The following is a 57,671-nucleotide window of genomic DNA, read 5'->3' on the forward strand; positions in this document are numbered from 1 at the left end:
GCGCCAGCTGGGCCGGTGTCACCGAGCGCCTGCAGCGTGACGGCTACAAGGTCGTCGTACCGGCTGTGCCGCTCCGCAGCATCGCCGGCGACACCAGCTACCTGACCGGCGTACTGGCCGGCATCCCCGGCCCGAAGGTGCTCGTCGGCCACTCGTACGGCGGAGCGCTGATCACCCAGCTCGCCGGGACGGCCGAAGTGAAGTCGCCCGTCTACGTCGCGGCGTTCATCCCGCAAGCCGGCGAAACGATCGGCGCGCTCAACGCGAAGTACCCGGGCAGCGAGATCGGTCCCGGCACGACCAACACCATCACGTACGCCGGTGGCGCCGACCTGGTGATGAAGGCGGAGTCGTTCCGGGCTGTGTTCGCCGCGGATCTCCCGGCCCGCGAAGCCGCCGTACTGGGCGCCTCGCAGCGACCCGTCGCCGCCGCTGTGTTCGGTGAGCCGGTCGCCAAGTCGGCGCCGGCCAGCCTCCCGAAGTACGCGCTGATCCCGTCCGGCGACAAGGCGATCCCGCCGGCCGGCGAGCTGTTCATGGCCGAGCGCGCCGGAGCCCACATCGTCAAGGTGAAGGGCGCCTCGCACCTGGTGATGCTCTCCGAATCGGGCACCGTCACCAAGCTGATCGAGAAGGCCGCGCACTAACCACCACCCATTGGCCGCCCCGGGAATACCACCCCGGGGCGGCCAGTTGCCATTGGCTATGCGTATTGATGTGTGGTCCGACGTCGTCTGCCCGTGGTGTTACATCGGCAAGCGGCGGCTGGAGCAGGCCCTGACCCAGTCCGGCGATCAGGCGGAGGTGGTCTGGCACAGCTTCCAGCTCGACCCGTCGGCCACGAACGACGACGAGCGCGACCTGGCGACCAGGTTGGGCGAGAAGTTCGGTGGCGGCCGTGAGTTCGGGCTGTAGGCGAACGAGCGGGTGACCGGGGTCGCGGCCGAGGCGGGCCTGGAGTTCCACCTCGAGGAGGCGAAGGCGGCCAATACCGTCGACGCGCACCGGGTGCTGCACCTGGCCCGCGAACTGCGCGAGGCCGGCGAGATCCCGGCCGACACGCAGGAACGGCTGAAGGAGCGGTTCCTGCGCGGCTATTTCACGGAAGGGCTGCCGATGGGTGACCACGGGACGCTGACCCGCCTCGCGGTCGAGATCGGCCTCCCCGAAGTACGGGTGTCGGAGGTGCTGGCCGGTACGGCGTACGAGGACGAGGTCGCCGCCGACCAGGCGCAGGCTCTCGCATACGGCGCCAACGGGGTGCCGTTCTTCGTGATCGACCAGAAGTACGGCGTCAGCGGCGCGCAGCCGGTCGAGGTGTTCCGCGAGGCGCTCCGCCGGGCGAACGCCGATCGGCAACCGGTGACGCTGATCACCGCTCCGGGCGGCTCGGACGCCGGGGCGTGTGGCCCGGACGGCTGCCCGATTTAGGGGTGGGTACAAGACACACCGGGGCACCTGGTGTGCCGTTCAGGTTGTCGGACGAGGTAAGAAGGAGCCATGACTGTCGTGCGTGCACTGGCCAGGCCGTTACTGTCGACCATTTTCATCGTGCAGGGCGCGAAAGCGGTCCGCTCACCGGAACCGTTCGTGACGAGGGCCCAGCCGGTGACCGACCGGGTGGTGCCACTGATCAAGAAGGTGACACCTGCTCAGGTTGGCGACCGGCTGCCGGACAGCACGGCGAACCTGGTCAGGCTGAACGGCGCCGCCCAGATGCTGGGCGGAGTCGCGCTGGCCAGCGGTAAGGGCCGCCGGCTCGGCGCGGTGCTGCTGGCTGCCTCGCTGGTGCCGACCACGCTCGCCGGGCACAGTTTCTGGAACGAGACCGACAAGGACGCCAAGGCGAACCAGAAGATCCAGTTCATGAAGAACCTGGGCATGATGGGCGGCCTGCTGCTGGCCGCGGTCGACACCGAGGGCAAGCCGGGCGTCGCCTGGCGGGCCAGCCATGGCGCGAAGGCGGTCAAGCGGGAGACGCGACGCGCGGGCAAGCTCGCCAAGCGCGAGACGAAGCAGCTCACCCGGACGGCTCGCCGCGAAGCCAAGCTGGCCGCCCACGCGGCGAGAGCGGAACTCCCCTTCGGCTGACGCCAGGCTCAGCGTCGCTTGCCGATAGGCTCAGGGCGTCAAGAACCTGAGCCGAAGGAGCGAGATGGGGATCACCGAGGGCTGGCCGGCGCCGCGCCCACCGGGAGCGGTCAGCGGGCGGCTCACCGTGCCCGGGTCGAAGTCGATCAGCAATCGGGCCTTGATCCTCGCCGCGATCGCGGACGGACCGTCGACGCTGTCCGGGCTGCTCGCCGCGCGCGACACCTCGCTGATGCGCTCGGCGCTGATCTCGCTCGGTGTCGGTATCAGCGAGCGCGACGGTCTGGTCACCGTGACGCCCGGCTCGCTCAAGGGTCCGGCCGCGGTCGACTGCGGCCTGGCCGGCACGGTGATGCGATTCGTGCCGCCGGTGGCCGCACTGGCTGACGGCGTCATCTCCTTCGACGGCGACGCCTACGCCCGGGAGCGTCCGATGGACGTGATCCTCGGCGCGCTGCGCACCCTCGGCGTACAGATCGACGACCAGGGCACCGGCCGCATGCCGTACGCCGTCAACGGGTCCGGCTCGGTCCGCGGCGGCAAGGTGACCCTGGACGCGTCCGGGTCGAGCCAGTTCGTCTCCGCGTTGCTGCTGGCCGGAGCCCGGTACGACGAGGGCGTGGATCTGCGGCACGACGGCAAGCCCGTCCCGTCGCAGCCGCACCTCGACATGTCCGTCGCGATGCTGCGCGAGCGCGGCGTCCAGGTCGACGACAGCGAGCCGAACCGCTGGGTCGTTGCCCCCGGCCCCATCCGCGCCCTCGACACCGCGATCGAGCCGGACCTGTCCAACGCGGCGCCGTTCCTGGCCGCCGCTGTGGTCACCGGCGGCGCTGTCACCGTGACGGGCTGGCCGACCGAGACCACCCAGCCCGGCGGGCAACTGCCGGAGATCTTCACGCGCTTCGGTGCCGAGGTGACACTGGGCGCAGACGGGCTGACCGTGCGCGGGACCGGCCGGATCGCCGGGGTCGATCTCGACCTGAGCGAGGTCGGCGAGCTTTCGCCGGTGCTCGCCGCGGTGGCGCTGTTCGCCGACGGACCGTCGTACCTGCGGGGCATCGCCCATCTGCGCAACCACGAGACGGACCGGCTGGCCGCGCTGGAGACCGAGTTCAACGCGCTCGGCGGCGACGTGAACCAGACCGCCGACGGCCTGGAGATCCGGCCGAAACCCTTGCACGGTGGGCTTTTCGGCACGTACCACGACCACCGGATGGCGCACGCGGCCGCGGTCGTCGGGCTCGCCGTGGACGGGGTGGCGATCGAGAACATCGGCACCACGGCCAAGACGATGCCCGAGTTCCCGGATCTCTGGTCGGCGCTGGTGAGCTGATGTCGCGCTACGACGAGGAAGCGAAGTACGACCGGCCCAAGCGCCGGACCCGGCCGCGGACCAAGGACCGTCCGACGTACGACGATGCCGTCACCGGCTTCGTGATCACCCGGGACCGCGGCCGCTACACCTGCTGGGTCGGCGAGGGTGACCGGGTGGTGACCGCGATGAAGGCCCGCCAGCTCGGCCGCAAGGGCGTCATTGTCGGCGATCGGGTCAAGCTCGACGGAGATGCCACCGGCGACGAGGGCTCGCTGGCCCGGATCGTGGAGGTGTTCCCCCGCGAGACGCTGCTGCGGCGGAGCGCGGACGACGACGACCCGATCGAGCGGCCGCTGGTGGCGAACGCGGATCAGCTCGTCATCGTGGTCTCGGTGGCCAATCCCGAACCAAGGACCAGGCTGATCGACCGGTTCCTGGTGGCGGCGTACGACGCCGGCATGCGACCGCTGCTCTGCCTGACGAAGACCGACCTCGCGGACCCGGACCATCTGCTGTCGATCTACCGGCCGCTCGGGGTCGAGTCGGTCGCGACCCAGCACGACGGTGACTTCAGCGAACTGCGCGAGCAACTGCTCGACCGGACGAGTGTGCTGGTCGGGCACTCGGGTGTCGGCAAGTCGACGCTGGTGAACGCGCTGGTGCCGGGGACCAACCGGGCGATCGGTGTCGTGAACGACAACACCGGGCGCGGCCGCCATACGTCGGTCAGTGCGTTGCTGCTGCGGCTGCCCGAGGGTGGCTGGATCGTGGATACGCCGGGGATCCGGTCGTTCGGGTTGGCGCATGTGCAGCCGGATCAGCTGATCAACGCGTTCGGCGACCTCGCGGATGTGGCTCGGGATTGTCCGCGCGGGTGCACGCATTCGGAGTCCGAGCCGAGTTGTGCGCTCGACGAAGCCGTCGCCGAAGGGCGGGTCGACGCGGAGCGGGTCACGTCGTTCCGACGGCTCCTCGCCAGCCGCGAGGGCCGCGACGTCGAGACGGGCTGAGCGGCGCCGCGAAGTACCGGTCATGGCTGAGTCGGCGCGGCGTAGTACGGGCGATGGCTGAGTCGGCGCGGCGTAGTACGGGTTATTTGGCTGGGAGTCGGCCGTTCCAGACCGCTTTCGCGCCGGCGTCGCCGGTGCGGATGGTCTGGTAGATGACTACGGCGCCGATCACGACGACCGCGGCGCTGACCAGGATCTCCAGGGGACGGCTCTTGTTCTCCTTGGCACCCTTGCCGCTCGCCAGGGCGGTCGGGCCGCCGAGTAGCACGAACGCCGCCACGGCGACGATCGCGAAGGCGATGCAGAACAGGAACAGCAGATTGGCGCGGTCCCGGTGCACCTTCACCAACTGGTCCAACTGCGGAACCGCGGCGACGAAGGCTTCGCCGCTCTTCTTCGCGATGAACGCGCAGACCAACGAGCCGAGGCCGAGCAGCAGGGTCGGCCAGCGCAGCAGCCAGCGCCACTTCGGCACCAGCGCGAACACGATCGCGGTGAGCGCGCCGACCGGCAGCACCAGCACGGTCACGTGGATCACCAGAACGTGGAGTGGAAGATCCCCGATCCGCTCGAACATGACAACTCCCGCAGTCGGTCCAGCTTGGATTTACCTGACACTAACTGCACGTTCAACCACCCCGGATGGTTCAATCCGCACCGGCACCTTGCCGCAACCTGACTGCAACCTGCGGACAGGGGTCCGGCACGCTCCGCGGCCAGGCTAGCCTTCCGGCATGCCCTCGCACACCGACGACTTGCGGCTCGCCCACATCCTGGCCGACGACGCCGACTCGACCACGATGGATCGCTACAAGGCGCTCGACCTCCACATCGCCACCAAGCCGGACCTCACCCCGGTGAGCGAGTCCGATCGCAAGGTCGAGGACGTGATGCGCAAGACGCTCAGCCGGGCCCGGCCGCGGGACGCCTTCGTCGGCGAGGAAGAGGGCACCACCGGCTGGGGCGTCCGCCGCTGGGTGGTCGATCCGATCGACGGCACCAAGAACTACATCCGCGGCGTGCCGGTGTGGGCCACGCTGATCAGCCTCATGATCGAGGACCAGGTCGTCGTCGGCGTCGTCTCGGCACCGGCTCTCGGCAAGCGCTGGTGGGCGTCGTACGGCGACGGCGCCTGGACCGGTCGCGCCCTGATGTCCGCCCAGCCGTGCCGGGTCAGCGACGTCTCCTCCCTCGAAGACGCCTCCTTGTCCTACTCGTCCCTGAAGGGCTGGGACAAGCTCGGCAAGAAGGACCAGTTCGCCGGCCTGATGGACTCGGTCTGGCGAACCCGCGCGTACGGCGACTTCTGGTCCTACATGCTCGTCGCAGAAGGCGCCGTCGACATCGCGGCCGAGCCAGAACTCAACCTGTACGACATGGCCGCCCTGTCCATCATCGTCGACGAGGCAGGCGGCCGCTTCACCTCCCTGGAAGGCACCCCCGGCCCCACCGGCCCCAACGCCCTAGCCACCAACGGCCGCCTCCACGACGAGGTCTTGTCCCGCCTCAGCTAGTACTCCCGCACGCAGGCTCCTCCGTCGCACCCGGAGCCGGGCCGAGGGCAGCTATGTCGGAGGCAGGCGGACCGCCAGCCCATCAGTACATGTACCTCCGGCGTTAGCGAGGCTGACCCCGAGCGTGGCGGCGGCTACCGGCCTGCGGTACTGATGGCCTGGCGGTTCGCCTTCCGTGGGTGCTACGGGTGCTGGGTCGCGGCGGGGGTGAAGGTGACCTCGGCGGCGTGCAAGGGGATCTCCAGTTCGTTGCCCAAGGCCCATTCGGCTACTCGGGAGACTGTGGCGGCGGGGATTTCGTCGTTCAGGTCGGGGGTTGCGGGGAGGTTGTGGGTGGCGTGGGCGTCGTGCGGTAGGACGACTCGGTAGCCGCGGGCCAGGGCGGTGCGGGCTGTTGCCTGGACGCACATTTCTGACATCAGGCCGCAGAGGGCGATTGACTTGATCCCTAGGTCCTCCAGGAGTGTGCCGAGGGAGGTGTTTGCGAAGCCGTCGTCGTGGGGTTTGCGGATGGTGTGCTCGGTGGGGCCTGGCTCGGGGGTGTGGTGGAGCGGCCAGCCGGGGGTGTGAGGGGCGTCGTCGGTGCCGGGGGCGCCGTCGTTCTGGAGGTGGACGACCAGGGCGCCGGTCTTGCGGGCTCGGGCGATCAGGTCCGTTGTGCGGTCGATGAGCTGGGCAGCGGCCGGTACTGCGCGGGCGCCGGTTACGCCGGCCAGTTGGACGTCCACCACGATCAGGGCGTCGACAGGGAGGGTCATGCCGCCATCATCTCCGCCGCCCGCCACGCCCAGCCAGCGGGCTTCCGGCGTACCGGTTCCCTGGCCAGTGGGATGCCCGGGTCGCCTTGGGAATCTGCAGGGCCGGATCAGAGCTGCCCTTCGTCCGCAGGCTGAATCGCCCGACGGTCAGCAGGTTCTGGCCATCGCGTCGGCTGGACTCAGGTCTCCGATTGGCGTTGGAGGCGCCAGACCGAGGGGACCAGTAGGGTGACGAAGACGACGAGGATGTGGATCGCCGCGCCGTACAGCTCGACCGCCTTGATGCTGACCACGGCCGCGACGTACCCGACGCCGAGCTGGCCGACCGGGTTCGCGATGAACGAGCCGAGCATGTCGTACGACGAGACGCGGGACAGCTTGTCCAGCGGGATGTGCTGGCCGAGCGCGGTCTCCCAGCCGATCCCGAACATCTCGAAGCCGATGCCGACCACGAACGCCATCGCGGCGACGGCGATGGTGCTCGGCGCCAGCGCCAGGCAGACGAAGATCGGCGCGGACAGGAAGACGCCGAGCATCCCGACCCGGAGCGGGTACCGCGGTTTCGCCCGGATCATCAGGATCCCGCCGGCGACCAGCCCCGCCCCGAAGCAGGCGCTGACGATACCCCAGCCGGCCCGGCCGAAGCTGCGGTCGGCGATCACCGGGCCGAGAATGCTGTAGCAGGCGGTGAAGATCATGTTGATCAGGCCGAACGCCACCACGATCACCCAGACCCACTGCCGGGACACGAATTCGGTCCAGCCGACCCGCAGGTCCTGGAGCACCGAGGCCTGATCCCGCACGATGCGTGGGATGGTCAATCGCGAGAGCAGTACCGCGGCCGCGCCGAACGTCACTCCGTCCACCACGAGCCCGACCCCGGGACCGGTGAACCCGACGATCACACCGGCCACCGCTCCCCCGCCGATCAGCGCCACCGACCGCGCGAATCCGGAGACCGCGTTCGCCTGTGGCAACTCGGCCCGGTCCACGATCGAGGGCAGGATCCCGGTCATCGCGGGCATCACGAACGCCGCCGCGATCCCGTTCACCGCCTCGATCACGACCAACTGCCAGATCCGGGCGTGCCCGGACAGCACCAGCGCGGCCGCGAGCCCCTGGGTCAGGGCGCTGACCGTGTTCGCGACCACCAGTACGAGGTGCCGCGGCAGCCGGTCGGAGATCACTCCGCCGATCAGCAGGAACACCACATTGGGGATGCTCCGGGCCGCCAGCACGAGTCCGACGGCGCTGGCCTTGTCGGACACATCGAGGACGGCGAAGACGAGCGCGATCGGCGCGATCGAGGAGCCGAGCAGCGAGACGAACCTGGCCGAGAGGAAGATCCGGACGTCGCGATGACGCAGTACGGCGAGATCCGCGCGCCAGCTCATCTGATCACCGGGCGTGACTGATAGCGGCCGCTGCTCCAGCGGGCGGGAGAAGCGGCGGTCACCATCCGCATTCTGCCAGACCTGCCGCTCACGGCCCGGATTCGCTACCTTGGGGTATTGGTTCGATCATCAGGAGGCTCCGTGAAGATCAACGACGTATTGCGCGGTAAAGGCAACCAGGTCGTCACCATCTCCCCAGAAGCCACGGTCACCGAACTACTGGCTCTTCTCGCCGAGCACAACGTGGGTGCTCTCGTGGTCAGCGCGGACGGAACGTCCGTGGCGGGCATCGTCTCCGAGCGCGACGTGGTGCGACTGCTGAACCGTACGCCGGACGCCGGTGAGGTCCGGGTGAACGCGATCATGACGTCCGAGGTGCACACCTGTACGCCGGACGACCTGATCGACAACCTGATGCGATTGATGACGGACCGCCGGATCCGGCACGTCCCGGTCGTCGTGGACGGCGCCCTGACCGGCATCGTCAGCATCGGCGACGTGGTCAAGACCAGGATCGGCGAGCTCGAGTTCGAGCGCGAACAACTATCCAACTACATCTCTGGCTAAACCGGCGGAAGTGGTCCAGGTCGGTCTACATTCCGTCCATGGAGCCGACACAGCCACCGACCGGACCGGTCGGACAGCCCGGGCCACCACCAGGCCCGGGCACCAGCCTGTCCAGGGATCCGGTGGTTACCCACCCCGGTCAGGGCCTGCCGGCCACCCAGGGCGGCTATCCGCCACCGGGCCAGGGCGGCTCGGCTTCATCCTCTTGAGCGCCTTGGCGGACACCGAACCGGAGCGGGACGCCTCGGGTCAGGTGACCACCACCGCGAAGACGCGCCCGGACAAACTGAAGACCGGCGACTGCGTGAGCAGCCTGAAGGAGGGCGACGTCAAGGGCGTCCAGATCGTCCCTTGCAGCTCGACCGTGGAGGCCACAGCGGAGAAGGGCTGCACCAGCCGCTACGTGGCCTCCAAGCAGCAGGCCACAACCCCCTCCGACGTCTTCTACATCCACCCGATCGAGTCGGGCTGGGCACTGGGCGACCGCGGCGTCGTGTGTCTCGTAATCCCACGCTGACCTGCACCGCAAGGCCCGGCGAGCCAGTCGCCGGGCCTTGCGTAGGTAGTACTGGCTGTCAGTACCGCGTGACAGCGGCCCAGGCATCGACGATGCCGTTGCCGTAGAAGCCGTTGAAGTTCCGGCCGCCCTCACAGAGCGCGTCGAACTCGGCCGTCCTTCCCTCGTTCACGTAGCTCACCAGCGGCGGCACCGGGCAAGCACGGTGCTGCGCGGAGCCGAGCAGGATCTGCTGCACCCGGTCGGGCGACAGCCCGAACGAGTTGTGAGGCCCCTTCTTCCCGTACTCGCTGACGATCAGCGCTGCGACACCTGTCACATGCGGCGACGCCATCGACGTACCCTGCAGCCAGTTGTAGTACCCACAACCGGTGTAGTCGGTCACTCCGGCCGGACACTGCTTCTGTACTCCGCCCGCGAGGCCGGTTGCGGTGATCTCGCCTGCCGCGTCGACGAGGCCCTTTGCCTGCAGCACGTTCACCGGGTACGTCGACAGGATCAGGTTCTCGTTGGTCCGGAACTGGGGCGTACCGAAGTAGTCACGGAAGTAGCCACCCGGTGCCGACACCTCGATCTGCTCCAGCCCGTAGTTGGAGTAGTCGGCCTTCCTGCCCGACGGGCCGAGTGCGGACACCCCGATCACATGCGGGCCCTCGACCGGCAGGTCCAGGCAGGTCGCGTTGTCGATCGGCCGCGGGTACGCCGGAACGTCACCGAAGTCGGGGCTGCTGATGTCGGTCCGCGGCTTGCCGAGGTCCTCGTGGTTGTTGCCGAGTGCCGCGACCAGCGAGACGCCCTTGTTGTGCGCGTAGTCCAGCGCGCGGCGCATCGTGTTGATGGTGGTCCGCTGCTCGAGCTGCGCTTCCGGGCTGTCGGCCGGGTTGTTCACGCAGTTGTAGAGCCACGGGTCGACGTAGAACGACATGTTCACCACGTCGAGGCCGACGTCGCCGGCGTAGGTGAGCGCGTCGGTGACCGGGCCGAGGAACACGAACCCGCTGTCCTGTCCGCCACGGATCTCGACCAGCGTCACGTTCGGCGCGACGCCGGAGACGCCGAGACCGTTCGCGGCGGCACCGATCGTGCCGGCCACGTGCGTCCCGTGCCCGGAGTCGTCCCAGCCGACCGGGTCGACGCAGCCGCGGAACTCACACGGGCCGTCGATCTCGGGCAGGTCCGGGGCGAAGTTGCGGGACAGGTTCCAGTCGAAGTTCGGCGCGATGTCCGGGTTACGGGCGTCGATCCCGGAGTCGAGCACGCCGACCTTGACCGCCTTCTTGCCCGGCTGGACCGTCCGGGCCAGATCCGAGCGCACCATCCGCAGACCCCAGAGCTGGGGATCCAGCGGATCCATGCCCTTGGCAACGGACTTGGCCTTGGTCTTCGCGCTGGACGCGGCGGCGCCGAGGTTCTCCTGCTCGATCACACTGGGCTTGACCTGCGGCAGCTTCCCGATCACCTGGCTGCGGGCCGCGCCGTCGATCGCCGCCGACTTCGAGACCCGGGTACTGAACCCGGTGTCGGCAGCACGGACGGTCATCGTGCCCAGATTGCGGTTCTCCTTCGTCACCTGGCCGCCGGCCGACTGCACCGCCGCCAGCGCCTGCGCGTGATCCGCGCCTGCCTTCAACAGCACCAGGTACTCCGTGTTGCCCCCAGCCACGGTAGTCGCCCCGGCCCCGGCACTCACCGGAACAGCCAGAGCGGTGACGATCAACGCCACCACACCTGATGCCGCATACAACGATCTACGGACGTCTCTCACGAGCGGATCCCCTCCCTGAAGTGAGCCTGACGCGGCACACGGTAGGTCAGCCCACCCCCCGCCACCACCCTGAAGAAACAAGCCGACGTTGTCATATTTCTCAAGCAAACAACTGAAACCTCCGCGCCGCTCCTCCGCCGCCATTGGCCGAGCCCTGTCGGGGTCGGGTGCGTTGGGCGTACGGTCGGTGACCATGAGCGATCTGGCTGCGGGGGGACGGACGGTCGTGATGGTCCGGAGGATGGATCCGGGGACGGTCGCGCTGGGGATGGGTGTGGTGGGGGCCATCGCCACGGTGGTCGTGCTGGTGGGACCAGAGCACGTTCTCGGCCCTCAGAGTGCGGCGTGGCATCTGGTGCTGGAGACCGTCGACGCCTGTATTGCTTTGTTGCTGGCCTACCTCGTCTACGGCCGGTTCCGACGGGCCAACCGCTTGCAGGACCTGTTGCTGCTGCAAGGCCTCGGGCTGCTGGGCCTTGCGAATGTCCTGCTCCTCCTGTCCTTGCTGCAGGGTGACCGGTCCGGTGTTCTGGATCTTTGGTTGCCGCCCTCGATGCGAGTGCTGGGGACTGTGCTGATCGCCGCAGCGGCCCTGCTTTCGGATCGCCTGGCGGTGTGGCCCGGCTGGCAGCGGTGGGTGTTCGCGCCCGTCGTCGTGGCGGTGGGCCTGTTGGTCGTCGGATTGCGATCGCAGGCGCTGGGCTTGCCGCAACCGGCCTCCCCCGGGGGGATGCCGGCGTCGACCGACGGTCATCCAGCACTGCGCGCCGCCCAAGTGTTGACGCTGATTTGCTTCACCGTCGCGGCGGTGGCGTTCGCAGTACAGGCGCGTAGGCGGGACGACGTGTTGCTTCGCTGGCTCGGGCCTGCTTGCGCGCTTGGGGCGCTTGCCCGGCTGAACTATCTGCTGTTTCCCTCGAGTCACCCTGACTGGTTGTACAGCGGAGATGTGCTCCGGACCGGTTGCTACCTCCTGCTGCTGGCCGGTGCGGGCCGGGAGATCAGCAAGTACTGGTCGTCTCGGGCCCAGACCGCGGTCGCTGCGGATCGGCGCAGGCTGGCCCGCGAACTGCACGACGGTGTACTGCAGGAGTTGGCCTATATCCGGTCGGAGGTCGCGGTCTTCTCGAAGGTTGACGAGCCGCGGGTGAACCGGATCCGGGCCGCGAGTGAGCGTGCGGTGGACGAGGCGAGGGAACTGGTCGAGACACTCAGCCGGCCGGGCGACGAGGGGCTCGCGCCCGTACTGCGCCGGGCTGTCGACCAGATCGCCGAGCGGCACGGCGTGGTTCTGGAGCTGGACCTGGACGACTCGGTCGCCGTCGATCTGGCCCAGAGCCACGCGCTGGTGCGGATAGCGCGGGAGGCCATGCTGAACGCTGTACGGCATGGACGTGCCGGGCGGATCAGGGTGCAGGTCGGCCGGAGCAAGGCCGGCTGCTTTCTGACGGTGACGGACGACGGCGCCGGCTTCGACCCCGTGCTGCGGACGCAGCGGCGCGGCGAGTTCGGGTTGGTCAGCATGCGTGAACGCTCGGAGGCGTTACCCGGCACGTTCGAACTGGACTCGAAGCCGGGTCGCGGAACCACGCTGACCGTCAGATGGTGACCAGTCGGCCGAGCCGGATCGTCATCGCCGACGACCATCCGCAGCTGCGGGCACGGATCCGGGAGGCCTTGGAGGCGGGCGGTTTCGAGGTCTGCGCGGAGGCTGCCACCGGCGCGGCGGCGGTGCGGCTGACGCAGGAACACCTACCGGACGTCGTCCTGCTCGACATTCACATGCCAGGGAACGGGATCCGTGCGGCTGGGGAGATCGGAAGGCTGCTGCCGGCGGTTGCGATCGTCATGCTGACCGTGTCGCGGGAGGACGCGGACCTGTTCGCCTCGCTGCAGGCCGGCGCCTCGGGATATCTGCTCAAGGACACGGATCCGGCCCGGCTCCCGGCCGCCTTGCGCGGCGTGCTGGCCGGGGAGGCGGCGATCCCGCGGACGCTGGTCGCTCGCATCCTCGACGAATTCCGGGCCCCGGGCCGGCCCCGCCTCGGCCGGAAGTCGAAGGTGGCCGCCCGGCTGACCTCCCGTGAGTGGGAGGTGATGGAACTACTCGGCGACGGCCTCAGCACCGACGAGGCGGCGAAGCGGCTGTTCCTGTCTCCGACCACGGTTCGCGTCCACGTCTCGTCGGTGCTGCGCAAGCTCCGGGTAAAAGATCGCCGCGCAGCGATCGAGCTGCTGCGCGACGATCTCACGTGAGGGCGGTCCCCCTCCTCACCGCCCTCACATGTCAGTTCACTTCCGCAGGTCGAACTGCGCCGTGACCGGCTCAACTTGGCCGACAAGTTGTAGATGTACTGCCTGTCCGACCACCGCATGGTCAACCCGTTGCTCGCCACCATGTCGAGCGTCGTGGGCGATGCCCGCGCAAGTGAGTGCGAGTACCGAGACGATCGCGGCCCCCACCGCGGTTCGCCACGGCACGAACTGTGACTTGAACTGCATTGTCTTGCCTTCCGTCAATGGTGCGCACCCCTCCGCGTGCACCAGTGGCGGTAACGCTAGGTAGCAACGGCGGCTCCGCCTAGGGACCAAAGCCCTCTTGAGCGTTCAAACACCTAAACGCTCAGCCCGGGGCGAACGGGCGTGGGGTGGGGCCGGGGCAGCACGTAGGGTGGCGATATGCCGCTGAACTATCCCCTTGCCGAGCAGACGTTGGACAACGGTCTGCGTGTTGTCGTCAGTTCGGACAAGGCGGTGCCGATCGTCGCAGTGAACCTCTGGTACGACGTGGGGTCGCGGCACGAGCCGCCCGGCCTGACCGGTTTCGCGCACCTTTTCGAGCACCTGATGTTCCAGGGATCGCGCAATGTCGAGTCCGGCCAGCACTTCAGCCTGCTGGAGACCGCCGGTGCGAGCCTGAACGCGAGCACCTTCTTCGACCGGACGAACTACTTCGAGTCGCTGCCCAGCGGCGGCCTCGATCTGGCGCTGTGGCTCGAGGCCGACCGGATGGGCTACCTGCTCGACGCGGTCAACCAGGAGAACCTCGACAACCAGCGCGACGTGGTGAAGGAAGAGAAGCGGCAGAGCTACGACAACCGCCCGTACGGCGATTCGTACGAGCGGCTCGTGCGGCTGCTGTTCCCGGCCGGCCACCCGTACGCGCACATGACGATCGGGTCGATGGCGGACCTGGACGCGGCGGCGCTGGAGGACGTGCACGCGTTCTTCCGCACGCACTACGGCCCCAACAACGCCGTGCTGACGATCGTCGGCGACGTCTCCGAGGAGGACGCGTTCGACGCCGCCAAACGGTACTTCGGCCACCTGCCGGCGATCCCGACGCCGCCACCCGCTCCGGACGGCACGATCGGCCCGCTCACCGAAGTACTGCGGGACGACGTGGTCGAAGACGTTCCCTCGGACCTGATCACGATGATGTTCCGGCTGCCGGTGGACGGCACGCCCGAGCTCGACGCGGCGGCGCTCGCGCTCGACGTCCTCGCGGCCGGCCAGAGCGGGCGGCTCAACCGCCGCCTGGTCCGCGATGAGCAGATCGCGCAGTCGGTCTCCGGCGGCGCGCTGCCGCTGATCGGCGGGGTTTCGTTCGGCACACTGACCGGGATCGCGTCGGCCGACTTCGACCTGCAGCAGGTCGAGGACGCGCTGGTCGAGGAGATCGAGAAGCTCGCCGCCGATGGCGTCACCGAGGACGAGCTGGCCACGGTCCAGGCACAGAACGAGCGCGACTGGCTCGAGCAGCTCGCGACCTGCTCCGGCCGCGCCGACGAGATCTCGCATCACGCCTTGCTGTTCGGCGACCCGAACAGGATCAACACCCGGATCGACGAGATTCGCGCCGTCACCACCGAGCAGGTCCAGCAGGCGGCCGCGAAGTGGATCCGCGCCGCCGGCCCGCGTCCAGGTGACGTACCGCCGCAGCAACACAGGGGAGCAGGAATGACCAGCCAGGCCTTGACCACACCGCCCTCCGTCGCGCCGCCGCGGCCCTGGTCGTTCCCGCTGTCGACCACGACGACAACGCGGGCCGGGACGCCGGTGCACGTGTTCGACCAGCCAGGGCAGTACGTGGCCACTGTGCGCGTCACGATCGCACTGCCTTTGTTCACCGAGCCCCGTGAGCTGGAAGGCGTCGCGACGATCATGTCGCGCACGCTCGACGAGGGCACCGAGCTCAAGTCGGCCAACGAGTTCGCGGCGGCTCTGGAGCGCCACGGCGCGGCGTACGGGGTGGACGTCAGCTCCGACGCGTTGCACGTCGAGATCTCGGTGCCGACCTCGCAGCTGGCCCCGGCCGTGAAGCTGCTCGCCGAGGCGGTCACCCGGCCGGCCTTCAACACCGCCGATGTGGGCCGGCACGTGACGATCCGGCTCGGCGAGATCAACCAGGAACGCGCCAACGCGGGATACCGGGCCCGCGAGGCGTTCGCGGGGCATCTCTTCGACACCTCGGTCCGTCGTTCGCGGCCGACCGCCGGTACGCCGGACACGATCCGGCCGCTGACGAACGTCCAGGTGGCCAAGTTCTACCGCGAGAACATCGGCCCGGCGCGGGCGCAGATCCTGTTCGCGGGCGACGCGACCGGTGTGGATGTCGCGGCGATCGTGGACGACGCCTTCGGCGACTGGACCTCTGAGGCCGGAGCGGCTTTGGAGGTGCCCGAGCCGCAGTACACGCTCGGCGACCGCGTCGTACTGGTGAACCGGCCGGGCTCGGTCCAGAGCCAGCTCCTGATCGGCTGCCCCGGTCCGGACCGCCGCGAGGACATCTGGGGTGCGGCCGCGGTCGCGAACCACGTGGTCGGCGGCACCATCACCTCCCGCGTCGACACCGTGCTGCGCGAGGAGAAGGGGTACACGTACGGCACCCGCACCAGCTTCAACGCGCCGCGCAAGGGCGGCACCTTCACGCTGGGCGGCGCGGTCCGCACCGAGGTGACCGGCGCGGCGATCACCGACGCGCTGCGGATCCTCCGCGAGGCCCGCGACGGCCTCACCGACCGCGAGGTCCAGGAGGCGCAGGACAGCCTGATCCGCACCGCTCCCCTGCGCTACGAGCAGGCCGACTCGATCGCCCAGCAGGTCGGCAGCAACATCGCCGTCGGCGTCCCACTCGACTTCGCCGACACCTACCTCGCCCAGATCGCCGCCACCACCGCCGACGTAGCCACCGACGCCTACCGCCGCTACGTCGGAACCAACGGCCTGCTGGTCGTCGTCGTAGGGGAAGCCAAGGACGTCCGCGACCAGCTCTCCGGGCTGAACATGGGCGACATCATCGAGCTCAGCTGAGAGAATCCTCTGCTCAGGCTCGGGATGCCTGAGCCGGAGCAGAGGAGATCTCACCACCATGTCGTTCGAGCGCCCGCAGGACTACCCCCGGTACTCCGGGACGCCCAACCCCGACCAGGTCCACGGCCCCGAGCCGACGCGCTACGTCCTGCAGCCGGGCTACCAGGAGCAGCAACCGGCGTACGGCGTGCTCCGGGACAACTCCAACGCCACCGTCTCCCTGGTTCTCGGGCTCATCGGCCTGTGCACCTTCGTCCTGATCGCCTCCCCCTTCGCCTGGTGGAAGGCGAACCAGGCTCTCCGGGAGATCGACGCCAACCCCGGCATCTACAACAACCGGGGCATGGCCGTCGGCGGCCAGATCACGGGAATCATCGGCACAGTGCTCCTGGCCCTTTTCGTCCTGGGTGGTCTCCTCCTACTGTTCGTCCTCATAGCCGCTACCGGCGGCAACTGACGAAGGAGCGGTGAGCGATGCCGTGGGGCAAACCGAAGGCCAAGCAGGATCCCGAAAAGGGTGGCTCGCAGTCGGGCCGTAAGGCGAAGCGCGCGCCCGGTTCCGGGGGCGGCCCTGGTGGGAGACAAGGTCGTGGACCCCAAGGGCCGCGTCACCGGCGACTTCACCGGCCGCAAACGCCGCGAAGGCAACGAGAACGGGGTCTAACACCGCTGGGCGCTGGTGTCCTGCTTCTGAAGTTCGCTGGCCAATCGGGTGTTTGGTCCTGTGACGCGTTGGCGGTAGCGGCTTCGGCTGCATGGCAGTAGTACTTTCCCCCGCCGGAATCGGGCCGGAGTTCGTTCGCCGTCAGGACAAGGGCACCGGGGCCTCATGGAGTTGGTCAAGTCGCGCGTGCTTGGGCAGGTCGGCCGGCTCTGAGGGCTGGGCGTCTGCGAAGCCCCCGCTGCCTGAGGCATGGACGTCTTTGTGCACCGGCTGAGTGTTCCGGGCCGATTGCCTGCTCTGGCCGTGCACAAAGGCGCGGGACGCCGCGTCGGTTGCCAGCCTCTGTGCATCCGCTGAGCATTTCCCGGGGTCGGAATGCTCAGCTGGTGCACAGAGACCCCCGCACTTGGGGCAGCGGGGGCGGCTGCCATCGGTGGGAGCCTCGGCCAACCGTCCGGGGGTCCGGGGTTCCGGCATGGTGTTCGGACCCTGACGCCCTGTCCCGGACTCTCGGCATGGTGTCCGAAGCCCCGAGTTCAATCGACCCGGGCGGCGAGCTGCCCCACTTCCGCGCAGACGCCGTCGAGGGTGGGAACCGGGGAGCCGACTGTGACCACTCTGCCATTGGCGATCGCTTTCCGGCGGAATGCAGGTTCATTCGATGAAGGGAAGCGCCGCCAAACCCAGACTTATCCAGCGAACTTCAGGCGCAGGACGTTAGTACTGCGGTGTGGATACTCCGGCCGTTGCGATGTGCATCGTGACGGCGTCGGGGTGAAGGCGGTGCGCGGCCAGGGCGTTGATCGCTTTGACCCCGTCCATCGCCTCACGCCGGATCCACGCAACCGGTGCGGCGAGGGCGGTGCGTTCGAGTGCCGACACCGCTTCGAGGAAGAGTCGTGATTCCAGCACGGTCCACGGGCGATCGCGTTCCCAGTTGATCGCATAGGCCGTGTTCGCGGGCCGGCGCCAATGGCCGGCCGAGTCGCGTTCGTTCCCGTAGACCAGATGCGCGTCCGGCCGCAGTACGGCGACTCGATCTGCGAAGGCTCCTCGGTCGACCGCCTCGGCCGTCTTCACCACGAAGTCGTCCGGCGAAAATTCCGCGAACCGCCCATATCCATAGGCTTCCAAGGCACGGACATGCCGCTCCAGTACGCCGAACCGGCTGACCGCCGCAGGCACCGCGACGATCGCCACCTCGACCTGATAGCCGTCCGCATTGAACTCACCGGCCAGCTCTTCGAGCCCATCGGTCTCAAGCTCGATCACCGCATCGATCCCTCGCGAGACGACATACGAAACAGCCATCGCCATCCACCGACGCCCGTCCACCTTCAGGTCTCGGTCGTCGTCGCGCCCCCGGTCCCGGTCGTCGGGCACCAACTCCCGGTCATCCTGCCCCCGGTCCCGGTCGTCGTGCCTCAGATCCCGGTCGTCGTGCCCCATATCCCGGTCACCGTGCCCCCGGTTCCGGTCGTCGTGCCCCATATCCCGGTCACCGTGCCCCCGGTCCCGGTCCCGGTCGTCGTGCCCCAGATCCCGGTCACCGTGCCCCCGGTCCCGAGCGTCGGGCCCCGGGTCCTGCCGGTGCGTGGCCGAGTTCGCCGACTCCGACGGCACGGTGGTGGGCTCGGCGCCGGACAGCGCGTGAAGGTCCGGATGGTAGGCCGAGCAGCGGCTGGCGCTGATCATCACCGACTGACCACGCTGATCCAGCACGCCGCGTGCGAGCGCCGAGATCATCGCCTTCCCATCTCCCGGCTGCCCCACGACGAACACGACCACCGGTTGGTCCTGCCGCGGACCGGTCAGCTCGTCCGGAGCGATCTGCTCCCAGAAGATCCGCTCGACCTCCGGCTCCCGGATGCTCATCAGTCCTCAGCATCCGGCCCCGCGAACGCATCCTCACCAACCGGCCCGGCGAACGCATCCTCACCAACCGGCCCGGCGAACGCATCCTCAGCGGCCGGCCCGGCGAGGGCATCCTCAGCGGCCGGCTCGGCGAGCAGATCTTCAGCCTCCGAACGAATCGCGGCGATCTCGTCGGCGTGCTGCGGCCTCAGCTCGCGCCGCCGGGCGGCCCAGATCTCCTGCCGCGCACGGAGTCGCCCGATCGCGTCCTCGTCCGGCTCGTCCGCGGCTTCTTCCGCCGCCATCAGCTCGGCATACAGGCCGATCACCTGCCCGGCACCCTCCAACGCCACCTCGTACGCAACCGCGTCCCTGACCGACCACGCGATCGGCCGCAGCTCAGCCAGCACATTCACCACGCCCGGACCCTACTGTCCACCCGGCCGGACCACCAGAGCGAAGAGCTGAACAGCAGGCAGCCCGGACGGGGTCTGCAGGAAGACCCCGGGCGGTGGCTCCGTCAGCAGACATCTGCTCGAACCACCCTCGAATCAGGACCAGGTCGCGCTGTCCGGATTGATGCCTTGGGCAACGGCGTTCGCGTTGACGAGGTCACGGAGCCAGTGCGCGAGGCCGGGCTCGAGTGCGTCGAAGTGGGCAGTGAAGCCGGGGTCGGCGACGTACTTCCGGCCGAGGCATACGTGCATGGAGTGAGTGCACTCGAAGTACTCGCCGATCGAGGCCCGGTGCCGCTCGGCGAGCGCGTTCCCTTCGGGGCTGCCGGCAATGACTCCCGCGCGTTTCGCCGCGGCTAAGTCGTCGTCGAGAGCTGAGTTGGCCGCCGCGACCTGGCGCCAGTCGTCGGGTGTCCGGGCCGCGGAGCGTTCGGCGTACTGGGCCCACTGATCCGTGTCACGCCAACGCTCGCGGGCTTCGGCGACCCAAGACGGCTGCCAGTCGGTGCCGAAGATCGCGACTTGTTCCTCGGCGGAGAGCAGGAGGCCGGCGTTCTTGGCTTCGATCAGGCGGTCGACAGCCTTGACCATTCCTTGCAGGTGGGCGATGCGTTCGACGAGTTGGTCGCGCTGCTGGCGCAGTGGTTCGGTCGTGTCGATCGTCTGGGCATCGAGGAGTTCGCCGATGCCGTCGAGGGGCAGGCCGAGCTCGCGGTAGATGAGCACTCTGTGGATGCGAGCGATATCGCTTGCCGAGTAGAGGCGGTAGCCGCCGGCAGTGCGCTCGGACGGACAGACGAGCCCCGTCGAATCCCAGTGGTGGAGAGTGCGCACGGTAACGCCGACAAGCGATGCCGCCGCCCCGACGGTCAGCCCATCGGACGGCACGGCATCACCGGCGACTCCGTACGTCATAAGCCCCAGTCTGCCAGCCGCCATCGTCACGTTCGGGGAGTCTCGATCCCTACCGCGGCGAGGTTCCGGGCTTCGGGACTGTCGGGATCAAGTGGACGAGCGGCGGTCAGGACGACCCGGGCGTTCTCCGGAGTGATGACCTCCAGATCCACCGTGTTCCAGGGAGTCTGCTGCGGCCCCGTAGTACAGCCGGGCAACAGTTCCTCACAGGCGGCCGCAATCTCATCGACTTGACCGAGCACGCACGCGAAGCTGACACTCGCCCCGGGCGCCTCCACGGGTTTCTCGGCCGGCACCAGGAGAACATCCTGAAACGCCCACCGCCGAAGATGCGTGAGCCGCCCTGGAATCGTGAACAGGTCGATGAACCCCAGCCCCCGAATCCAGAAGTCCACAGAAGCCGCCAGATCGCCAGTCGGAACCGTCACGAACATCGGCATCCCATAGATGCCGCGATCAACCTCAGGCGCCACCGCATCGAGGGCAGGCACGGGAACCGGACTCATCTCAAACGCAGGAAAGTATTCAGCCATACCCCTCACCCTCAGCCCTCACGCAACGTCAGGGTCAAATCGGCCACGGGTCGGCCCAGGCGTGGGGTGTCCCTGGGTGGGCGGGAGCGGCGACGCAGAGGCCGCGCCCCAGGCGGGTGGGAGCAGCCACGCAGGAGGCGCGTGGGTGATACACCGCAGCAGGTATGCGTCCGCGACAGAAGTCGCGAACCGCCGATACCCGATCGGCTGACGGAGATAGCGATCGCAGATGACTGTACGACGACGGAACTGGCCGACCGGGACCGATCGCAGTCATCAGCGGCGACGTAGGAGCCGCGGACCAGGGTGGATGGAAGCGGCGACGCAGGAGCTGCGTGGGAATGCCGCAGCCCGGCTGATCAGTGGAGATCAGCCGGGCTGCGAACGTAGTTGTGAGCAGCGACGTAGGAGGTGCGTGGGTGCTGTCCCCCGGAGTACTAGCCCTTTATTGCGCCGCCCAGGGCAAAAGCGCCGCCCAGCTTGCGACTCAGGAGCAGGTAGAGCAGCAGGACCGGCGTCGTGTAGATGAGCGAATACGCAGCCAGCTGGCCGTAGTTCGGTTCGCCGTACTGGCCGAAGAAGGTGAAGATGCTCACCGACGCCGGCAGCCGCTCAGGCGACAGCAGCAGCATGAACGGGACGAAGAAGTTTCCCCACATGCCGATGAAGGTGAAGATCAGCACCACAGCGATGCCCGGCCACATCAGCGGGAGCACGATGCGGCGCAGCGCTTTCATGTTGCTCGCACCATCCACCCACGCTGCTTCCTCCAGCGAGATCGGTACGCCGTCCATGAACGTCTTCGTCAGCCAGATCGCGAACGGCAGCGACGCCGTCGACATGAACATGATCGTCCCGCCGAGCGTGTCGATCAGGTTGAGCTGAACGAACAACCCATAGACCGGCACCATCACCGCGGTGATCGGCAGCCCGGTGCAGAACAACACCGTCAGCAAGAACGGCCGATTGAACTTCGTCTTGAACCGCGACAACGGATACGCCGCCAAGACAGCACACACCATGGTGAGAAAGGCGGCCCCGCCACACAGCACCAGACCGTTGAGAACAGGCCGGTACGTCGTATCGGTGTTCAGCACCGCCTTGAAGTTCGCGAAGGTCGGGCTGGTCGGCAGTTCGACCCGAAGCCCGGCCGTCCGGTTGATCGAGGCGAACAGCACCCAGAGCAACGGCAGGACGAAAAGGATGCCAAGAGCAAGCAGGATCAGATTGGCGGTCAGTTTGCTGATCCGGTCGCGGGCGATCATGCGGCCTCCGAGTTCAGTCCACGTAGGTAGATCAGCGAGAAGACCGCTCCGATGGCAAGCATCACCAAGGCGATCGCGGTGCCGTAGCCGATCTGCGAGAAGCTGAACGCCTGTTCGTACATGTACAAGGGCAAGGTCTGGCTCTTGGTGCCGGGTCCACCACGCGTCATCGCGTAGATCAGGCCGAAGACGCTCAGCGTCTGCAGCGTGATCAGCATCAGGTTGGTCATGATCGCGCGCGAGATCATCGGCACCGTCACGAAGAGCAGCCGCCGCCAGCCCCCGGCGCCGTCCATCTCGGCGGACTCCTCGATCTCCTTCGGTACTTCGCTGAGCGCGGCGGAGTACACCAGCATCGAGAAGGCCGTACCGCGCCAGATGTTCGCGACCGACACGGCGATGATCGGTGCCGCGTACAACCAGTCCTGGCCGGGCAAGCCGACCTTGTGCAGGATCACGTTGAGCGTGCCGTCATCGTTGAAGAACGCGCTGAGCAGGTACGCCGCGACGATCTCCGGCAGCACCCAGGCGCCGATCACCGCCGTACCGACGAAGTTGCGCACGAGCTTGGTGGAGCGGCGCATCAGCAGCGAGAGTCCGAGCCCGAGCGTGTTCTGGCCGATGATCGCGGAGATCAGCGTGAAGACCAGGGTCAGCCAGATGGAGTTCACGAACGCGGAACTGCCGAAGGCCTTGCGGAAGTTGTCCAGGCCGATGAACTGCACGTTGGCCGCACCGGTCCCGGTCAGGGCCATGTTGGTGAAGGCGGCGTAGACGCAGTACAGGATCGGGCCGGCCAGGAAGACCACCATCAGTCCGATGGCTGGTCCCAACGGCAACATCTTCACGAAGTTGGCACCGCGCGGGCGGCCGTTCCGGCCGGACTTGCGACCGGCCGGAACGGATACCGCGGAAGCAGATGTCGTCACTAAGAAATCCCTTCGAGGGGGCAGCGGCTCTGCTCAGTTGCTTGTTGTCGTCGTCTTGTCCTTGCCACCGACGATGCCCTCGACCGCCTGGTCGTAGTTCTTCGCCGCCTTGTCCGGGGCGGACTGCCCCGTCATCACGGCTTCCATCGCGGTGATGATCTCGTTGGAGACCTTCGGATACTCCGGCAGCGCGGGGCGGTAGACCGTGACGGAGACCAGGTCGGTGAAGAACTGGGTGCTCTTCGACGACGACTTGTAGCCGACATCGGAGGCGACGTCCTTACGTACGGCGATCTGCGCGCCGTCCGTGGCGTACTTGGTCGCGTTCTTCTGCGACTGCAGCGACTGGATGAACTTCCAGGCCGCATCCGGGGACTTCGACTTGGCCGGGATCGCCCAGGTCCAGCCGCCGGAGAGACTGACCTTGCCCTTGCCCTCACCGGTCTGGGTCGGCATCGCGGTCTGGCCGAGCACGTCGGACCACTGCGGCCACGGCTTGGCGCCGGTCTTCAGCCAGTTGTTGTACAGCCACGAGCCGTCGAGCGCGATCGCCAGCTTCGAGTTCGGCAACAGGTCGCTACCGACCTTGTTGCCCCAGTTCGGGTCGAGCGACTGCTTCGGCTGCGGGGCCAGGCCCTCGGTGAAGACGGTCTTGACGAAGTTGAGCGAGTCCTTGAAGCCCTGGCTGCCGACGACCCACTTCTTCTGGTCGAAGTTGTAGAGGGTGTCCTTGGTGCCGTAGAGCAGCATCTCGAAGCCCTGCATGGCGGACGCCTCGCCCATCGGCTTACCCGAGTAGACGTTCAGCGGGATCACGCCGGGCACCTTGGACTTGATCGTCCGGGCGGTGTTCAGCACGTCGTCCCAGGTCTTCGGCTGCCAGTCGGTCGGCAGGCCGGCCCTTGGCGAAGAGTTGCTTGTTGTACCAAAGGGCGCGGGTGTCCGTGCCGTCCGGTACGCCGTACACCTTGCCGTCCTGGCCCTTCGCGGCACCCTTCGCGGACTCCTCGAACTGACCCCAGTCGGACCAGCCCTTGATGTAGTCGTCCAGCGGCCGCAGGTAGCCCGCGGTGATGTCCGAGTTGATCAGGAAGGTGTCCTCGTAAACGATGTCGGGCGCCGTGTTGGGCGAGCGCATCATCAACTGAATCTTGGTGTAGTAGTCGTTCTCGCTGGCGACGACCGGGACGATCTCGACCTTCGAGCCGGGGTTGGCCGCCTCGTACTCGGTCTTGGCGCCGGTGAGGAAGTTCTTCATCACCGTGCCAGGACCCCACTGCTGGTAGGCGATCTTGATGTTCGCCGGACCCGAGCTCTGACCGCCCGCTTCGGGGGTCTTGGTCGTCGATCCCTGACTGCAGGCCGAGACCCCTAGCAGGAGCGCACCGACAGCGAGCACACCCACCCGCTTGAAACCGTTCTTCATGGCCATCACGTCCACCTTCGGGCAATCGTTGTCATCCCAGCTCTACCGCTCAAACCCGTCGGGCTTTCCCGTGACCGTAGGAGGCGCGGGCCGGTGAAGTCAATGGCTTGAAGACAACGTTGTCCCCCAAGAACACAGACTGCGCGGTGACCGGCTCGTAACGATCCGGTCACCGCGCTGTCATGTCTCAGACAGTAACGACCGACGCTTCATGACGACCACGTACTGCGGCCTGCCGGCTACGGCCGCGAGCCGCGCCCAGCCCACACAGCACCAGACCGAACAGAAGCCAGCACCCGAGTACTGCGAACGAGCGTCCAGAGCCGGCCCCATCGAAGAAGCTGACCGAGCGCAGCGCAGTACCGGCCGCTCCCGGCGGGAGGAACTGGCCGAGCGAGCCCCAACCGGTCGGCAGCATCTCGGGTGCGCTGGTGAGACCGGAGAGCGGGTTGCCGAGCAGCATCATCGTGGCGCTGCCGAGTGCGAGCCCACCGACGCCGAGCAGCCACTCCAGCCCGAGCAAGGTGAGACTGATCGCACCGATCGACATGGCGATAACGCTCGCATTGGCGAAGTAGTTGCCTTCGAACGATCCGAGCCAGAACTGCAGCACCGCGGTCAGGGCGAGCGCTCCGGTGATCGCGAACCCGATCGCACCCAGCACCCGGCCACGACCATTTTTCACGAGTTGAATCAAGGCTGCGGCCCCGATGATTCCGCCGAGCACGAGCGGTAGCGCACCCGCGGCGAGACCGGCGCCGCGCGGGTCGTCCTTGGGCAGCGGGACGATGTCGGTCACCTTGGGTGCGACTCCCCCGTTCTGCGCGGCCATCCCGGCCGAAAGCTGGGTCAGGATCTGTGCCACCGCGGGACCGCCGGCGGATGCGGTCAGCACCTCGGGGTTCTGCGGGTCAAGGACGATCGCGCCATACACGTCGCGGCCCTCGATCGACTGGACGGCGGCGCCGCGATCGGCCACCGCCTTGATGTCGAAGCCGCCGGGGAGCGCCTTCTCCAAGCCGGCCTTCACCTGAGCGACGGCCCGCGTCCGGACCAGCGACGGCCAGCGGCAGGTCACGAGGCTCGGAGCGTGCCGCCGGCCAGGCGAACGCGATCAGCAAAACGGTGAGAACCGCGGTGAGGAGGGTGACGACAGCAACCACCGGCGGACGGCGGCGCTCCGTGGTGACGGGCTCCTCGACGGGGTGATCGGCAGACATTCCGTACTCCTTCTCCTAAACCGAATGTTCGTTCTTTATTACAGACTCCACCAGTCGACTTGTCAAGAACGGGCATTCGTTTTACGTTGCAGTCATGCCCAAGGTCACCGTCGAACACCGCACCGCCCGCCACGACCAGATCGTCTCGGCGGCCCGCCGCTGCGCGATCGAGCAGGGCTTCCACAAGACGACGATGGCCGACGTGATCCGCGAGTCAGGACTGTCCGCGGGGGCGGTCTACGGCTACTTCAAGAGCAAGGACGAGCTCGTCTCGGCCATCGCCGACCAGGCGCTCAGCTCGGTCGACGAGCTGTTCGAGGGCATCCTCGCCAGCGATCAGCCGCTGACGCCGCTCGCCGCCCTCCGCGCCACCCTCGAGCACGTCGTCGAGATCGCGGAGCAGCCCGGCGGCGATGTCACCCGGGTCGCACTCCAGGCGTGGGCGGAGGCGATGCACAACGACGCGATCGCCGGCATCGCCCGGGAGAAGTACTCGCTGCTCCGCCATAAGTTCGCCGAGGTGGCGAGACGTGCCCAGGCCGACGGCACGGTCGACGCCGACGTGGATCCGGAGTACATCGCCCAGGTCATGTTCGCCCTGATCCCCGGCTTCCTCCTCCAGCGCCTCCTCCTCGGCGACGTCACCCCCAAAACCTTCGCCACCGGCCTGACCGCGCTCCTGAAGTAGCCGTGCCCCTGCCGGCAGCGCCAATCGGGCTCTCGGGAAGTGAAGGTTTTCCGCCTTGTGGCCCTGGGTGACGACGATGTCACTGAGGGCTTGAGTCGCGGCACTTACCCGGTTAGGTTGTCCCGGAGCTTATTTCAAACCCTGAACTAAGCCCGCGGGTCAAAGCACGTACGGCGACTGGGGAGTCGGAGGTGCGCGTGATTTCTCGAGCGAAGGTCGCCAGCGGTTCCCGCACCAGCGGGGCCGGCACCAACGGGCCCGGCACCAGCAGGTCCGGCACGAGCGGTTCCAGCACCAGCAGGTCCGGCACGAGCGGTTCCGGCAGCAGCGGGTACGGCAGCAGCCGGGCCGGCGCCGGACGGGACATCGGTTGGTACTGGGGCAGCCAGACGGCAAGCGCCATCGGCGACCGCCTGACCGGCTTCGCCGTCCCCAGCATCGCCATCCTGACCCTCAACGCAAGCAGCGCCGAAGTAGGAGTACTCGCGGCCCTCGGCTGGCTCGCCTACCCCGCGCTTGGCCTGTTCGCCGGCGCAGCCCTCGCCCACGTGCAACGCCGCCGGGTGATGATCACCGGCGAGGTAATGCGATTCGCCGTCTTCGCCACGGTCCCGCTGGCCGCGCTCGGCGGCTGGGTCACCACCGCCCAGCTCTTCGTCGTTGTCGCCGTCGCCGGCATCGCCACCGTCTTCGTCGACATCGCCGGCCAGTCCTACCTGCCGGCCCTCGTCGACCCAAGATCCCTGGTCGGCGCGAACGCCAAGCTGCAAAGCTCCGACAGCTTCTCCAAGCTCGTCGGCCCCGCCCTCGCCGGCCTGGCCCTCAAGACCACCGACCCGTACGCCGGCCTGCTGCTCTGCGCCCTTCCCTTCCTCGGCTCCGCCGCCGGACGAACCAGGATCCAGACCTTGGAACCACCCCTGGAAAGAGCCCAGGACCCTTTGTCCGCAAGGATTCGCCAGGGCTTCACCTTCGTCTGGCAACACCCACTCCTCCGCCAGCTAGTCGTCGCAGCCGCAATCCGCAGCTTCGGCGCCGGCATGGTCGACGCCGTCCTACTCCTCTTCGCGTACCGAGTGCTCGGCCTGTCCAGCCTCGAAGGCGGCCTGCTGATCGCAGCCGGCTCGATCGGCGGACTCCTCGGCGCATTCATCGCAAACCGCCTGGCCGCCAGACTCGGCACCAGGCGCACCTTGCTACTAACCGGCGTGGAAGCCCTGTGCTGGTTGACGATTCCGATCTGCCTGGTCACCGCCCCAGTGATCGCGCTGGTCCTGATCCGGATCTGCGCCTCGATCTGGCTACCGGTCTGGAACATCGTCACCACCAGCGTCCGGCAGGAGCTCACCCCAACCGGTCTGCAAAGCCCCGTCCACGCGACCGCCCGGACGCTCACCTCGTCCACGGTCCCGTTGGGGGCCATCACCGGAGGTTTGGCCGGCGGCGTCCTGAGCGATCAGCTCGGGACCCGTACCGGTCTGGTTCTCGTCCTCGCAGTCGGAGGTGCGATCGCCGGAGCCAGCGCGCTGCTGGTCGTACGAAGCCAGGAGATCACGGCAACACCGAGGGAGGTCGAATGCGTCCAACCACAACGCGAACCCTGAACAGCAAGGAATTCGCGGATATCAAGCACACCGTGTCCATCCGTTCCAAGGCCCGCAAGAACCTGCTGCTCGACCCTAGTTATGCCGCGCCGCTGCCGCAGGAGGTGAGCCTGCAGCTGACCTATCGCTGCAACCTGCGCTGTACCCACTGCTACCAGTGGAACGAGCAAGGCTTCTTCCGCGACTTCAGCGCCCAGAAGCAGAAGACGGAACTGGACCTGGAGGTCGTCGAGGACGTCCTCCGTACGACGGCGCCGGTCCGCTCCAAGCTGTTCCTGTGGGGCGGCGAGCCGTTGATGCACACCAAGTTCGACCAGGTCGCGAAGCTGCTGCAGAAGTACCCACGGACCGTCAACATGTGCACCAACGGCCTGCTCTTCAAGCGCAAGCTCGACGATCTGCTCACCATCGGCGAGAACCTCAACCTGCTGGTCAGCCTGGACGGTCTCGGCGAGGACCACGAGGCACTCCGCGGCCGGGGCACCTTCAAGCGCACGATGGAGAACATCCAGCTGATGCTGGACCTCAAGCGCAAGGGCGAGTGGAACGGCGAACTCTCGTTGTCCTGCATGGTCAGCCACGTCACCGTGGACAAGATGTACGAGTTCATGGAGTGGGCCGAGGAGCTCGGCGTGAACACGGTGTACTTCCAGTTCCCGTGGTACATCAGCCCCGAGGTCGCCGAGTCGATGGACCGGCTGTACGAGAAGTCCTTCGCCTGGCTGAACCCACAGACCGACACCAAGCGGCCGACCTGGCACTCATACACCTATCAACTGCCGGCCGAAGAACTCCCCGTACTGCGTGAGTCGATGGCCCGCCTCGCCTCGCGAGCCTGGAACGTGCGCCTCCGGTACCAGCCGCAGCTCGAGGACGACGAGGTCACCGACTTCATTCTCGGCACCTCGCGGCCGGCCCAGCACCGGAGCAAGTGCCTCGCGGTCTCGAACCGGATGGAGGTGCACGCCGACGGTGCTGTCAGCTCCTGCAAGTTCTTCCCGGAGTTCGTTGTCGGCAACCTGTACGACCAGCCGGCAGGGGAGCTTTGGCAGAGCCAGTCCTTCAAGGAAGTCCGCCGGATCATGTCGGAGAACGGAATGATGCCCGTCTGCTCCAAGTGCATCCTCCTTTACCTGAACGGAGTGTGAGATGGAGATCGAGGACAGGGTGAAGGCAGTCCTGGCCAAGGTGCTGGACAACGGCATCACGGCGGAGGAGATCGGTCCGGAGGCCGACCTGGTCGAGCAGTACGGGCTGGACTCGTTGCAGACCATCACCTTCCTGCTGGCGATCGAGGACGAGTTCGACCTGGAGCTGGACTACCCGCAACTGCAGCTCGACGACCTCCGCTCGGTCCGTCAGTTCAGCGGTTTCGTCGCGCGGCTGGCGGCTCCGGTGCAATGACGGTCCGGCTCGGCACTTTCGACGCGGAGTCCTGGTGGCGGCCGGCCGATCTGGCGGCGCTGCCGTCGGTCGGCGGGGCCGGCCCCGCGGTCGGCGCGATGGACGAGCTGCTGGCGGGGTTCTGCGTGCCGGGTGATCTGCTGATCACCCGGCACCCGCTGGCGGCGTCGATCCAGGACGGCCTGGGAGCGGCTTTCGGCGGCACGAGCTTCGACCACATCTCGCTCAGCGACTCCGACCCGGGGCCGGCCGGACTGGAGGCGCCCGGCGGTCCAGACCCGGGGCCGACCGGACCGGATGCGTCCGGCGATTCCCGCCCGGGGCCGATCGAGCGGGAGATCCTTGCCGACCAGGCGGTGATGCAGCGGATCCGCGGTCGCGAGATCACGCCGTACGCCGTCCTGCCGGAGACCTGGACGCTGGTCGAACAGTTGCTCCCGACACCGGAAATCGTTGCCGAGGTCAACTCCAAGACCTGGTCGAACGAGCTGGTCCGCGACCTCGGCCTGCCCGGCGGCGGCCGAACAGTCCGCTCGGTCGACGACCTCGTCAAGGCCGTCACCGCACTCGAGTTCCGAGCCCTGATCAAAGATCCGTACGGCGTATCGGGTCGCGCCCTGATCGAGGTCGCCACCCCCGGCGTACTGCGAGCCGTCGAGCGCGTACTGCGTAAGCAGGTCGAAGCCGGTCGCCGGGTCGAACTGGTCGTACAGGAGAAGTACTCCAAACAGCACGACTTCTCCGGCCACCTCGTGCTCGACAGCAACGGTGACTGGAATTTCCTCGGCCTCCAGCTGATGACGAACCGTGGGTTCCGCCACTTCGGTTCGAGCCCGGTCCCGCCCGGCCTGATCGACGAGGGCTGGTACGCCGAGACGCTGGCCGAGGTGGTTCCGGCGATCGCCGAGACCGGCTACTGGGGCCCGGTCGGAGTCGACGCGATGCTCCTCGACGACGGCACCGTGATCCCCGTCCTGGAGATCAACGCCAGGCAGTCGCTGGGACTGCTCGCGCTGGAACTCGAGCGACACGCGACCGAGCACGGTCTCACCGGGCACCTCTGGCAGCTCGAGCTGAACGTTGCCCCCGACAAGGGAATCAGTGACGTCTTCGTAGCCCTCGGCAACATCCTCTACCGCGGCGGCACGGCACCGGGAGTGACGGTGCTGTCCGGAAGTAGGCTCACAGCACCGGGGGGCCGGATCTATGTCGCGATCTTCTGCCCCGCCGGCGAACTAGATCGATGGCGGCGACGCCTACTGGCCGCGGTGACCACGGCCGACGTCAATCCAAGGGGGCAGACGAAATGACTGAGATCGGCCTGATCGGGGCGACCGGGATCGCCGAGCGCGCCATCCTGCGACCGGCCGGAGCGCGAGCCGACGTACAGGTCCGGGCGGTGGCAGCGAGCGATCCGGTCCGGGCCAAGGAGTTCGCGTCGCGGCACGAGATCCCGGTCGTTCATCAGGACTACGCCGCGCTGCTGGCGGATCCGGAGATCGACACCGTTTACATCTCGTTGCACAACTCGGCACACCACCGCTGGGCAGTGCGTGCGGCTGTTGCGGGCAAGCGGGTGATCGTCGAGAAGCCGCTGTGCTTGTCGAGCGAGGAGCTGGAAGAGCTGGAGTTCGCCGCCGAGGACGTCCAGGTCTTCGAGGCGGTCGCCACGCTCGGCCATCCGTGGCAGGAGACCGTCCGCGGCTTCGTCGACGACCAGTCGTACGGCGCTTTGCAGTCGGTCGAGACGCGGATGACGTTCGCGATTCCGGCTCCTGGTGGATTCCGCGATGAGCCTGAGCTGGGCGGTGGCATCTTCCGCGACTCAGCCAGCTACTGGTTGCAGGCTCTGCAGGCAACTGTTGGCCTGGACGACGTCGAAGCCGATGGCTCGTCAGACTTCGACGGCCCGAACGGCGTGGACTACTCCTTCCACGCGACGCTCCGCTGGCCGACCGGAGTACAGGCGGTCCTGGAGTGCGCCTTCGGCGAGCAGCACGTCGCCGACCACGTCTTCACCTTCGAACAAGCGGTGATCAAAGTGCGGAACTTCCTCCGCCCGATGGCTGGCGCGGTCCCTGTCAACCTGGTGATCGTCCCAACCGACGGCGACCGCAAGGTTGTCGGCTTCCCCGCTTCCTCGTACTACGACAGCCAGCTGACCCGGATCCTCGACAGCGAGGCCGACGACCTCGAATCGGCCGCACCCCGGATCGCCTTGATGGCCGAGATCTACGCCGCTGCAAAGGCCGGAAGCGCATGAGCAACAAGCGGCATCTGGACGACATCGGCCTCGAGAAGCTGGTGACCGAGGCCGGCGTCGGCCCGGCTTCAGTCACGTCGTACGAGGAGTTGGCTGAGGGCACCTTCAACACGGTCTACCGGATCGTCCGCCCGGCCGGCGATCTGATGCTGAAGCTCTCCCCCGATCCGGCCGCCCCGGTGCTCAGCCATGAACACGGCTTGATTCGGACCGAGACCGAGTTCTACCGCGCGACCCTGGGCAAGATCCCGGTACCGGAGGTCATCCACGCCGGTGACGACTTCCTGTTGATGACCGCACTGCCCGGTACGACGTGGTTCTCGCAATCCGAGGAGCTCGACCGGCCCCGGCTGCGCCGCGAGCTCGGCGGTCTGGTGGCCGAGCTGCACCGCGTCACCGGGCCGGCCTTCGGCTACCCGCAGAAGGGTCTCGTCAGCACGTGGAGCACGGCCTTCCTGGCGATGATTGACGACGTACTCGGGGACGCCGCGCGCTTCGGCGTCGAACTCCCCCGCCCGGCCGAGCAGATTCGTGGTTTGGTCCTGGCCCGCGACGAGCTGCTGGCCGGAGTGCAGACCGCGTCGTTGATCCACTTCGACCTGTGGGACGGCAACATCCTGGTCGAGGACGGCCGGATCACCGGGTTGATCGACGGCGAGCGCGCGTTCTGGGGTGACCCGGTGGCGGAGTTCGTCTCGCTGACCTTGTTCGGCTCGCTCGACGACGAACTGCTGGCGGGCTACGGCGCTCCGGTGGACCAGGAGCTGCTTTCGCTTTACCGGGTTTACCTCTACCTGATCATGCTGGTCGAGGCGACGCCTCGCGGCTACGAGGGTCCGGAGCACGAGAAGATGTCGCGGCTGGTCCTGCGCCACCTGGTCCGGGAGCTGGACGCCCTGTGATCGAGATCCTCACCTCTGGCGTAGCCCTCGGCGTCCACGTCCCCGGACTCCTACTGGCCGACCGCATCCGCGACCAAGGCGGCACTGCGAACGTCTCGGTGCTGGAACGACTGATGGCGGACGAGACCCTTGCGACGACGGCCCGCTCGAAGCAGGCCTTCCACCGCGACTTCCGGGTCGCTCTGGCCGGGCAGAAGCTCGCCCGGAACGCCTCGGTGGCTACGGACGAAGCAGAGGTCGAGGAGTTGTTGCAGAGTTGGCACTCGCGGGCTGTATCCCGGTTTGTAGTCTTCTCCGGCTTCTGGCTGGGGCTGGTCGAGCAGTACGTCGACCGGTTCGGCCCTGTGCCGGTGGACGTGTGCCACGTGGACTCGGTGCAGTCGCCTTCCTTCGACAAGGCCAGGCCGACGTCCCTCGAAGTACGGCACGTCTGGTTGGCCGACGCGGATGCAGGGCTCATCCCCTGCAGCATCCCGGTCAGCAGGGAGCTACCCGTGTCGTGGCAGGAGCGGGACCGCAGGCTGCTGGTACACGGCGGCGGTTGGGGTATGGGCACCTACCGCGAACGAGCACGCGAGCTGCTTACGACCGGGTTCGACCTGGATGTCGTTGCCTATGAGGACCGCGACCTGTCCGACGCAGGCGTTCGCTACTTCATGATCGACCCGTCCTGGCATCCCTGGCTGGACAACGGCTACCCACCGTTCGGTGAGGCCGGCCAGCCGTTCGAGCAGCGCGAGGGCCACCACGGCTCGTTCGACCTGTGCCGACAGGCTTTGGCGACCGTCAGCAAGCCGGGCGGCGGCACTTTGCTGGACTCCCTGTGGTCGGCCACGCCCGCAGTACTGCTGGAGCCGTTCGGCCCGCACGAGCAGCGCAACGCAGACCTGTGGATCCAGCTGGGCTACGGGATCTCGTTCGAGGACTGGCAGCGCAAGGACTTCGCAGTGGAGATCCTTGAGGAGCTGCACGAGGCCCTGCTCACTGCTGACGTCTCCGACTACTCGCGGGAGTTGTTATGACGCTGCCGACCTCCCTGTGGCAGACGTTCGCTCTAGCAATGGACAAGGCGCGTCCCGGCTTCGCCAAAGGGCCGTGGTTCACCATGAACGCCGTGCTCGAGCTGGACGACCCACTGAACGTCGATGCCTTGGCGACAGCCTTCACCGAGCTACAGCGACGCCACGACGTACTGCGGACCGAGATCGGCGACGGCATCCAACTGATCCACGAGCAGCCGACCGCGGCGCTGGAAGTCGTCGATGAGGTCACTACTCACGTGGAAGTGCCGCTGCACGCACCGGTACGGCTCCGGCTGGCCGACAACCGCTTAGGCCTCCACCTGCACCACATGGAGTCGGACCCGGTCACACTCTGGGCCGCGCTGTCCGACCTCGCCTCTACCTACACCGCTGTCCTCCAAGGGGAGACCTTGCCGCCACCAGCGGCGCAGTACGCGGACTACTCAACCGCCGAGGCCGAGCACGTACTGCGTACGCGGGAGCCCGCAGCTACCTGGTGGCAGGAGCACCTTCTAGACGCCAAGGCGTGCCCACAGCCCTCCACAATAGGTGGAGCCGCCTTCGCCTTCCGAGACGATCTCCTGTCCGCCACAGAGGTGGACCGAGTGGAGCAACTGACCAAGGAGCACCGCAGTACGACGTTGGTGACCTTGCTGGCGGCTCTGGTCGACGGGATGAGCCCGTACCTCGGGCCGGGCGACTCCGTGGTCTTCTCCACCTTGTTCGGCAAGCGCGATCGGCCTGCCTGGCAGAACGTGCTCGGGCCGTGCATCGTGCCGTCACTGTTGGCTGTGCCGCGCGACGCCGAGCTGTCCGCAGTACGGGAAGCAGTGGTCGGCTGTAGTCGGTATGCTCGGTTCCCGCGGTCCGAGCAGCCGATCGATCCGCGGACGCCGTTCTTCGAGTACGTACCGCAGCAATGGCCGCCAGGGTTCACCTTCGGAACAGTGAAGGCCACTGTCATCGCTGCGGCCGGGCCCAAGGACACCGGGCTGGCGGACACCCTCGCGATCCGGGTCCGGCCGGCGACGGACGGCGTACTGACCGGGCACTTCAGTGGCGACGGCACGGACTGGACCGAGCCGCTGGTGCAACAAGTCCGCGACCGCTTCCGGTCCTACCTGCTCGAATAGGGTTGCTGGCGCAGCGACAAGAACGTTGCGGTCGGAACCGGTGGTCACCCCGCCGGACCAGCGCGCCGCCCCGCCGCCTGAGCACCGACTCCCCACCCGGCCCCCACGCCATCCCCCGCCATCCCCAGCGCGACCTTGTGCACCGTTCGAGCAGATTCCAGCCAGGAGTCACAAACCCGGTGCACAAAGTCGAACCCCCGCCCGAACCAGGGACGTGCTGACGGGACCTGGCACACCCCGCCGGGCGCTGGGACACGATGCCGGGGGCTCGGACATGATGCCGGGGGCTGGGACATGATGCCGGGCGCTGGGACACGATGCCAGGACCTCGGACACGATGCCGGGACCTCGGACACGATGCCAGGACCTGATGCCGGGGGCTCGGACACGATGCCGGGACCTCGGACACGATGCCGGGGGCTCGGACACGAAATAGCTTGTCCGGGCCCCCGATATCCTGTCCAAGGTCCCACCACCACCCCACCATCACCGTCCCGCCACCACCCCACCATCACCGTCCCGCCATCACCGCACCGGTGATCGGCGCGATCGGCCGCCATCGGCGATCGCTGAGATGTGAGCAGAACCCAGGGGCGGCGAATTCCACCCCAACGTTGTTTGACGGGGCACTGGCGCCGAATAGGGGTGCTAGGCCTACCCCGACCGGCTGCTCAGCTCCCTGGGGACCCTCGCCGAGTCTCCGTAGCGTCGTTCTCGTCAGTCGGGAAGCACGCGAGGGGTAGCCATGAGGCGCAAGCAAGAGATCATCAGGACGAACGATTCGGTAGTTCTGCAAGACGTCAGAAGGGTCTACGGCAAGGGCGGCAGTACTGTCGTCGCCCTGGGCGGCGTCAGCATCAGCTTTGCCCGCGGTACGTTCACCGCGGTGATGGGCCCGTCCGGGTCCGGCAAGAGCACCTTCCTGCACTGCGCGGCCGGGCTCGACCGGCCGACGTCGGGCAGCGTGGTGATCGACGGCCAGCCGCTCGCCGACCTGAACGAACGGCAGCTGACCGAACTCCGCCGCGAGCGGATCGGCTTCGTCTTCCAGTCGTTCAACCTGCTGCCCGCACTCACGGTCTGGCAGAACGTCACCCTGCCGCAGGAACTCGACGGCCGCCGGACGAACCGCGCCCAGGTCCGCGACGTCCTCGACCGGGTCGGTCTCGGCGACAAGCACAAGAGCCGTCCCGGCGAACTGTCCGGCGGCCAGCAACAGCGTGTCGCCATCGCCCGTGCTCTGGTGGCCCGGCCCGCGGTGATCTTCGCCGACGAGCCGACCGGCGCCCTGGACACCCAGACGGCCGCCGATGTCCTCGAACTGCTCCGCGAACCCGTTCGCACGCAGGGCCAGACCGTCGTGATGGTGACCCACGACCCGGTCGCCGCCTCGTACGCCGACCAGGTGGTCTTCCTCGCCGACGGCATGCTCGCCGGCAGCCTGGTTGCGCCCACCGCCGAGCAGGTCGCCGACCGGCTGACCCACCTCGGTGCCCGTGCCGCCGCGAGATTGCAAGGTGCCGTCCGATGATGCGGCTGGCCGTGCGCACCCTGCGCTTCCGCAAGAACGGTTTCATCGCGACCTTCGTGGCCGTCGTGTTCGGTACCGCGATCGTGATGGCCTGCGGTGGACTCCTGGAGACCGGGATCCGGTCGAACGTGCAGCCTGAGCGGCTGGCCGCTGCCGACTTGGTTGTCACCGGCAAGCAAACTCATCTCCGGCCGGGCGCGGAGGACGCGACCCCGCTCACCGAGCAGGTCGACCTCGATGCCTCGTTGCTGCCCAAGATCCGGTCGGTGGCCGGAGTCACGGACGCGATCGGCTCGCTGACCTTCCCGGCTCCCTTGCTGGTGGCCGGCAAGGAAGGACAGGGCCACGACTGGGCATCGGCCCGGCTGGCGCCGTACAAACTGCAAGCCGGTACTGCGCCGGTCCGCGCCGACGAGGTCGTGCTGGATGCGGCGACCGCCGGAGCCGTGCATGCCGAGGTGGGCGGCATGGTCACCCTGCTGGTCCAGGGTCGCCCGACCTCGTTCGTAGTACGGGGTATTGCCGCGGGACCCGCCGGGCACACCTTCTTCTCTGCCGATAAGGCAGCACAGCTGTCCGGCCGACCCGGCAGCTACGCGGCGATCGGCGTACTGGTTGCCCCAGGCACCGATCTGGGCAAGGTGAAGAAGCGGCTCAAGGCTGTCGGCGACGTTACCGTGCTGACCGGCGTGGACCGCGGCTCGGCCGAGCATCCGGACGCGTCGACCTTCCAGACCGCGCTGATCTCGATCGCCGGCTCGTTCGGCGGGATCGCGGCGATGACGATGATGTTCGTGGTCGCGTCCACGCTGGCGCTGTCCGCACAGCACCGCCAGCGCGAGTTCGCCTTGCTGCGCGGCATCGGTACAACGCCTGGTCAGGTCCGCCGGATGATTCTCGGCGAGGCGATGATGGTGGCGCTGCCGGCGGTCGCGGTGGGAACCGTGCCTGGATTGCTGCTCGGCCACTTCCTGTTCGACCGGCTGGCGGCGAACGGCGTCGCCTCGGCGGCTGTCGACTACCGGCAGGGCTGGATCCCGTTGGCGGCAGGCGCGGGCGCCGCAGTACTGGCTGCCGTCGGTGCGGCGCTGATCGCGGCTCGCAAGTCCGCCAAGATCCGCCCGGTCGAGGCGCTGCTCGAGGCCGGTCTGCAGCGTAAGTGGTTCAGCTGGGTACGGCTGCTCTTCGGCCTGCTCTTCACCGGTGGCGGTCTCGCGCTGGTGATCATCACGATCGCGGTGATGACCGGCCCACTCGCCGGCGCGACCGCCGGACCGGCCATCCTCTGCTGGGCGATCGGGATCGCGCTGCTCGGCCCGTTCTGGACCAAGGCCGTGCTGACGCTCCTCCGCTGGCCCTTGTACGCCGTGAGCCGGGTGAACGGGCGACTCGCGATCCTCAACGTGACAGCGCGATCGGTGGCAATGTCGGCCGCGGTGATGCCGGTCATGCTGGCCGTCGGGATCTCCACCGCGAACATCTACATGCAGACCACCCAGGTCCACGCATCCGAGACCGCCTTCACCAAGGACCTGCGAGCGGACGCCGTACTGGCCTCCACAGCCGGTGGACTCGATCCTGCGCTGCTCGGCCAGGTGCAGGAGCTCCCGGGGGTCGCGAGCGCCTCGGCGTACGTGACCAGTAGCGGGGCCATCGACGAGCCACGGAACGCGCCCTTCGACGAGGACGGCGCGCCCCTGCAAGGCATCAGCGCCCAGGGCAACGATGGCGCGGCCCCGGTGAAGGTGACGTCCGGATCATTGGAGGAACTGACCGGATCGACGGTTGCATTGCCGGACTATGTCGCTTCGAAGATCGACCGAGGAATCGGCTCGACGATCAAGATGACCCTTGGCGACGGGGCTCACGTGGAGCTTCGGGTGGTCGCGACCTTTGCCGCCGAGCGTGGCTACGAGAGCATCGTGCTGCCGGCCTCATTTCTCGCCCCGCACACCACGGATCGGCTGGCCAAGCAGATCCTGGTCCGGGCCACACCGGGTACCGACATCAACGGTCCACTGCAGCAGCTTGCGGCGAACCACCCCGGAGTACAGGTCTCCGATCGGGACGCCCTGGTCGCCGGGAACAGCGCGGACCTCAAGACGCAGGCGTGGGTGAACTACCTGCTGGTCGGGATGCTGATCGCCTACACCGCCGTCTCGATCGTCAACACGCTCGCCTCGGCCACGGTCCGCCGGCGGCGTGAACTCGGCCTGCAGCGCCTGACCGGGTCGACCCGCGGCCAGGTACTGCGGATGCTCACCACCGAGAGCTTCATGGTCGCTCTGGCCGGCATCATCCTGGGGACCCTGGTGGCGCTGGCCACCCTGATGCCCTTCAGCGCGGCGGTTTCCACCTCGGCCCTGCCGAGCGGACCGCTGTGGATCTATCTGGTGATCATCGGCGTCGCCGTGACGCTGACGTTCACGTCGATCCTCGTCCCGGCGATGGCGACCCTCCGAACCCGCCCCGCCGAAGCTGCCGCCCGCGCCGACTGACCATCCTCACGCGTGGCGGCCGGGACCTGCTCCACCACTCCAGGTGGAGCAGGTCCCACTCACTTGACCGGATTCGGCTCCGGCACCGGCTGCAGCGCGATCGTGGTGGCCTGGATCAGCGCGGCGTTCTTCCGGACCCAGGCCGAGACCGCGAGCTGGAGGTCTTCGAGGTCGCGTTCCTCCAGCGCGACCGCCGGGGTCGGCACGCTGGCGCCGAGTTCGGCGAGAACCGGCCGGAGGTGGATGTCGGCGAGCAGTTTGTGGCTGGGCGCCGCCGAGATCGTCACCGGGATGACGACCGAGCCGGCCAGCGCCTGGTGCGGCAGAACGTCGAGGAAGCTCTTCAGCAGGCCGGTGTAGCTGCCCTTGTAGACGGGAGTCGCGAGCACCAGCACCGAGGCCGAGGAAGCCAGGTCGATCGCGTTGTCCAGCGCCGTCCGGTCCGCCTCGGCGGCTGCTTCACCCTGGAAGATCGCGGGCGCGAAGGTGACCAGGTCGACCAGCTCGTCGAGCCGGTACGGCGTACCGAGCTCGCTGGCGAGCAGTTCCGCCACGGAGGCGGCGGCGGCGGTCCGGGAGCCCGGCTTGGGGTTCCCTACACCCGCTTTCCTTCCTTAAGCCCCCACCGACGCTCGGGGAAGTGTCGGCCGACGCCCCCCACCCCGCCTTCCTTCCCTAAGCGCCCCACCAATACTCCGGGAAGTGTCGGCCGACCGGCCCCACCCACCTTCCCTTCCTGAGCGCCCACCAATGAGTCCCGGGAAGTGTCGGTGGGCCGAGCTATATTCCTTGGGTGGCAACTACGTTCGAGGTGCTTGCGGAGCCGCGGCGACGCGAGATTCTCGACCTGCTGCGCGCCGGCGAGCGGCCGGTCGGCGAACTCGTCGAGCAACTACAACTGAGTCAGCCGGCCGTCTCCAAGCACTTGAAGGTCCTCCGCGACGCCGGCCTGGTGGAGGTCCGCCAGGACGCCCAGCGCCGCTGGTACCGGCTCCGCCTGGCCCCTCTGGTCGAGATCGACTCCTGGCTGGAGCCGTACCGCGATCTATGGCGCAACCGCCTCGACGCCCTGGAAGCCCACCTCGAACAAATGGATGACCAGTAGATGACTCCCGAGGACCAACTCGCCCGCCGCTGGTGGATCCGCGGCCGCCGGATCGCCTCGGTCGAGCGGGCCGGCAAGTTCGTCGACGACGTCGGCTTCGCCCTGCTCTTCCCGGCCCCGAAGCCGATCGCCCCGTCCCTGTGGGAGACGGTCGCGGACGAGGACGACGAACCGTTCGGCACCGGGATGGGCGAGAACGAACAGCGCGTCTGGTCCTGGAAGGACGAGCTGCCCCGGCGCGGACTCGCCTGGTACGGCGCCTATCTCGGCGGCCGCGGTTCGTTCTTGTCCCCCACGCTCCTGGCCGCCCTCTACCCCGGCGACGGCGAGCTCGACGACCACGAGCACCTCGAACTCTCGCCGGCAGCCCATGAGATCGCCGCCGCGCTCGCGGTCGAGCCGCTGTCCAGCGCGACCCTCCGGCAACTGCTCGGCGACAAGAACAAGTACCAGCGCGCGATCGGCGAGCTCCAGAAGGCGCTCCTGGTCACCACCGCCGGAGTACAGGAATCCACCAACGGCTGGCCAGCAGCCCTGATGACGCTCACGTGCGAGCAGTTTGACGTCGGCGGCGGCCGGGACCACAGCCAGGCGGCGACGCAGTACCTCGACACGATGCTGGACGCCACACCGATCGAGTTGGCCCGTGCCTTCCGGTGGTCCAGCGCTCAGGCACGGGACGTCCTGGACGAACTGGCCGATACCGGCCGCGCCACCTTCGACGGCAGCCGGTATCGACCTAGCTGAGTAGCTGAGCTTTGTGCGTCAGCGGACTTCGGCGAGGTCGAAGACGTTGCCTTCGGGGTCGGCGAGGGTGACCCAGTGGGCGCCGAACTCATCGAACTCGCCGACCCGCTTGGCGCCGAGGCCGACGATGCGGTCCACCTCGGCGGCCCAGCCGGTGGTGGCGAAGTCGACGTGCAGCCGGTTCTTCCCCTCCCGCTTCTCGGGGACCTGGATGAACATCAGCGCCGGGCCGTCGGCGCCCTTGTTCACGGTGGCGAAGAACTCGTTCGCCTCGGCATCGACCTGGGTCTGCAGGACCTGGGCCCAGAAACCGGCCAGCGCGGCCGCGTCGGTGCAGTCGAAGACGACGTGCTCGAGGGTGAGAGACATGGTGGGTCAACCTTTCAGGGTGGGGAGCTGCTGGATCGGCCAGCAGATCTCGGTACGGAAGTCGGCCGGGTTCTGGGTCTCGCCGGGCCCGACCAGGTAAAGCTCTCGAATCGGCCCGGCGGCGACCTCGCAGTACTCCGCGACGTGGCTGCCAAGTGCGCCGTACGTGCGGTCGAAGTCGGTGAACGGGCCGTCGTGCCGGGCGATCGCGAAGTACCCGGCCGGCAGGTCGATCAGCTCGACCCCGTCGGCCGGTTCCTGATCGGGAGCGACCGGCAGGAATCCGACCACCTCACCGGCATCTTCAGAAAAGAACTCGTTGCTGTACGTCGCTCCGCTGGTTGCGGCGATCTGCCGCCTCCCGGCCAGCTCACCGAGCCGGCCGAACGTGACGCCACACCACTCGTCGATCGCGTCCCGCTCGACGTGATCGGTCACGCCGTACGCACGGAACGCGGGCATGAACCGGTACTCGACGGTCAGCTCGCTCATCGGCAAGGTCAGCATCGACCGGAGCGAGGCGACGACCTCCCGGGTCTGGACGAGCTCGCGCTCCATCTGGTCCAGGTGTAACCGCAGAGTCTGGTCGCGGGTGGTGATGTCAGGCGCCTCGACGACCGAGCGCACCTGGGCCAGCGGCATCTGCAGATCGCGAAGCCGCCGGATCAGCTGGGCGACGTCGACCTGCGAGGTGTCGTAGCGCCGGTAACCCGACGACGGGTCGATCCGGGCCGGCGCGAGCAGGCCGATGTCGTGGTAGTGGTGCAGCGTCTTCACGCTCAGATGTGTGAGCCTGGAGAACTCACCGATGGTCACCGACGCGGTCATGACCAAAGCTTCCACCCTCCGGTGGCCGGAGGGTCAACCCCGACTCTGCGCACTACGCACACGCAAGAGCGACCACGACCCGGGAGCGCGGGTGTGGTCGCTCTGCTGGTGTCCCTGTGTGCACACCCGATCAGTGGGTGTTACGAGTTAGTTCACGGCCTGAACTGTGCGATCACCTTGGTGAAGTCCCAGTTCGCCTGCGGGATCTGGCTGCAGGTGTCGTCGCCGCCACCACTCGCACCACACGGACGGTCGCGGTTCACCGACCAGAAGGTGAACCTGGCCAGGTGGTTGGCGTTGGCGTAGCTGAGCATCTGCTGGAAGTCGGACAGGTTGACCCGCTCACCGGCGACGTCGGTGATCCCGTTCATCGAGGAGATCCCGATGTGCCGGAAGGCCTGGTCGTCGGAGTACCCGTAGGCGCTCTTGACCTGGTTCTTCAGCCCGTTCGCCGCCTGGATGCCGAGCGAGCCCATGGTGGTCGAGCCGCCGCCGAAGTCGAACGGCATGATCACCCAGCCGTCGAGCGGCAGCCCGGCCGCCGCACCGCGACGGATCATGTCCTGCCCGTCGCCGTCGGGGCCACTCGTGGTGGTGCCGAAGGTGACGTAGGTGACGATGCCCGGGTTGTTGTTCTCGACGATCTTCAGCGCGTCGATGACCCGCTGCCGCGAGGTCGCGTTGCTCATCTCGGTCTCTTCGATGTCGATGTCGATCGCCTTCAGCGACAGCGCGTTGATCACCTTCTGGTACGCCGCCGCCAGCTCGCTCGCGCTGTTGCAGCTGTTGCCGAGCTTGTTGCCGGACCAGCCGCCGAACGAGACGACCGCGTCACCGCCGTTCGCCCGGATCGTGTTCAGCGCGGACTGGTCGGCCCCGCCGGTCAGAGCACGGCCGCCGTCCCACATCGGGTTGCAGTACCCGTTGGACAGGATGAACGCCATCGTGAACCACGTGACGCCGGTCGCGCTCATCACCGTCGCCGGACTGGGCGGGCTACCCCAACCCTGATACAGGTACGGCGCCGCGCCGATCCCAGCACCACCGGCAGGGGGCGTGGTCGTCAGAGCCGGTGCGTTCCACTTCTGGTTGGCTCCGCCGCTGCACGTCCAGGTCTGCACGGGCGTCGCGTTCGCCGAATTGTTGCCGGTGACATCGAGGCACTTGTTCGCCTGCGGGTTCACCAGATCCTTGCCGGTGGTGTAGTTCCACTGCTGAGCGCCACTGCCGTTGCAGGTCCACAGCTGGACCTTCGCGGCGTTGGCCAGCGAACCCGCGCTCACGTCGAGACACTTCCCGAGCGCCTTGATCGTTCCGTCGCTGTTCCGGGTCCAGCTCTGTGCGCCGGATCCGTTGCAGTCGTACAGCTGCACCGCGGTACCGTCGGCCGAGTTCGCACCGGCGACGTCCAGGCACTTGCCGGCCAGGCCGGTGATGGTTCCGGTGGCCTCGGCGGCCTGAGCCGGCGCCGAGGCGATCAGCATTCCCGCACCGACGGCGAGGACCGCTCCCGCGGCCAGTAGCCGGCGCATCACGCGTTCCACTTCTGGTTCGCAGCGCCGGTACAGGTCCAGATCTGCAGCCGGGTGCTGTTGGCGGAGTTGTTGCCGGTGACATCGAGACACTTGTTCGCCTGTGGATTCACGAAGTCTTTCCCACTCGTATAGGTCCATTGCTGGGCGGCACTGCCGTTGCAGGTGTAGAGCTGGGTGACCGCGCCGTCGGCGGTCGAGCCCGCGGACACGTCGAGACACTTGCCGAGCGCGCGGACGGTGCCGTCACCAGGACGGCTCCACTGCTGCGCGGCGCTGCCGTTGCAGTCGTAGAGCTGGACCGCCGTGCCGTCTGCCGAATTGGCACCGGCCACATCCATGCACTTGCCGGCGAGACCTGTGATCTGACCGTTGGTGCCACCGCCACCGCTCTGGGTGCCGGACCAGGTGAAGGTCGCCGAGGTCTTCGTGGGCAGGTTGTAGACGAACGACTGGCTGCCCCAGTTGACCCGCACCGACTGGTTGCCACCGGTGGTGTTGAAGGCGATCAGCGACTTCGAACCGTCCGGGTTCTTCCAGGCGACGTTCTTGACCGAGGCGTTCGCGGTCGAGTCGACCCGGAGCGCGCCCGGCTTCACGAACTTGGTCAGGTGGCCCATCGTGTAGTACTCGACCGTCTTGGTGACCTGACCGCGCTGGCTGTCGTTGCGGTGCACGGTGACGACTCCGGTACAGACGTTGCAGCCGGAGCCGACGAACGGCAGGTGGGCCTCGTCCAGCGCGATGCCCCACTTCACCCAGGACTTGTCGTAGTTGCGGGTGTAGTCGATCAGGTTGTTCATGTCCTCGACCTGCTGGTTCGGGATCCAGGTCCCGCCCGAGTGCTCGGTCAGGTAGGCGTTGACGTTCGGGTACTGGTTGTGGATCTGGGTCTGCAGATTCACGTCACCGCCGTACCCGTGCCAGGCGATCCCGCCGAAGTTCGGGTCGGCACGCAACCCGGCGTCCGCGATCGGGACCGACCCGAGGTCGTTGTAGTCGCCCCAGTTGTAGTCGAGGATCAGCACCTTCGTGCTGAGGCCGGCGGCGTGCAGCGCCGGAAACAGGTGGTTCTTGGTGAAGTTGAGCAGGCCGGCGCCGTTCCAGTTCATCGACGCGTAGCCGGTGTTGTCGTTGCCGCAGCAGGTCGGCTCGTTCTGCACCGAGATGTAGTCGATGTGGTTGCCCTGGGCCTCGTTCTGCTGCAGGTACTTGACGAAGTACTGCGCGTACATCGGGTAGTACTCGGCCTTCAGCCAGCCGCGGTGGACGAAGTCGTTGTTGTCCTTCATCCAGGCCGGCGCGCTCCACGGCGAGCCCATCACCTTGACCGCCGGGTTGAGCTGCTTGGCCTGCTTGGTCAGCGGCACGATGTCGGCGAGGTCGTGGTTGATGGAGAAGTTGCTCAGGTCGCAGCAGGTGTCGTCGTAGGAGTAGTTGAACCGGGCCAGGTCCGAGGCGCCCATCGGGTTGCGGATGAAGGCCAGGCCGATCCCGTTCACCGGGTCGAACAGGTCCTTCATCACCTGGTCGCGGGTCGCCGCCGAGATCGTGTTGCTGCTGTTCATCAGCCAGGCGGAACTGTCGGCGAACGACGCACCGCCGCCCTCGAAGGACTGGTACGTCGTGTTCTCGTTGACCGTGATGGTCTGGTTGGCGGTGCCGCCGGCCGGGCCGAAGTTCACCGGCGTCTGCTGCTGCAGGCCGCGGGTGACGTTCTGGCCGGCCGCGTCGTTCGTGGTGGTCAGCCAGACATTGACCTGCTCGCCGGCGGCGTGCGCGGGCTGGATGTTGCCGATACTCAGACCGGTCGCGGTCACGCACAGGGCCGCGAATCCTGCCAGGGCTGGCACGATGCGTATGCGGCGGCGGCGTTGGATCCCGTTGGAGGGCATGCGGAATCTCCCTTTTGCTCAAGGGCTTTCACAGGGCGGATGGGACCCCGGGTACCGGCGTCTGCCCGCGCCGCAACAGGTGGTCAGCCCGAGGTAACCATCGGTTAATAGCGCTGTCAACGTCGTGGTACCACTTTTTTCACGCCTTATATTTATGTGTGGTCTTGACCTGAGAGCGTTCTCACAGCAGGCTGCCTTCCAGCGATTCCCTGTCTCGCAGCAGTCCGCCCCCCGCCCCCACCGGCCGGACGAGCAGCACGGTCCGGCCGCGCGAGAAATGAGGCACGCATGAGATTTCAGCGTCCCCGGTTCCGTTCCACCGCGCTGGTCGCCGCCGGCGCGGCCCTGATCGGCACAGCTTTCCTCCAAGCCCCCGCCACCGCCGGTACCGCGAGCGCCGGCACAGCGGCGGCCCCGATGGCCGCAGCCGCGGTCGGTCCGACCATTTGGGAGGACAACTTCGACGGCCCGTCCGGCCAGGCTCCGAACGCCAGCAAATGGCGGTACGACCTCGGTGGTTCCGGCTGGGGCAACAACGAGCGCGAGTATTACACCAACAGCACCAGCAACTCAGCCCTCGACGGCGGCGGGAACCTGGTGATCACCGCCCGCCGCGAGTCCGGTGGCCACAGTTGCTGGTACGGCACCTGTGAGTACACCTCGGCCCGGCTGTTGACCGCGGCAACCTTCACCCAGCAGTACGGCCGCTTCGAGGCGCGGATGAAACTGCCGCGCGGCCAGGGTCTCTGGCCGGCCTTCTGGATGCTCGGCGACGGAGGTGCGGGCTGGCCGAACAACGGCGAGATCGACATCATGGAGAACATCGGCAAGGAGCCGAGCACCGTGCACGGCACCATCCACGGGCCCGGCTACTCGGGTGCCGGTGGCATCGGCGCCCCGTACGGCTTGGCGAACGGCCAGAAGTTCGCTGACGGGTTCCACACCTTCACCGTCGACTGGTCGCCGAACTCGATCATCTGGTACGTCGACGGGGTCCAGTACCAGCAGCGCACGCCCGCTGACCTGGGCGGCAAGACCTGGGTTTACAACCACCCGTTCTTCATGATCATGAACGTAGCTGTCGGTGGCGGCTGGCCCGGTGACCCGGACGGCAGCACCACGATGCCGCAGACGATGACCGTCGACTACGTCCGCGTCTCGAGCCTGAGCGGCGGCGGTGGCGGCGGTGGCCAGATCACCGCGCTCGGCAAGTGCATGGACGTGGCCGGCGCGAACGCGGCCGACGGCACGGCCGTCCAGCTCTACGACTGCAACGGCACCGCCGCGCAGCAGTGGACCCGTCCAGGTGACGGCACGGTCCGTGCCCTCGGCAAGTGCCTTGACGTCGCCGGTGGCGGCACGGCCGACGGCACCAAGCTGCAGATAGCCACCTGCAGCGGCAATGCGGCCCAGCAATGGACCTACACCGGCGCGCATGACCTGGTGAATCCACAGGCCAACAAGTGCGCGGACATCCCGTCCGGCAACACCGCGAACGCCACCCGCCTGCAGATCTGGACCTGCAACGGCACGAGCGCCCAGAAGTGGACGATCTAGCAGCTGTCTCCTGATCACAGCGTCAAGCGGCCCCGGTTCTCCTTCTACTGAAGGGGAACCGGGGCCCTTGCCTCCCCCACTTTCCCTCTATGTGAAGGGAGAGCCGGGGAGTGTTGGTTGTTGTCAGAGGGTGCGGTGGGACTTGATCAGGCTGGTGTAGGTCTTGCCGCTGGTCTTCATCACCCGGGTGCCGGTCGGGTAGTCGACGTACGACAGGCCGAAGCGCGGTGCGTAGCCGTAGGCCCATTCGAAGTTGTCCATCAAGGACCAGGCGAAGTAGCCGGCCAGCGGCGCGCCCTGCTGGACGGCCCGGACGCAAGCAGCCAGATGCCCTTCCAGGTAAGCCGTTCGCTGCTGGTCGTCGACGGTGAACTCGGCATCCGGCTGGTCGACCCAGGCCGAACCGTTCTCGGTGATGTAGATCTTCTCCGCGCCGTACTCCTTGGCCAGCCGCAGGATCAGCTCCTCCAGCCCGGCCGGGTGCACCTCCCAGTCGAGCATGGTGCGCTCCGCATTGGGGCCCGGAACCTGGCTGAATCCCAGCAGGGGAACGGATTGGTCGGCCTGGATGATCTGGCGGAAGTAGTAGTTCAGCCCGACGAAATCGGTCGGCGCCGCGATGATCTCGGCATCTCCCGGCTGCTCCGGCAGCTCCACGCCGTACGTTTCGACCATGTCGGCGGGGAAGCCGCGGCCGAATACCGGATCCAGCCACCACCGGTTGATGTGCCCGTCGGCGATCTGGGCCGCGCGGATGTCCGCCGCGCTGTCGCTGGCCGGCTCGGTCCCGCTGAGGTTGACGACCAGGCCGATCGAGGCCGGCTCCGGTGCCGACTCCCTCAACGCGGCGACGCCCAGACCGTGCGCCAGCAACAGGTTGTACGACGCCCGTACGGCGATCGCCGGATCGGTGATGCCCGGGGCCATCCGGCCTTCCCAGTGGCCGATCCAGGCCGAGCACAGCGGCTCGTTCAAGGTCACCCAGTCGCGGACGCGATCGCCTAGCTTGGCGCCGACGACGGCCGCGTACTCCGCGAACCGGTACGCCGTATCGCGGTTCTCCCAGCCGCCCAGGTCCTGCAGCGCCTGCGGCAGATCCCAGTGGTACAAGGTGACGAACGGTTTGATGCCTTCGGCAAGCAATTCGTCGACGACGCGGTCGTAATAGTCCAGACCGGCCGCGTTCACCGCGCCGGAACCGGTGGGGATCACCCGCGGCCAGGCGATCGAGAACCGGTACGCGTCCACGCCGAGCCGCTTGAGCAGGTCGAGGTCCTCCGGCCAGCGGTGGTACGAATCGCACGCGACGTCACCGTCGTCGCCGTTGTCGATCGCACCGGGGACCCGGCAGAAGGTGTCCCAGATCGACGGCAACCGGCCGTCCGCGTCGATCGCGCCTTCGATCTGGTACGCCGAAGTGGCGGTACCCCAGACGAAGTCCTGCCGGAGCGGGGAGAGCTCGACCATCGGGGCCCCCAAGGGGTAGAAGGGTGGTTTTTTCAAAGCATAGTTGAAGTCCTGAACCCGGAATAGCAACAGCCACCCCTCAAACAGGTTCCGCAACCCCACCACCCAAAAGCACTCACCTACACTCGCCCGCTTGTGCGGGAAGGTGGGGTGGTTAGTGGGTGCGGGCGGGGATGGTGTGTGGGGTGGGGATGGTGTGTGGGGTGGGGACGCCGCCTTCGCGGAGGAGGCGGAGGACGGGGAGGGTTGCTGCTCCCATCGCGACGGCGTCGCGGCCTAGTTCGCAGAGGTCGATAGAGACCTGGGCGTAGGGCTGGCGGAGTGCGTGTTTGCCTACGGCTTCACGGAGTTCGGGGAGGTAGCGCTCGCCTAGGAGCAAGCCGGCCCAGCCGCCGAGGACGATCCGTTCGGGGTTGAACAGGTTGACCAGGTTGGCGAATCCGGCACCTAGGTAGCCGATGGTGTCCTCGACCACCTTCGCCGCGACCTCCGAAGTACTGATTGAGTCGAGCAGGCTGGTGAAAGCCTCCTCCTCGCCACCACCCGGCGCAGCGGCACCACCGTTCGCCAACTGGAAGCGCTCGAGCACACCTTCGGCACCGACATACGCCTCCAGGCAACCCTGCGCACCACACCGGCACTGGCGTCCGCCGTACATGATCGTGGTGTGGCCCCACTCGCCCGCACTGCTGCGAGTACCGCGGTAGCTGGAGCCTCCGGTGACAAGCGCGGCGCCTACGCCGGATCCGACCAACGCGACAACCGCATCCGTCGCACCCCGCCCGGCCCCGAACCACATCTCGGCCTGACCGAGAGTGTTGGCACCATTGTCGACCTGGATCGGGATATCGGTCTTGGCGGCCAGCATCGCACCGAACGGAACGGCATCCCAGCCAAGCGTCTGAGCATGGACGACCGCGTCGACAGGCCCCTCGACGACACCGGCCACGGCAACTCCGAGTCCAAGCACCCGATCAGGCGCGACCCGCGCTTCCCCGAGCACCTCCCCCAGCCCTGCCAGCACATACCTCACGGCCAGAGCAGGCTCCGGCTTCGGCGTCTCGATCGGGTAGACCATCGTCGCGAGCACGTTCATCGCGAGGTCGAACAACTCGACCCGGACCCGGGTCTCGCCCACCTCGGCGCCGACCACGTAGCCGAAGCGCGGTGCGACCCGGAGCAGCACGCGCGGCCGGCCGCCGTCGGACTCGACCGAGCCGGCTTCCTCGACGACACCCTCTTCCAGCAGCTCGCCGACCAGGTTGCTCACGCTCGCCGCACTCAACGACGTCTTGTGGCCGAGTTCGTACCGGCTCAGCGGGCCTTCGCGGTAGATGCTGGTCAGGATGACCGAGCGGTTGGACCGCCGCATGTCGCGCACAGTCGTCCGGCGTCCATCCATGGTTTTGTCGACCCGCCCCTTGTCAGCGCTTCCGAGTGCCGCTACCGATCCAACCAGCGGCGGAAAATTACTTCCCGTGCCGCGCCGCGGATCGTGAGATCGATTCCGGCGCCGCAAGTCCATCATGCCGCAGGGCCGACCGGGAAGGGCGGGCGCCGGACCGGGCGCCACACTTCTTACAAATCGTGAACTTAGCCCTGATTTCGTTATCTTGTCGTGATTGACGTGAGCTGACTCACTCGGCTTCACTCTACGGAACCGCTTCCGAAACCGGTTCCGAATCTGAGCGACATGGTTCGGAAACAAACCCCCAACCGCCCGAGGGGAGTTGACAGTGTCGATCACCATCGCCGATGTGGCCGCCCGCGCCGGGGTCAGCAAGACCACCGTCTCGCGCGTCCTGAACGGCAAGGGCGAGCTCGACATGCGCACCGCGGAGCGGGTCCGCCAAGTGATCGCCGAGCTCGGCTACGTGCCCAGCGCCAGGGCAGTCGGCCTGGCCCGCGGCCGGACCCGGATCGTCGGGATGCTGGTCCCCTCGCTCACCTGGCCCTGGATGGGCGAGGTGCTGCAGGGCGCCGTGGACGTGGTCGAGTCCGAGGGCTACGGCCTGCTGCTGTTCACCTGTAACCGGGGTGAGGAATCCATGCAGCAGTTCGCCTCCCAGGTCTCGGCCCAGTCCTTCGACGGCCTGCTGGTGATCGAGCCGGAAGGCACGCTCGCCTACATCGAACAGCTACACTCCCGCGGCTTGCCCGTCGTCCTGATCGACGACCGGGCCAAGCAGCCCCTCTTCCCGTCCGTCGCCACCACCAACCGGGCCGGCGGTGAGTCCGCCGCCCAGCACCTGCTGGAACTCGGCCGCCGCCGGCCGCTGGTGATCACCGGCGTGGGCTGGTTCGGCTGCACTCAGGACCGCTTGGACGGTTTCCGCGACACCTATGCGGCGGCCGGTATCGAGCTCGACCCACGGCTCGTCTTCGAAGGCGACTTCACCCATGACTGCGGGCGCGAAGCCGTCCAGCAGGCCCTCGACGCCGGGCTACGGTTCGACTCGATCTTCGCGCACAACGACCTGTCCGCCGGCGGCGCCATCCAGGCCGTCCGGGAGACCGGCTGGAATGTGCCGAACGACGTGTCGGTGGTCGGTTTCGACGACATCCCCTATGCCCAGCACACCGAACCACCGCTGACCACGGTGCATCAGCCGATGCGCCAGATGGGGCAGACAGCGGCCCGGATGCTGATGGGCTACTTCGGCGGCCAGCCGCTGCCCGAGGAGCCCAAGGTGCTGCCCACGACGCTGATCGTCCGCAGCTCGACCGCTCCCGTCACCGCCCGTCAGCCGACGTAGGACCGAAGAACTCCGGCGGCGGGGTGGCTGCCCCCGCCTCGCCGCCGGTGAAAGACACCGATACCGATCTGTTAGCGCCGCCGATATATCCATGAGAGCGCTTTCACGGCACGATGCGAAGGCCCCCCAGGCTCCACCCGACAGTCATCCGACCGTCAACCGCCAAAAACAGTTGGACGAACCACAGGAGGAACGATGCGAGCTCGACGCTCAGTCGCGCTAGCCCTCACGGGCGTGCTCGCGGCAGTCACACTGGCTGCCTGCAGTAACGGGGATGCGAAGAAGGACACCGCCGGCTCCAGCAGCGCGGTCACAGCCCTGAACGTGGGCATGCCGAACGGCCCGCAGACGGAGAACCACAACCCGTTCCTCGGATCCTCGTCGGGGGCCTCGCTGGGCTACCGCTGGATGATCTACGAGCCGCTGGTGATGATCAACGCCATCAAGCCCGCCGAGAAGGGCAAGCCCTGGCTGGCCACGGAATGGGCCTGGTCGGAGAACTTCACCAAGCTCTCGCTCACCATCCGCGACGGCGTCAAGTTCTCCGACGGCTCGCCGATGACCGCCGACGACGTGGCGTACTCGTTCCAGCTCCGCAAGGACAACGAGGGCCTGAACACCGACGCGATCCCGTACGGGACCATCACGGCGACCGGTAACAAGGTCGACCTGACCTTCACCAAGTCGCAGTTCACCAACCAGAACAAGGTACTGACCGTCTTCGTGGTGCCGAAGGCGCAGTGGTCGACCTTCGCCGACCCGAGCAAGGACGTCGTCAAGAACCCGATCGGCACCGGCCCGTACAAGCTGAAGTCGTTCACCCCGCAGACCACCACGCTGGAGGTCCGGGACTCGTACTGGCAGGACCTGCCGAAGATCAAGGAACTGCGGTACACGTCGTACAACGACAACAACGCGCAGACGACCGCGCTGGCCAACGGTTCGGCCGAGTGGAGCTTCGTCTTCGTCCCGAACTACAAGACCGTCTACGTCGACAAGGACCCGGACCACCACAAGCTCTGGTTCCCGGCGAACCTCGGCATCCACGGTCTGTGGATCAACACCACCAAGAAGCCCTTCGACAACCCGGCGCTGCGCCGCGCGATGGACAAGGTGATCAACCGCGACGACATCTTCAACCAAGGTGAGGCCGGCTACTTCTACCCGAAGGTCGAGTCCGTCACCGGTATCCCGACCCCGGCCGGTGAGTCCTTCATCGCCCCGGAGTACAAGGACAAGAAGCACGCGGTCGACGTCGACGGCGCCAAGGCCGAGCTCTCCACGGCCGGCTTCAAGCTCGAGGGCAACGTCCTGAAGGACCCGACCGGCAAGCCGGTCACGCTCACGCTGACCGACCCGGCCGGCTGGTCCGACTACGTCACCGACCTCGAGATCATCAAGGACAACCTGTCCCAGATCGGGATCAAGGCCACCATCGACAAGGCGAACCAGGACTCCTGGTTCAAGGCGATCGACGAGGGCAACTTCGACGCCGCGATGCACTGGACCAACGGCGGCGCGACGCCGTTCGACATCTACCAGAACATCATGGACGGCAAGATCCTCAAGCCGGTCGGCAAGGGTGGCGTGAGCGGCAACTACGGCCGGTTCAACAGCCCGGAGGCCACCAAGGCGCTGGACGAGTACGCCAACGCCAAGGACGAGACGGCCCGCACCGCGGCGCTGAACACGCTGCAGAAGATCATGGTCGAGCAGATGCCGGTCATCCCGACGTCGGCGTCCAACGTCGGCGGCATGTACAGCACGAAGCACTGGGTCGGCTGGCCGGACGAGCAGAACCAGTACGCGCCGGCTCAGCCGACGCAGCAGAACGCACTCCAGATCATCCTGAACCTGAAGCCCGCGGGCGCCTAAGGAAACCGTCGCGGCCGGGATCCCACCACCTGGGGGTCCCGGCCGCGGTGCCGCGATCCAGTGTTCTCAGGACACGAGCTAGGAGTTCGACTAAGTCATGACGGCGACCGAGACAGAACCGGTGACCACGGACGACGTGGTCCTCGAGGCCGAGGGCCTCACCAAACATTTCCCCGTACGCCGGGGCGTGCGCACCCTGTTCACCCGGGAGCGCAGAGCGGTCCACGCGGTGGACGACCTGAGGCTGACGCTTCGCCGGGGCCGGGTCACCGCCCTCGTCGGCGAATCCGGCTCGGGCAAGTCCACGGTGGCACGCCTGCTCGCACAGCTGTATCCGCGCACCTCGGGCGACATCCGGCTGCACGGCAAGACGGTGACGGTGCACGGCGGCCGGAAGTTCCGCGCGTACTGCCGCCAGGTGCAGATGATCTTCCAGGACCCGTTCGCCTCCCTGAACCCGGTCCACACCGTGCGGTACCACCTGACCCGGGCGCTGAAGATCCACGGCCGCGCGGGCAAGACGTCCGCCGAGCTCGAGGACAACCTGAACCAGTTGCTGCTCAGGGTCCAGCTCACCCCGCCCGAGCGCTACCTGGACAAGTTCCCGCACGAACTGTCCGGCGGTCAGCGCCAGCGGGTCTCGATCGCCCGCGCGCTCGGCGCCGACCCCGAGGTCCTGCTCGCCGACGAGCCGGTCTCGATGCTCGACGTGTCGATCCGCCTCGGCGTACTGAACCTGCTCCGGGACCTGAAGGAACGGCTGAACCTGGCCATTCTCTACATCACCCACGACATCGCGTCCGCGCGCTACTTCGCCGACGAGACGATGGTGATGTACGCCGGCCGGCTGGTCGAGGGCGGCGACTCCGAGACCGTCACCCAGCACCCCGCGCATCCCTACACCCGGCTGCTGATCGAGAGCGCGCCCGACCCGGACCGGCTCGACCGGGTCGGTGATCTCAAGGACGCGCCGGAGGACGAGGCGGGTGGCGAACCACCGAGCCTGATCGTTCCGCCGAGCGGCTGCCGGTTCCACCCGCGCTGCATCCACGCGATGCCGAAGTGTTCCACCGAACTGCCGCCCCGGTTCGAACTGTCCCCCAGGTCCGAATTGGCGGTCATCGCCGGTAAATCCGACCACTGGGCAGCCTGCTGGCTCTACGAGGAAGGGGCCGCGAAGTGAAGTACCTGCTGCAGCGGATCGCGTTCTACCTGTTCACCGCGTGGGCCGCGATCACCATCAACTTCTTCATCCCGCGGCTGATCCCCGGCGACCCGGTCAGCTCGCTGATCAACAAGTACCAGGGCCAGATCAGCACCGAGGCGATCCAGTCGCTGTACGTGCTGTTCGGGCTCGACAAGAACGCCGGCATGTGGAGCCAGTACGTCGACTACTGGCAGCAGATCTTCCGCGGCGACCTGGGCATCTCGTTCAACTTCTTCCCCACCCCGGTCTCGGAGATCCTCGCCCAGTCACTGCCGTGGACGATCGCACTGGTCGGCGTCACCACCATCGTCAGCTTCGCGCTCGGTACCGGCCTGGGCGTCATCGCCGGCTGGCGGCGCGGTTCCTGGATGGACGGTCTGTTGCCGGTGACAACGTTCATCTCGTCGATCCCGTACTTCTGGCTCGGCCTGCTGGCGATCACCGTGCTGGCCGGCGCCGACAGCTTCTTCCCGTCGTCCGGTGGCTACGAGCCCGGCCTGGTGCCGTCCTGGGACGGCGAGTTCATCGGCAGCGCGATCCGGCACAGCCTGCTGCCGGCCTTCACGATCCTGATCTCCTCGGTCAGTGGCTGGATCCTCAGCATGCGCAACATGATGGTCACGGTCGCGTCCGAGGACTACATCACGGTCGCGCACGCCAAGGGTCTGCCGGAACGCCGGGTGATGGTCAGCTACGCGGCCCGCAACGCCCTGTTGCCGAACGTCTCCGGCTTCGCGCTGTCCCTCGGCTTCATCGTCGGTGGCACCCTGCTGGTCGAGATCGTCTTCTCCTATCCGGGGATCGGCTACAACCTGTTCCAGGCCGTCGGAGCCAAGGACTATCCGCTGATGCAGGGCGTCTTCCTGGTCATCACACTGTCGGTCCTGGTGGCCAACCTGCTGGCCGACATCGCGTACCTGCTCCTCGACCCGCGCACCCGCAAGGAGGGCTGACGATGTCCGCACCAGCCAGCACCATCACCGCGGTCACCCCGGAAGGTCCGGCCGGGGCCGTCGCACCCGCCAAGCGCCGCCGGCTGCGGTTCGTCGCGAACTCGAAGGCGGCCACCGGCCTGATCCTTCTCGCGTTCTACAGCCTGATCGCGATCATCGGGCCGTGGATCGCGCCGTTCGACCCGTCCGCCCGCAGCAGCGACCTGCTGCAGGGGCCGTCGGGCAAGCACTGGTTCGGCACCACCCATCTCGGCCAGGACATCTTCAGCCAGATCCTGGTCGGCACCCGCGGCGTGATGTTCGTCGGCCTGCTGGCCGGCGTCATCGCCACCGCCCTGTCGGTCCTGATCGGGGTCACCTCCGGCTTCCTCGGCGGTGCCTCCGACGAGGCGCTGTCCGCGCTGTCCAACGTGTTCCTGGTGATCCCGGCGCTGCCGCTGATCATCATCGTCGCCTCCACCATCCCCAGCGCCGGCGACCTGATGGTTGCCCTCGTCATCGGGTTGACGTCGTGGGCATGGGGAGCCCGCGTACTCCGGGCGCAGACGCTGTCGTTGCGCAGGCGCGACTATGTCGAGGCCGCCCGGGCCACCGGTGAGAGCACCTGGCGGATCATCACCGTGGAGATCCTGCCGAACCTGACCGCGATCATCGCCTCCGGCTTCGTCGGCACCGTCATCTTCGCCATCATGTCCGAGATCACCCTGGCCTTCATCGGCATCTCGACCATCTCCGAATGGAACTGGGGAACGATCCTGTTCTGGGCCCAGAGTCAGCAGGCCCTGGCCTCCGGCGCCTGGTGGTGGTTCGTCCCGGCCGGTCTGGCGATCGCGATCCTCGGCACCGCGCTGTCGCTGGTCAACTTCGGCATCGACGAGTTCGTCAGCCCGCGGCTGCGCAGCGCCGGCCGTACCAAGGTGAAGACCACGGACGGCCACACCGTCCGGATGCGGGTCGGGTTCACCCCGGTCCTGTCCCAGAACGGCGCGAAGGAACCGGTCACCCCGGTCCTGCGCAAGACCGCCGACAATGCGAAGGGCGTCGCGTGATGACGAATTCGGGGCTGAAGGCACCCATCCTCGAGATCAAGGACTTCAACGTCGACTACGGTCTCGGCGAGCAGTCGGTCCAGGCCGTCCGCGACGTTACGCTGACCCTGCACCGCGGTGAGGTGCTCGGGCTGGCCGGCGAGAGTGGCAGTGGCAAGTCGACGCTTGCCTATGGCATCACCCGGCTGCTGCCGCCGCCCGGCGTGATCAGCGGTGGCTCGGTGATCTACCACCCGCCTGGCGAGGATCCGTACGACGTGATGGCGCTCTCGAACGCCGAGCTGCGCAAGTTCCGCTGGGCCGAGACGTCGATCGTGTTCCAGGGCGCGATGAACTCGCTCAACCCGGTGCACAAGGTCTCCACCCAGATGCTCGACGTGATCAGAGCGCACGAGCCGCAGCTCAGCGCGGAAGCACGACTGGCCCGCGCCCACGAGATGCTCAAGCTGGTCGGCATCTCGTCCGACCGGATGGACGCCTACCCGCACCAGTTGTCCGGCGGTATGCGGCAGCGGGTGATGATCGGGATGGCGCTGGTACTGGAACCGCAGGTCGTCATCATGGACGAGCCGACCACCGCACTCGACGTGGTGATGCAGCGCCAGATCCTCGCCCAGCTGGTCGAACTGCGTGAGCGGCTGGACTTCTCGGTGCTGTTCATCACCCACGACCTGTCCCTGCTGGTCGAGTTCTCGGACCGGATCGCCATCATGTACGGCGGCCGGATCGTGGAAGAGGCCAAGTCGGCCGATCTGTACAAGGACTCCCTGCATCCTTACAGCGAGGGGCTGCTCAAGTCGTTCCCCGCGCTGCGTGGTCCGCGTAAGGAGCTGGCCGGGATCCCCGGCTCGCCTCCCGACCTGCGCGGGATGCCGTCCGGCTGCGCGTTCCACCCCCGCTGCCCGCACGCCTTCGACCGGTGTTCGACCGAGATTCCCGTGCTCGGCGTCCCCGAGGCCAGGAACGATCCGAACCGCCAGGTGGCCTGCTGGCTCCCCGGCCGCGTCCCGGTCGCCTGACCAACCCTCACAACGATCTTCCCCGAAGGGAGCCAGTACGGCGTTCGCCCACCGGCGGGCGCCGTACGCACGACTATGAACCCAACCGCTGATCCCACCACCTCGGTGTTCACCGCGCCGGCTGCCGAGCGAGAGCTGATCGCGAGTCTTCCGTCGGACTTCCGTTGGGGCGTCGCCACCTCGGCGTACCAGATCGAGGGCGCGATCGACATGGACGGCCGGACCCCTTCGATCTGGGACACCTTCTGCCGCGTCCCCGGGGCGATCGACAACGGCGACACCGGTGACATCGCCTGTGAGCACTACACCCGGATGCCGGCCGACGTCGGCCTGATCAAGGAACTCGGGCTGGACACGTACCGGTTCTCTGTGTCCTGGTCGCGGGTCCAGCCGCACGGTGCGGGTCCGGTGAACCCGGCCGGGATCGGCTTCTACGACCGGCTAGTCGACGAACTCCTTGCCCAGGGCATCGACCCGTGGGTGACGCTCTACCACTGGGACCTGCCGCAGGAGCTCGAGGACGCGGGCGGCTGGCCGGAGCGCGATACGGCGTACAAGTTCGCGGACTATTCGATGCTGGTGTTCGACGCGCTCAGTGACCGGGTGAACACCTGGACGACGCTGAACGAGCCGTGGTGCTCGGCGATGCTCGGCTACGCGTACGGGCTGCATGCCCCGGGACGCAAGGAGTACCCGAAATCGATCGCGGCGATCCATCATCTGCTGCTCGGTCATGGTCTCGCTACCGAGCGGATGCGC

The 57,671-nt window shown here is 67.5% G+C and carries 51 protein-coding genes and 2 pseudogenes (2 of these 53 cut by a window edge); 33 read left to right on the forward strand and 20 right to left on the reverse strand.

Translation table 11 applies throughout. The annotated features are described in order from the left end of the window. The 5 genes and pseudogenes from F1D05_RS09045 to rsgA all read left to right on the forward strand — a co-directional run. Positions 1-647 carry the 3' portion of an alpha/beta hydrolase gene (locus F1D05_RS09045; protein ID WP_185446838.1) on the forward strand. The gene continues 136 nt to the left of window position 1, outside the view, so only the last 647 of its 783 coding nucleotides appear in the window; its start codon lies off the left edge, out of view; its stop codon occupies positions 645-647. A gap of 58 nt (positions 648-705) precedes the next feature. Beyond that, positions 706-1,431 (forward strand): annotated as a pseudogene (locus tag F1D05_RS09050) (DsbA family oxidoreductase). 69 nt (positions 1,432-1,500) lie between these two features. Next, the gene (locus F1D05_RS09055) at positions 1,501-2,091 is read left to right on the forward strand and encodes a DoxX family protein (RefSeq protein ID WP_185446839.1); all 591 of its coding nucleotides are present in this window, start codon (positions 1,501-1,503) and stop codon (positions 2,089-2,091) included. Positions 2,092-2,155: 64 nt separating this feature from the next. Beyond that, positions 2,156-3,427 (forward strand): 3-phosphoshikimate 1-carboxyvinyltransferase, encoded by a 1,272-nt coding sequence (gene aroA, locus F1D05_RS09060; RefSeq protein WP_185446840.1) that lies wholly within the window; start codon positions 2,156-2,158, stop codon positions 3,425-3,427. Beyond that, a complete protein-coding gene (rsgA, locus tag F1D05_RS09065; protein WP_185446841.1) occupies positions 3,427-4,419 on the forward strand; it encodes a ribosome small subunit-dependent GTPase A in 993 nt (330 codons plus the stop codon). Before aroA ends, rsgA begins: the two co-directional genes overlap by 1 nt. A gap of 82 nt (positions 4,420-4,501) precedes the next feature. Here rsgA and F1D05_RS09070 read toward each other — a convergent pair whose 3' ends face one another. Continuing rightward, a complete protein-coding gene (locus F1D05_RS09070) occupies positions 4,502-4,996 on the reverse strand; it encodes a DUF2231 domain-containing protein (protein WP_185446842.1) in 495 nt (164 codons plus the stop codon). Positions 4,997-5,153: 157 nt separating this feature from the next. Between F1D05_RS09070 and hisN the strand changes: the two genes are divergently transcribed. Further along, on the forward strand, positions 5,154-5,933 hold the full coding sequence (gene hisN / locus F1D05_RS09075) for a histidinol-phosphatase (protein ID WP_185446843.1): 780 nt from the start codon (positions 5,154-5,156) through the stop codon (positions 5,931-5,933). Positions 5,934-6,115: 182 nt separating this feature from the next. On the opposite strand, the gene F1D05_RS09080 is transcribed toward hisN, so the two are convergent. Next, positions 6,116-6,691 (reverse strand): isochorismatase family protein, encoded by a 576-nt coding sequence (locus tag F1D05_RS09080; protein ID WP_185446844.1) that lies wholly within the window; start codon positions 6,689-6,691, stop codon positions 6,116-6,118. Between the two features lie 179 nt (positions 6,692-6,870). Next, on the reverse strand, positions 6,871-8,085 hold the full coding sequence (locus tag F1D05_RS09085) for an MFS transporter (protein ID WP_185446845.1): 1,215 nt from the start codon (positions 8,083-8,085) through the stop codon (positions 6,871-6,873). 141 nt (positions 8,086-8,226) lie between these two features. On the opposite strand from F1D05_RS09085, the gene F1D05_RS09090 reads away from it, so the two are divergent. Both F1D05_RS09090 and F1D05_RS09095 read left to right on the forward strand, forming a co-directional pair. After that, complete coding sequence (locus F1D05_RS09090; protein WP_185446846.1) at positions 8,227-8,652, forward strand: CBS domain-containing protein; 426 nt, start codon at positions 8,227-8,229, stop codon at positions 8,650-8,652. A gap of 205 nt (positions 8,653-8,857) precedes the next feature. Further along, a complete protein-coding gene (locus F1D05_RS09095; protein WP_185446847.1) occupies positions 8,858-9,169 on the forward strand; it encodes a hypothetical protein in 312 nt (103 codons plus the stop codon). 58 nt (positions 9,170-9,227) lie between these two features. Here F1D05_RS09095 and F1D05_RS09100 read toward each other — a convergent pair whose 3' ends face one another. Next, on the reverse strand, positions 9,228-10,934 hold the full coding sequence (locus tag F1D05_RS09100) for a S8 family serine peptidase (protein WP_185446848.1): 1,707 nt from the start codon (positions 10,932-10,934) through the stop codon (positions 9,228-9,230). Positions 10,935-11,127: 193 nt separating this feature from the next. Here F1D05_RS09100 and F1D05_RS41900 point away from each other — a divergent pair, with 193 nt between their 5' ends. Together F1D05_RS41900 and F1D05_RS09110 are read left to right on the forward strand one after the other, a co-directional pair. Beyond that, the gene (locus F1D05_RS41900; protein ID WP_185446849.1) at positions 11,128-12,543 is read left to right on the forward strand and encodes a sensor histidine kinase; all 1,416 of its coding nucleotides are present in this window, start codon (positions 11,128-11,130) and stop codon (positions 12,541-12,543) included. Next, positions 12,540-13,190, forward strand: coding sequence for a response regulator (locus F1D05_RS09110; RefSeq protein WP_206686129.1), 651 nt, complete (start codon positions 12,540-12,542; stop codon positions 13,188-13,190). Before F1D05_RS41900 ends, F1D05_RS09110 begins: the two co-directional genes overlap by 4 nt. Positions 13,191-13,226: 36 nt before the next feature. Here the strand turns inward: F1D05_RS09110 and F1D05_RS09115 are convergent, their stop codons facing one another. Continuing rightward, complete coding sequence (locus tag F1D05_RS09115; RefSeq protein WP_185446851.1) at positions 13,227-13,436, reverse strand: hypothetical protein; 210 nt, start codon at positions 13,434-13,436, stop codon at positions 13,227-13,229. 177 nt (positions 13,437-13,613) lie between these two features. Between F1D05_RS09115 and F1D05_RS39955 the strand changes: the two genes are divergently transcribed. After that, positions 13,614-16,247 (forward strand): M16 family metallopeptidase, encoded by a 2,634-nt coding sequence (locus F1D05_RS39955; RefSeq protein ID WP_246486548.1) that lies wholly within the window; start codon positions 13,614-13,616, stop codon positions 16,245-16,247. 58 nt (positions 16,248-16,305) lie between these two features. Further along, positions 16,306-16,704: a DUF4190 domain-containing protein gene (locus F1D05_RS09130; protein ID WP_185446853.1), complete on the forward strand. Its 399-nt coding sequence runs from the start codon at positions 16,306-16,308 to the stop codon at positions 16,702-16,704. Positions 16,705-17,628: 924 nt separating this feature from the next. Here F1D05_RS09130 and F1D05_RS09135 read toward each other — a convergent pair. The 8 genes from F1D05_RS09135 to F1D05_RS09170 form a co-directional block, all read right to left on the reverse strand. Continuing rightward, a complete protein-coding gene (locus tag F1D05_RS09135; protein ID WP_185446854.1) occupies positions 17,629-18,786 on the reverse strand; it encodes a zeta toxin family protein in 1,158 nt (385 codons plus the stop codon). Further along, on the reverse strand, positions 18,786-19,184 hold the full coding sequence (locus tag F1D05_RS09140; protein WP_185446855.1) for a hypothetical protein: 399 nt from the start codon (positions 19,182-19,184) through the stop codon (positions 18,786-18,788). The genes F1D05_RS09135 and F1D05_RS09140 overlap by 1 nt, the downstream gene beginning before the upstream one ends. Positions 19,185-19,316: 132 nt before the next feature. Then, a complete protein-coding gene (locus tag F1D05_RS09145; RefSeq protein WP_185446856.1) occupies positions 19,317-20,135 on the reverse strand; it encodes a MerR family transcriptional regulator in 819 nt (272 codons plus the stop codon). A 26-nt stretch (positions 20,136-20,161) separates the two neighbouring features. Further along, positions 20,162-20,626 carry a VOC family protein gene (locus F1D05_RS09150; RefSeq protein ID WP_246486549.1) on the reverse strand — a complete coding sequence of 155 codons (465 nt, stop codon included), beginning with the start codon at positions 20,624-20,626 and terminating at the stop codon, positions 20,162-20,164. A 479-nt stretch (positions 20,627-21,105) separates the two neighbouring features. Then, positions 21,106-21,933, reverse strand: a complete 828-nt coding sequence (locus F1D05_RS09155; RefSeq protein ID WP_185446858.1) for a carbohydrate ABC transporter permease — start codon at positions 21,931-21,933, stop codon at positions 21,106-21,108. Continuing rightward, positions 21,930-22,862 carry a carbohydrate ABC transporter permease gene (locus F1D05_RS09160; RefSeq protein WP_185446859.1) on the reverse strand — a complete coding sequence of 311 codons (933 nt, stop codon included), beginning with the start codon at positions 22,860-22,862 and terminating at the stop codon, positions 21,930-21,932. The genes F1D05_RS09155 and F1D05_RS09160 overlap by 4 nt, the downstream gene beginning before the upstream one ends. Before the next feature lie 33 nt (positions 22,863-22,895). Beyond that, positions 22,896-23,855 carry an extracellular solute-binding protein gene (locus F1D05_RS09165; protein ID WP_246486550.1) on the reverse strand — a complete coding sequence of 320 codons (960 nt, stop codon included), beginning with the start codon at positions 23,853-23,855 and terminating at the stop codon, positions 22,896-22,898. A 620-nt stretch (positions 23,856-24,475) separates the two neighbouring features. Beyond that, positions 24,476-25,366: a hypothetical protein gene (locus tag F1D05_RS09170; RefSeq protein ID WP_246486551.1), complete on the reverse strand. Its 891-nt coding sequence runs from the start codon at positions 25,364-25,366 to the stop codon at positions 24,476-24,478. Positions 25,367-25,602: 236 nt separating this feature from the next. On the opposite strand from F1D05_RS09170, the gene F1D05_RS09175 reads away from it, so the two are divergent. From F1D05_RS09175 to F1D05_RS09225, 11 genes are all read left to right on the forward strand, one after another. Next, the gene (locus F1D05_RS09175; RefSeq protein WP_185446860.1) at positions 25,603-26,196 is read left to right on the forward strand and encodes a TetR/AcrR family transcriptional regulator; all 594 of its coding nucleotides are present in this window, start codon (positions 25,603-25,605) and stop codon (positions 26,194-26,196) included. Between the two features lie 197 nt (positions 26,197-26,393). Then, positions 26,394-27,800 carry an MFS transporter gene (locus F1D05_RS09180; RefSeq protein ID WP_185446861.1) on the forward strand — a complete coding sequence of 469 codons (1,407 nt, stop codon included), beginning with the start codon at positions 26,394-26,396 and terminating at the stop codon, positions 27,798-27,800. Next, positions 27,773-28,948, forward strand: coding sequence for a radical SAM protein (locus tag F1D05_RS09185; protein WP_185446862.1), 1,176 nt, complete (start codon positions 27,773-27,775; stop codon positions 28,946-28,948). Before F1D05_RS09180 ends, F1D05_RS09185 begins: the two co-directional genes overlap by 28 nt. Position 28,949: 1 nt before the next feature. Further along, positions 28,950-29,204, forward strand: a complete 255-nt coding sequence (locus tag F1D05_RS09190) for an acyl carrier protein (RefSeq protein ID WP_185446863.1) — start codon at positions 28,950-28,952, stop codon at positions 29,202-29,204. Beyond that, the gene (locus F1D05_RS09195; RefSeq protein ID WP_185446864.1) at positions 29,201-30,514 is read left to right on the forward strand and encodes a hypothetical protein; all 1,314 of its coding nucleotides are present in this window, start codon (positions 29,201-29,203) and stop codon (positions 30,512-30,514) included. The genes F1D05_RS09190 and F1D05_RS09195 overlap by 4 nt, the downstream gene beginning before the upstream one ends. After that, positions 30,511-31,467 carry a Gfo/Idh/MocA family protein gene (locus F1D05_RS09200; RefSeq protein ID WP_185446865.1) on the forward strand — a complete coding sequence of 319 codons (957 nt, stop codon included), beginning with the start codon at positions 30,511-30,513 and terminating at the stop codon, positions 31,465-31,467. The genes F1D05_RS09195 and F1D05_RS09200 overlap by 4 nt, the downstream gene beginning before the upstream one ends. Beyond that, positions 31,464-32,369, forward strand: a complete 906-nt coding sequence (locus F1D05_RS09205; protein WP_185446866.1) for an aminoglycoside phosphotransferase family protein — start codon at positions 31,464-31,466, stop codon at positions 32,367-32,369. Before F1D05_RS09200 ends, F1D05_RS09205 begins: the two co-directional genes overlap by 4 nt. Continuing rightward, complete coding sequence (locus F1D05_RS09210) at positions 32,366-33,391, forward strand: hypothetical protein (protein ID WP_185446867.1); 1,026 nt, start codon at positions 32,366-32,368, stop codon at positions 33,389-33,391. Before F1D05_RS09205 ends, F1D05_RS09210 begins: the two co-directional genes overlap by 4 nt. Continuing rightward, on the forward strand, positions 33,388-34,524 hold the full coding sequence (locus tag F1D05_RS09215; RefSeq protein WP_185446868.1) for a condensation domain-containing protein: 1,137 nt from the start codon (positions 33,388-33,390) through the stop codon (positions 34,522-34,524). The genes F1D05_RS09210 and F1D05_RS09215 overlap by 4 nt, the downstream gene beginning before the upstream one ends. 745 nt (positions 34,525-35,269) lie before the next feature. After that, positions 35,270-36,055, forward strand: coding sequence for an ABC transporter ATP-binding protein (locus F1D05_RS09220; protein WP_185446869.1), 786 nt, complete (start codon positions 35,270-35,272; stop codon positions 36,053-36,055). Beyond that, positions 36,052-38,553: an ABC transporter permease gene (locus F1D05_RS09225; protein ID WP_185446870.1), complete on the forward strand. Its 2,502-nt coding sequence runs from the start codon at positions 36,052-36,054 to the stop codon at positions 38,551-38,553. The genes F1D05_RS09220 and F1D05_RS09225 overlap by 4 nt, the downstream gene beginning before the upstream one ends. 59 nt (positions 38,554-38,612) lie before the next feature. On the opposite strand, the pseudogene F1D05_RS09230 reads toward F1D05_RS09225, so the two are convergent. After that, positions 38,613-39,140, reverse strand: a pseudogene (locus tag F1D05_RS09230) (NADPH-dependent FMN reductase); the annotation flags it as partial. Between the two features lie 206 nt (positions 39,141-39,346). On the opposite strand from F1D05_RS09230, the gene F1D05_RS09235 reads away from it, so the two are divergent. Then, a complete protein-coding gene (locus tag F1D05_RS09235; protein WP_185446872.1) occupies positions 39,347-39,658 on the forward strand; it encodes an ArsR/SmtB family transcription factor in 312 nt (103 codons plus the stop codon). Then, a complete protein-coding gene (locus tag F1D05_RS09240; protein WP_185446873.1) occupies positions 39,659-40,405 on the forward strand; it encodes an AlkZ-related protein in 747 nt (248 codons plus the stop codon). 18 nt (positions 40,406-40,423) lie between these two features. On the opposite strand, the gene F1D05_RS09245 is transcribed toward F1D05_RS09240, so the two are convergent. The 4 genes from F1D05_RS09245 to F1D05_RS09260 all read right to left on the reverse strand — a co-directional run bounded on the left by F1D05_RS09245 (position 40,424) and on the right by F1D05_RS09260 (position 45,029). Then, positions 40,424-40,774, reverse strand: coding sequence for a VOC family protein (locus tag F1D05_RS09245; protein ID WP_185446874.1), 351 nt, complete (start codon positions 40,772-40,774; stop codon positions 40,424-40,426). A gap of 6 nt (positions 40,775-40,780) precedes the next feature. Further along, the gene (locus tag F1D05_RS09250) at positions 40,781-41,602 is read right to left on the reverse strand and encodes a MerR family transcriptional regulator (RefSeq protein WP_185446875.1); all 822 of its coding nucleotides are present in this window, start codon (positions 41,600-41,602) and stop codon (positions 40,781-40,783) included. 152 nt (positions 41,603-41,754) lie between these two features. Further along, on the reverse strand, positions 41,755-43,134 hold the full coding sequence (locus F1D05_RS09255) for a chitinase (RefSeq protein WP_185446876.1): 1,380 nt from the start codon (positions 43,132-43,134) through the stop codon (positions 41,755-41,757). Beyond that, complete coding sequence (locus tag F1D05_RS09260; RefSeq protein ID WP_185446877.1) at positions 43,134-45,029, reverse strand: ricin-type beta-trefoil lectin domain protein; 1,896 nt, start codon at positions 45,027-45,029, stop codon at positions 43,134-43,136. The genes F1D05_RS09255 and F1D05_RS09260 overlap by 1 nt, the downstream gene beginning before the upstream one ends. 288 nt (positions 45,030-45,317) lie before the next feature. Between F1D05_RS09260 and F1D05_RS09265 the strand changes: the two genes are divergently transcribed. Then, the gene (locus F1D05_RS09265) at positions 45,318-46,586 is read left to right on the forward strand and encodes a glycoside hydrolase family 16 protein (RefSeq protein ID WP_185446878.1); all 1,269 of its coding nucleotides are present in this window, start codon (positions 45,318-45,320) and stop codon (positions 46,584-46,586) included. 123 nt (positions 46,587-46,709) lie between these two features. On the opposite strand, the gene F1D05_RS09270 is transcribed toward F1D05_RS09265, so the two are convergent. Beyond that, a complete protein-coding gene (locus F1D05_RS09270; protein WP_185446879.1) occupies positions 46,710-48,053 on the reverse strand; it encodes a GH1 family beta-glucosidase in 1,344 nt (447 codons plus the stop codon). A gap of 154 nt (positions 48,054-48,207) precedes the next feature. Next, positions 48,208-49,425, reverse strand: a complete 1,218-nt coding sequence (locus F1D05_RS09275) for an ROK family protein (RefSeq protein ID WP_246486552.1) — start codon at positions 49,423-49,425, stop codon at positions 48,208-48,210. A gap of 364 nt (positions 49,426-49,789) precedes the next feature. Between F1D05_RS09275 and F1D05_RS09280 the strand changes: the two genes are divergently transcribed. The 7 genes from F1D05_RS09280 to F1D05_RS09310 all read left to right on the forward strand — a co-directional run. Next, positions 49,790-50,809, forward strand: a complete 1,020-nt coding sequence (locus F1D05_RS09280) for a LacI family DNA-binding transcriptional regulator (RefSeq protein ID WP_185446881.1) — start codon at positions 49,790-49,792, stop codon at positions 50,807-50,809. A 195-nt stretch (positions 50,810-51,004) separates the two neighbouring features. Beyond that, positions 51,005-52,684 carry an ABC transporter substrate-binding protein gene (locus F1D05_RS09285; protein ID WP_185446882.1) on the forward strand — a complete coding sequence of 560 codons (1,680 nt, stop codon included), beginning with the start codon at positions 51,005-51,007 and terminating at the stop codon, positions 52,682-52,684. A 97-nt stretch (positions 52,685-52,781) separates the two neighbouring features. Beyond that, positions 52,782-53,867, forward strand: coding sequence for an ABC transporter ATP-binding protein (locus tag F1D05_RS09290; protein ID WP_185446883.1), 1,086 nt, complete (start codon positions 52,782-52,784; stop codon positions 53,865-53,867). Beyond that, positions 53,864-54,844, forward strand: coding sequence for an ABC transporter permease (locus F1D05_RS09295; protein WP_185446884.1), 981 nt, complete (start codon positions 53,864-53,866; stop codon positions 54,842-54,844). The genes F1D05_RS09290 and F1D05_RS09295 overlap by 4 nt, the downstream gene beginning before the upstream one ends. A 2-nt stretch (positions 54,845-54,846) precedes the next feature. Then, the gene (locus tag F1D05_RS09300) at positions 54,847-55,893 is read left to right on the forward strand and encodes an ABC transporter permease (RefSeq protein ID WP_185446885.1); all 1,047 of its coding nucleotides are present in this window, start codon (positions 54,847-54,849) and stop codon (positions 55,891-55,893) included. Then, positions 55,893-56,912, forward strand: a complete 1,020-nt coding sequence (locus F1D05_RS09305) for an ABC transporter ATP-binding protein (protein WP_206686131.1) — start codon at positions 55,893-55,895, stop codon at positions 56,910-56,912. The genes F1D05_RS09300 and F1D05_RS09305 overlap by 1 nt, the downstream gene beginning before the upstream one ends. 75 nt (positions 56,913-56,987) lie before the next feature. Further along, on the forward strand, positions 56,988-57,671 hold the beginning of the coding sequence (locus F1D05_RS09310) for a GH1 family beta-glucosidase (RefSeq protein ID WP_185446886.1). The gene runs 741 nt beyond the window's last position; the window shows 684 of its 1,425 coding nt (coding positions 1-684); it begins with the start codon at positions 56,988-56,990; its stop codon lies beyond the right edge, outside the window.

This window comes from Kribbella qitaiheensis (assembly GCF_014217565.1).
GTDB classification, from domain to species: Bacteria; Actinomycetota; Actinomycetes; order Propionibacteriales; family Kribbellaceae; genus Kribbella; species Kribbella qitaiheensis_A.

Excerpts from the sequence above, each read along its gene's own strand:
- F1D05_RS09055 (WP_185446839.1), top strand. The coding sequence starts at position 1,501 with ATGACTGTCGTGCGTGCACTGGCCAGGCCGTTACTGTCGACCATTTTC.
- aroA (WP_185446840.1), top strand. The coding sequence starts at position 2,156 with ATGGGGATCACCGAGGGCTGGCCGGCGCCGCGCCCACCGGGAGCGGTC.
- rsgA (WP_185446841.1), top strand. The coding sequence starts at position 3,427 with ATGTCGCGCTACGACGAGGAAGCGAAGTACGACCGGCCCAAGCGCCGG.
- F1D05_RS09070 (WP_185446842.1), bottom strand. The coding sequence starts at position 4,996 with ATGTTCGAGCGGATCGGGGATCTTCCACTCCACGTTCTGGTGATCCAC.
- hisN (WP_185446843.1), top strand. The coding sequence starts at position 5,154 with ATGCCCTCGCACACCGACGACTTGCGGCTCGCCCACATCCTGGCCGAC.
- F1D05_RS09080 (WP_185446844.1), bottom strand. The coding sequence starts at position 6,691 with ATGACCCTCCCTGTCGACGCCCTGATCGTGGTGGACGTCCAACTGGCC.
- F1D05_RS09085 (WP_185446845.1), bottom strand. The coding sequence starts at position 8,085 with ATGAGCTGGCGCGCGGATCTCGCCGTACTGCGTCATCGCGACGTCCGG.
- F1D05_RS41900 (WP_185446849.1), top strand. The coding sequence starts at position 11,128 with ATGAGCGATCTGGCTGCGGGGGGACGGACGGTCGTGATGGTCCGGAGG.
- F1D05_RS09115 (WP_185446851.1), bottom strand. The coding sequence starts at position 13,436 with ATGCAGTTCAAGTCACAGTTCGTGCCGTGGCGAACCGCGGTGGGGGCC.
- F1D05_RS39955 (WP_246486548.1), top strand. The coding sequence starts at position 13,614 with ATGCCGCTGAACTATCCCCTTGCCGAGCAGACGTTGGACAACGGTCTG.
- F1D05_RS09130 (WP_185446853.1), top strand. The coding sequence starts at position 16,306 with ATGTCGTTCGAGCGCCCGCAGGACTACCCCCGGTACTCCGGGACGCCC.
- F1D05_RS09135 (WP_185446854.1), bottom strand. The coding sequence starts at position 18,786 with ATGAGCATCCGGGAGCCGGAGGTCGAGCGGATCTTCTGGGAGCAGATC.
- F1D05_RS09145 (WP_185446856.1), bottom strand. The coding sequence starts at position 20,135 with ATGACGTACGGAGTCGCCGGTGATGCCGTGCCGTCCGATGGGCTGACC.
- F1D05_RS09155 (WP_185446858.1), bottom strand. The coding sequence starts at position 21,933 with ATGATCGCCCGCGACCGGATCAGCAAACTGACCGCCAATCTGATCCTG.
- F1D05_RS09175 (WP_185446860.1), top strand. The coding sequence starts at position 25,603 with ATGCCCAAGGTCACCGTCGAACACCGCACCGCCCGCCACGACCAGATC.
- F1D05_RS09185 (WP_185446862.1), top strand. The coding sequence starts at position 27,773 with ATGCGTCCAACCACAACGCGAACCCTGAACAGCAAGGAATTCGCGGAT.
- F1D05_RS09190 (WP_185446863.1), top strand. The coding sequence starts at position 28,950 with ATGGAGATCGAGGACAGGGTGAAGGCAGTCCTGGCCAAGGTGCTGGAC.
- F1D05_RS09195 (WP_185446864.1), top strand. The coding sequence starts at position 29,201 with ATGACGGTCCGGCTCGGCACTTTCGACGCGGAGTCCTGGTGGCGGCCG.
- F1D05_RS09200 (WP_185446865.1), top strand. The coding sequence starts at position 30,511 with ATGACTGAGATCGGCCTGATCGGGGCGACCGGGATCGCCGAGCGCGCC.
- F1D05_RS09205 (WP_185446866.1), top strand. The coding sequence starts at position 31,464 with ATGAGCAACAAGCGGCATCTGGACGACATCGGCCTCGAGAAGCTGGTG.
- F1D05_RS09215 (WP_185446868.1), top strand. The coding sequence starts at position 33,388 with ATGACGCTGCCGACCTCCCTGTGGCAGACGTTCGCTCTAGCAATGGAC.
- F1D05_RS09220 (WP_185446869.1), top strand. The coding sequence starts at position 35,270 with ATGAGGCGCAAGCAAGAGATCATCAGGACGAACGATTCGGTAGTTCTG.
- F1D05_RS09225 (WP_185446870.1), top strand. The coding sequence starts at position 36,052 with ATGATGCGGCTGGCCGTGCGCACCCTGCGCTTCCGCAAGAACGGTTTC.
- F1D05_RS09240 (WP_185446873.1), top strand. The coding sequence starts at position 39,659 with ATGACTCCCGAGGACCAACTCGCCCGCCGCTGGTGGATCCGCGGCCGC.
- F1D05_RS09245 (WP_185446874.1), bottom strand. The coding sequence starts at position 40,774 with ATGTCTCTCACCCTCGAGCACGTCGTCTTCGACTGCACCGACGCGGCC.
- F1D05_RS09250 (WP_185446875.1), bottom strand. The coding sequence starts at position 41,602 with ATGACCGCGTCGGTGACCATCGGTGAGTTCTCCAGGCTCACACATCTG.
- F1D05_RS09255 (WP_185446876.1), bottom strand. The coding sequence starts at position 43,134 with ATGCGCCGGCTACTGGCCGCGGGAGCGGTCCTCGCCGTCGGTGCGGGA.
- F1D05_RS09260 (WP_185446877.1), bottom strand. The coding sequence starts at position 45,029 with ATGCCCTCCAACGGGATCCAACGCCGCCGCCGCATACGCATCGTGCCA.
- F1D05_RS09265 (WP_185446878.1), top strand. The coding sequence starts at position 45,318 with ATGAGATTTCAGCGTCCCCGGTTCCGTTCCACCGCGCTGGTCGCCGCC.
- F1D05_RS09270 (WP_185446879.1), bottom strand. The coding sequence starts at position 48,053 with ATGGTCGAGCTCTCCCCGCTCCGGCAGGACTTCGTCTGGGGTACCGCC.
- F1D05_RS09275 (WP_246486552.1), bottom strand. The coding sequence starts at position 49,425 with ATGCGGCGGTCCAACCGCTCGGTCATCCTGACCAGCATCTACCGCGAA.
- F1D05_RS09285 (WP_185446882.1), top strand. The coding sequence starts at position 51,005 with ATGCGAGCTCGACGCTCAGTCGCGCTAGCCCTCACGGGCGTGCTCGCG.
- F1D05_RS09290 (WP_185446883.1), top strand. The coding sequence starts at position 52,782 with ATGACGGCGACCGAGACAGAACCGGTGACCACGGACGACGTGGTCCTC.
- F1D05_RS09300 (WP_185446885.1), top strand. The coding sequence starts at position 54,847 with ATGTCCGCACCAGCCAGCACCATCACCGCGGTCACCCCGGAAGGTCCG.
- F1D05_RS09305 (WP_206686131.1), top strand. The coding sequence starts at position 55,893 with ATGACGAATTCGGGGCTGAAGGCACCCATCCTCGAGATCAAGGACTTC.